At 73.3% G+C, this 54,365-nt stretch carries 56 protein-coding genes (1 of these 56 running past the window's edge); 31 read left to right on the top strand and 25 right to left on the bottom strand.

What is annotated here, in order from left to right:
- Positions 1 to 524 carry the 5' portion of a YDG/SRA domain-containing protein gene (locus Sru01_RS25200; protein WP_203990392.1) on the bottom strand. Its footprint begins 376 nt before the window's first position, so only the first 524 of its 900 coding nucleotides appear in the window; the start codon lies at positions 522 to 524; its stop codon lies off the left edge, out of view.
- A 242-nt stretch (positions 525 to 766) separates the two neighbouring features.
- Here Sru01_RS25200 and Sru01_RS25195 point away from each other — a divergent pair, with 242 nt between their 5' ends.
- From Sru01_RS25195 to Sru01_RS25180, 4 genes are all read left to right on the top strand, one after another.
- Positions 767 to 1,414, top strand: a complete 648-nt coding sequence (locus tag Sru01_RS25195; protein WP_203990390.1) for a tetratricopeptide repeat protein — start codon at positions 767 to 769, stop codon at positions 1,412 to 1,414.
- A gap of 281 nt (positions 1,415 to 1,695) precedes the next feature.
- Positions 1,696 to 2,043, top strand: coding sequence for a MazG-like family protein (locus Sru01_RS25190; RefSeq protein ID WP_203990388.1), 348 nt, complete (start codon positions 1,696 to 1,698; stop codon positions 2,041 to 2,043).
- A 90-nt stretch (positions 2,044 to 2,133) separates the two neighbouring features.
- Positions 2,134 to 4,320: an NACHT domain-containing protein gene (locus tag Sru01_RS25185; RefSeq protein ID WP_203990386.1), complete on the top strand. Its 2,187-nt coding sequence runs from the start codon at positions 2,134 to 2,136 to the stop codon at positions 4,318 to 4,320.
- A gap of 260 nt (positions 4,321 to 4,580) precedes the next feature.
- Entirely contained in the window at positions 4,581 to 5,756 is a 1,176-nt protein-coding gene (locus tag Sru01_RS25180) for a macrolide family glycosyltransferase (protein ID WP_203990384.1), read from the top strand.
- 139 nt (positions 5,757 to 5,895) lie between these two features.
- Here the strand turns inward: Sru01_RS25180 and Sru01_RS25175 are convergent, their stop codons facing one another.
- Entirely contained in the window at positions 5,896 to 6,159 is a 264-nt protein-coding gene (locus Sru01_RS25175) for a hypothetical protein (RefSeq protein WP_203990382.1), read from the bottom strand.
- 320 nt (positions 6,160 to 6,479) lie between these two features.
- Here Sru01_RS25175 and Sru01_RS25170 point away from each other — a divergent pair, with 320 nt between their 5' ends.
- Positions 6,480 to 7,448, top strand: coding sequence for a zinc-binding dehydrogenase (locus Sru01_RS25170; RefSeq protein ID WP_203990380.1), 969 nt, complete (start codon positions 6,480 to 6,482; stop codon positions 7,446 to 7,448).
- 63 nt (positions 7,449 to 7,511) lie between these two features.
- On the opposite strand, the gene Sru01_RS25165 is transcribed toward Sru01_RS25170, so the two are convergent.
- Positions 7,512 to 7,691 (bottom strand): hypothetical protein, encoded by a 180-nt coding sequence (locus Sru01_RS25165; RefSeq protein WP_203990378.1) that lies wholly within the window; start codon positions 7,689 to 7,691, stop codon positions 7,512 to 7,514.
- A gap of 25 nt (positions 7,692 to 7,716) precedes the next feature.
- On the opposite strand from Sru01_RS25165, the gene Sru01_RS25160 reads away from it, so the two are divergent.
- Positions 7,717 to 8,259: a CGNR zinc finger domain-containing protein gene (locus Sru01_RS25160; protein ID WP_203990376.1), complete on the top strand. Its 543-nt coding sequence runs from the start codon at positions 7,717 to 7,719 to the stop codon at positions 8,257 to 8,259.
- A 69-nt stretch (positions 8,260 to 8,328) separates the two neighbouring features.
- Here the strand turns inward: Sru01_RS25160 and Sru01_RS25155 are convergent, their stop codons facing one another.
- From Sru01_RS25155 to Sru01_RS25145, 3 genes are all read right to left on the bottom strand, one after another.
- Positions 8,329 to 9,009: a nucleotidyl transferase AbiEii/AbiGii toxin family protein gene (locus tag Sru01_RS25155; protein ID WP_203990375.1), complete on the bottom strand. Its 681-nt coding sequence runs from the start codon at positions 9,007 to 9,009 to the stop codon at positions 8,329 to 8,331.
- Positions 9,002 to 9,343, bottom strand: coding sequence for a hypothetical protein (locus tag Sru01_RS25150; protein WP_203990374.1), 342 nt, complete (start codon positions 9,341 to 9,343; stop codon positions 9,002 to 9,004). Before Sru01_RS25150 ends, Sru01_RS25155 begins: the two co-directional genes overlap by 8 nt.
- 112 nt (positions 9,344 to 9,455) lie before the next feature.
- Positions 9,456 to 10,208, bottom strand: coding sequence for an SDR family oxidoreductase (locus Sru01_RS25145; protein ID WP_203990373.1), 753 nt, complete (start codon positions 10,206 to 10,208; stop codon positions 9,456 to 9,458).
- A gap of 161 nt (positions 10,209 to 10,369) precedes the next feature.
- Between Sru01_RS25145 and Sru01_RS25140 the strand changes: the two genes are divergently transcribed.
- Both Sru01_RS25140 and Sru01_RS25135 read left to right on the top strand, forming a co-directional pair.
- The gene (locus tag Sru01_RS25140; RefSeq protein WP_203990372.1) at positions 10,370 to 10,942 is read left to right on the top strand and encodes an RNA polymerase sigma factor; all 573 of its coding nucleotides are present in this window, start codon (positions 10,370 to 10,372) and stop codon (positions 10,940 to 10,942) included.
- Entirely contained in the window at positions 10,935 to 11,825 is an 891-nt protein-coding gene (locus tag Sru01_RS25135) for a CU044_5270 family protein (protein ID WP_203990371.1), read from the top strand. Before Sru01_RS25140 ends, Sru01_RS25135 begins: the two co-directional genes overlap by 8 nt.
- Before the next feature lie 87 nt (positions 11,826 to 11,912).
- On the opposite strand, the gene Sru01_RS25130 is transcribed toward Sru01_RS25135, so the two are convergent.
- Complete coding sequence (locus tag Sru01_RS25130) at positions 11,913 to 13,343, bottom strand: aldehyde dehydrogenase family protein (RefSeq protein WP_239137722.1); 1,431 nt, start codon at positions 13,341 to 13,343, stop codon at positions 11,913 to 11,915.
- A gap of 340 nt (positions 13,344 to 13,683) precedes the next feature.
- On the opposite strand from Sru01_RS25130, the gene Sru01_RS25125 reads away from it, so the two are divergent.
- The 6 genes from Sru01_RS25125 (at position 13,684) to Sru01_RS25100 (ending at position 19,259) form a co-directional block, all read left to right on the top strand.
- Positions 13,684 to 13,923, top strand: coding sequence for a type II toxin-antitoxin system RelE/ParE family toxin (locus Sru01_RS25125; protein ID WP_373869545.1), 240 nt, complete (start codon positions 13,684 to 13,686; stop codon positions 13,921 to 13,923).
- Positions 13,920 to 15,044, top strand: coding sequence for an ImmA/IrrE family metallo-endopeptidase (locus Sru01_RS25120; protein ID WP_203990366.1), 1,125 nt, complete (start codon positions 13,920 to 13,922; stop codon positions 15,042 to 15,044). The genes Sru01_RS25125 and Sru01_RS25120 overlap by 4 nt, the downstream gene beginning before the upstream one ends.
- 54 nt (positions 15,045 to 15,098) lie before the next feature.
- The gene (locus Sru01_RS25115; RefSeq protein ID WP_239137721.1) at positions 15,099 to 15,506 is read left to right on the top strand and encodes an SgcJ/EcaC family oxidoreductase; all 408 of its coding nucleotides are present in this window, start codon (positions 15,099 to 15,101) and stop codon (positions 15,504 to 15,506) included.
- A gap of 126 nt (positions 15,507 to 15,632) precedes the next feature.
- A complete protein-coding gene (pgi, locus tag Sru01_RS25110) occupies positions 15,633 to 17,261 on the top strand; it encodes a glucose-6-phosphate isomerase (RefSeq protein ID WP_203990363.1) in 1,629 nt (542 codons plus the stop codon).
- Between the two features lie 37 nt (positions 17,262 to 17,298).
- A complete protein-coding gene (locus Sru01_RS25105; RefSeq protein WP_203990361.1) occupies positions 17,299 to 18,594 on the top strand; it encodes a serpin family protein in 1,296 nt (431 codons plus the stop codon).
- 14 nt (positions 18,595 to 18,608) lie between these two features.
- Positions 18,609 to 19,259 (top strand): hypothetical protein, encoded by a 651-nt coding sequence (locus Sru01_RS25100; RefSeq protein ID WP_203990359.1) that lies wholly within the window; start codon positions 18,609 to 18,611, stop codon positions 19,257 to 19,259.
- 77 nt (positions 19,260 to 19,336) lie between these two features.
- Here Sru01_RS25100 and Sru01_RS25095 read toward each other — a convergent pair whose 3' ends face one another.
- On the bottom strand, positions 19,337 to 19,924 hold the full coding sequence (locus Sru01_RS25095; RefSeq protein WP_203990357.1) for a cadmium resistance transporter: 588 nt from the start codon (positions 19,922 to 19,924) through the stop codon (positions 19,337 to 19,339).
- Positions 19,925 to 19,951: 27 nt separating this feature from the next.
- Complete coding sequence (locus Sru01_RS25090; RefSeq protein WP_203990355.1) at positions 19,952 to 20,368, bottom strand: DUF6157 family protein; 417 nt, start codon at positions 20,366 to 20,368, stop codon at positions 19,952 to 19,954.
- Positions 20,369 to 20,485: 117 nt separating this feature from the next.
- Between Sru01_RS25090 and Sru01_RS25085 the strand changes: the two genes are divergently transcribed.
- The 3 genes from Sru01_RS25085 to Sru01_RS25075 are packed head-to-tail and all read left to right on the top strand — an operon-like array spanning position 20,486 to position 22,378.
- Positions 20,486 to 20,992: a SigE family RNA polymerase sigma factor gene (locus Sru01_RS25085; RefSeq protein WP_203990353.1), complete on the top strand. Its 507-nt coding sequence runs from the start codon at positions 20,486 to 20,488 to the stop codon at positions 20,990 to 20,992.
- On the top strand, positions 20,989 to 21,810 hold the full coding sequence (locus tag Sru01_RS25080; RefSeq protein ID WP_203990351.1) for a hypothetical protein: 822 nt from the start codon (positions 20,989 to 20,991) through the stop codon (positions 21,808 to 21,810). Before Sru01_RS25085 ends, Sru01_RS25080 begins: the two co-directional genes overlap by 4 nt.
- Positions 21,785 to 22,378, top strand: a complete 594-nt coding sequence (locus tag Sru01_RS25075) for a hypothetical protein (protein WP_203990349.1) — start codon at positions 21,785 to 21,787, stop codon at positions 22,376 to 22,378. The genes Sru01_RS25080 and Sru01_RS25075 overlap by 26 nt, the downstream gene beginning before the upstream one ends.
- A gap of 217 nt (positions 22,379 to 22,595) precedes the next feature.
- On the opposite strand, the gene Sru01_RS25070 is transcribed toward Sru01_RS25075, so the two are convergent.
- A complete protein-coding gene (locus tag Sru01_RS25070) occupies positions 22,596 to 22,928 on the bottom strand; it encodes a YciI family protein (RefSeq protein WP_203990347.1) in 333 nt (110 codons plus the stop codon).
- Between the two features lie 228 nt (positions 22,929 to 23,156).
- Here Sru01_RS25070 and Sru01_RS25065 point away from each other — a divergent pair, with 228 nt between their 5' ends.
- Positions 23,157 to 24,686 carry a carboxylesterase/lipase family protein gene (locus tag Sru01_RS25065; RefSeq protein ID WP_203990345.1) on the top strand — a complete coding sequence of 510 codons (1,530 nt, stop codon included), beginning with the start codon at positions 23,157 to 23,159 and terminating at the stop codon, positions 24,684 to 24,686.
- 96 nt (positions 24,687 to 24,782) lie between these two features.
- On the opposite strand, the gene Sru01_RS25060 is transcribed toward Sru01_RS25065, so the two are convergent.
- The 3 genes from Sru01_RS25060 to Sru01_RS25050 all read right to left on the bottom strand — a co-directional run bounded on the left by Sru01_RS25060 (position 24,783) and on the right by Sru01_RS25050 (position 28,851).
- Positions 24,783 to 25,157: a hypothetical protein gene (locus tag Sru01_RS25060; protein ID WP_203990343.1), complete on the bottom strand. Its 375-nt coding sequence runs from the start codon at positions 25,155 to 25,157 to the stop codon at positions 24,783 to 24,785.
- 340 nt (positions 25,158 to 25,497) lie between these two features.
- On the bottom strand, positions 25,498 to 28,374 hold the full coding sequence (locus Sru01_RS25055) for a helix-turn-helix transcriptional regulator (RefSeq protein ID WP_239137720.1): 2,877 nt from the start codon (positions 28,372 to 28,374) through the stop codon (positions 25,498 to 25,500).
- A 156-nt stretch (positions 28,375 to 28,530) separates the two neighbouring features.
- Positions 28,531 to 28,851, bottom strand: coding sequence for a DUF1330 domain-containing protein (locus tag Sru01_RS25050; protein WP_203990341.1), 321 nt, complete (start codon positions 28,849 to 28,851; stop codon positions 28,531 to 28,533).
- A 231-nt stretch (positions 28,852 to 29,082) separates the two neighbouring features.
- On the opposite strand from Sru01_RS25050, the gene Sru01_RS25045 reads away from it, so the two are divergent.
- The gene (locus Sru01_RS25045) at positions 29,083 to 29,526 is read left to right on the top strand and encodes an HIT family protein (RefSeq protein ID WP_203990340.1); all 444 of its coding nucleotides are present in this window, start codon (positions 29,083 to 29,085) and stop codon (positions 29,524 to 29,526) included.
- Between the two features lie 112 nt (positions 29,527 to 29,638).
- Here the strand turns inward: Sru01_RS25045 and Sru01_RS25040 are convergent, their stop codons facing one another.
- Positions 29,639 to 30,655 (bottom strand): zinc-dependent alcohol dehydrogenase family protein, encoded by a 1,017-nt coding sequence (locus Sru01_RS25040; RefSeq protein ID WP_239137719.1) that lies wholly within the window; start codon positions 30,653 to 30,655, stop codon positions 29,639 to 29,641.
- A gap of 100 nt (positions 30,656 to 30,755) precedes the next feature.
- Between Sru01_RS25040 and Sru01_RS25035 the strand changes: the two genes are divergently transcribed.
- The 5 genes from Sru01_RS25035 to Sru01_RS25015 all read left to right on the top strand — a co-directional run bounded on the left by Sru01_RS25035 (position 30,756) and on the right by Sru01_RS25015 (position 33,951).
- Positions 30,756 to 31,229: a hemerythrin domain-containing protein gene (locus Sru01_RS25035; protein ID WP_203990339.1), complete on the top strand. Its 474-nt coding sequence runs from the start codon at positions 30,756 to 30,758 to the stop codon at positions 31,227 to 31,229.
- Positions 31,230 to 31,468: 239 nt separating this feature from the next.
- Positions 31,469 to 31,828, top strand: a complete 360-nt coding sequence (locus tag Sru01_RS25030) for a GntR family transcriptional regulator (protein WP_203990338.1) — start codon at positions 31,469 to 31,471, stop codon at positions 31,826 to 31,828.
- The gene (locus Sru01_RS25025) at positions 31,825 to 32,751 is read left to right on the top strand and encodes an ATP-binding cassette domain-containing protein (RefSeq protein WP_203990337.1); all 927 of its coding nucleotides are present in this window, start codon (positions 31,825 to 31,827) and stop codon (positions 32,749 to 32,751) included. The genes Sru01_RS25030 and Sru01_RS25025 overlap by 4 nt, the downstream gene beginning before the upstream one ends.
- A complete protein-coding gene (locus tag Sru01_RS25020; RefSeq protein ID WP_203990336.1) occupies positions 32,748 to 33,458 on the top strand; it encodes a hypothetical protein in 711 nt (236 codons plus the stop codon). The genes Sru01_RS25025 and Sru01_RS25020 overlap by 4 nt, the downstream gene beginning before the upstream one ends.
- Positions 33,459 to 33,486: 28 nt before the next feature.
- The gene (locus Sru01_RS25015) at positions 33,487 to 33,951 is read left to right on the top strand and encodes a hypothetical protein (protein ID WP_203990334.1); all 465 of its coding nucleotides are present in this window, start codon (positions 33,487 to 33,489) and stop codon (positions 33,949 to 33,951) included.
- Between the two features lie 180 nt (positions 33,952 to 34,131).
- Here the strand turns inward: Sru01_RS25015 and Sru01_RS25010 are convergent, their stop codons facing one another.
- Positions 34,132 to 35,046, bottom strand: a complete 915-nt coding sequence (locus tag Sru01_RS25010) for an aldose 1-epimerase family protein (protein WP_203990329.1) — start codon at positions 35,044 to 35,046, stop codon at positions 34,132 to 34,134.
- Positions 35,047 to 35,165: 119 nt separating this feature from the next.
- Here Sru01_RS25010 and Sru01_RS25005 point away from each other — a divergent pair, with 119 nt between their 5' ends.
- From Sru01_RS25005 to Sru01_RS24995, 3 genes are all read left to right on the top strand, one after another.
- Positions 35,166 to 36,188 carry a glycoside hydrolase family 16 protein gene (locus Sru01_RS25005; RefSeq protein WP_203990327.1) on the top strand — a complete coding sequence of 341 codons (1,023 nt, stop codon included), beginning with the start codon at positions 35,166 to 35,168 and terminating at the stop codon, positions 36,186 to 36,188.
- A gap of 102 nt (positions 36,189 to 36,290) precedes the next feature.
- Positions 36,291 to 37,595, top strand: coding sequence for a glycosyltransferase (locus Sru01_RS25000; RefSeq protein ID WP_203990325.1), 1,305 nt, complete (start codon positions 36,291 to 36,293; stop codon positions 37,593 to 37,595).
- A gap of 171 nt (positions 37,596 to 37,766) precedes the next feature.
- Positions 37,767 to 38,060, top strand: a complete 294-nt coding sequence (locus Sru01_RS24995; RefSeq protein WP_203990323.1) for a hypothetical protein — start codon at positions 37,767 to 37,769, stop codon at positions 38,058 to 38,060.
- A 74-nt stretch (positions 38,061 to 38,134) separates the two neighbouring features.
- Here Sru01_RS24995 and Sru01_RS24990 read toward each other — a convergent pair whose 3' ends face one another.
- Positions 38,135 to 39,115 (bottom strand): sulfite exporter TauE/SafE family protein, encoded by a 981-nt coding sequence (locus Sru01_RS24990; protein WP_239137718.1) that lies wholly within the window; start codon positions 39,113 to 39,115, stop codon positions 38,135 to 38,137.
- A 106-nt stretch (positions 39,116 to 39,221) separates the two neighbouring features.
- On the opposite strand from Sru01_RS24990, the gene Sru01_RS24985 reads away from it, so the two are divergent.
- Both Sru01_RS24985 and Sru01_RS24980 read left to right on the top strand, forming a co-directional pair.
- Entirely contained in the window at positions 39,222 to 39,644 is a 423-nt protein-coding gene (locus Sru01_RS24985) for a hypothetical protein (RefSeq protein WP_203990320.1), read from the top strand.
- A gap of 176 nt (positions 39,645 to 39,820) precedes the next feature.
- Complete coding sequence (locus tag Sru01_RS24980) at positions 39,821 to 40,276, top strand: Lrp/AsnC family transcriptional regulator (RefSeq protein WP_203990318.1); 456 nt, start codon at positions 39,821 to 39,823, stop codon at positions 40,274 to 40,276.
- 13 nt (positions 40,277 to 40,289) lie between these two features.
- On the opposite strand, the gene Sru01_RS24975 is transcribed toward Sru01_RS24980, so the two are convergent.
- Positions 40,290 to 40,784, bottom strand: a complete 495-nt coding sequence (locus Sru01_RS24975; protein ID WP_203990317.1) for a DUF4396 domain-containing protein — start codon at positions 40,782 to 40,784, stop codon at positions 40,290 to 40,292.
- 81 nt (positions 40,785 to 40,865) lie between these two features.
- On the bottom strand, positions 40,866 to 41,564 hold the full coding sequence (locus Sru01_RS24970) for an MBL fold metallo-hydrolase (RefSeq protein WP_203990316.1): 699 nt from the start codon (positions 41,562 to 41,564) through the stop codon (positions 40,866 to 40,868).
- A gap of 108 nt (positions 41,565 to 41,672) precedes the next feature.
- On the opposite strand from Sru01_RS24970, the gene Sru01_RS24965 reads away from it, so the two are divergent.
- Positions 41,673 to 42,617: a LysR family transcriptional regulator gene (locus Sru01_RS24965; RefSeq protein WP_203990315.1), complete on the top strand. Its 945-nt coding sequence runs from the start codon at positions 41,673 to 41,675 to the stop codon at positions 42,615 to 42,617.
- Between the two features lie 131 nt (positions 42,618 to 42,748).
- Here the strand turns inward: Sru01_RS24965 and Sru01_RS24960 are convergent, their stop codons facing one another.
- The 3 genes from Sru01_RS24960 to Sru01_RS24950 form a co-directional block, all read right to left on the bottom strand.
- Positions 42,749 to 43,255, bottom strand: a complete 507-nt coding sequence (locus Sru01_RS24960) for a DinB family protein (RefSeq protein ID WP_203990314.1) — start codon at positions 43,253 to 43,255, stop codon at positions 42,749 to 42,751.
- Positions 43,256 to 43,371: 116 nt separating this feature from the next.
- Positions 43,372 to 45,276: an alpha/beta hydrolase gene (locus Sru01_RS24955; RefSeq protein ID WP_203990313.1), complete on the bottom strand. Its 1,905-nt coding sequence runs from the start codon at positions 45,274 to 45,276 to the stop codon at positions 43,372 to 43,374.
- Positions 45,277 to 45,492: 216 nt separating this feature from the next.
- Positions 45,493 to 47,181, bottom strand: coding sequence for a sensor histidine kinase (locus tag Sru01_RS24950; RefSeq protein WP_203990311.1), 1,689 nt, complete (start codon positions 47,179 to 47,181; stop codon positions 45,493 to 45,495).
- Positions 47,182 to 47,266: 85 nt separating this feature from the next.
- On the opposite strand from Sru01_RS24950, the gene Sru01_RS24945 reads away from it, so the two are divergent.
- Positions 47,267 to 47,728 (top strand): GNAT family N-acetyltransferase, encoded by a 462-nt coding sequence (locus Sru01_RS24945; protein ID WP_239137717.1) that lies wholly within the window; start codon positions 47,267 to 47,269, stop codon positions 47,726 to 47,728.
- A gap of 57 nt (positions 47,729 to 47,785) precedes the next feature.
- Here Sru01_RS24945 and Sru01_RS24940 read toward each other — a convergent pair whose 3' ends face one another.
- The 4 genes from Sru01_RS24940 to Sru01_RS24925 form a co-directional block, all read right to left on the bottom strand.
- The gene (locus Sru01_RS24940) at positions 47,786 to 49,126 is read right to left on the bottom strand and encodes an alpha/beta hydrolase family protein (protein WP_203990307.1); all 1,341 of its coding nucleotides are present in this window, start codon (positions 49,124 to 49,126) and stop codon (positions 47,786 to 47,788) included.
- A 337-nt stretch (positions 49,127 to 49,463) separates the two neighbouring features.
- Positions 49,464 to 50,048 (bottom strand): mycothiol transferase, encoded by a 585-nt coding sequence (locus tag Sru01_RS24935; protein ID WP_203990306.1) that lies wholly within the window; start codon positions 50,046 to 50,048, stop codon positions 49,464 to 49,466.
- A gap of 67 nt (positions 50,049 to 50,115) precedes the next feature.
- On the bottom strand, positions 50,116 to 50,946 hold the full coding sequence (locus tag Sru01_RS24930) for an SAM-dependent methyltransferase (protein WP_203990305.1): 831 nt from the start codon (positions 50,944 to 50,946) through the stop codon (positions 50,116 to 50,118).
- Positions 50,947 to 51,453: 507 nt separating this feature from the next.
- The gene (locus tag Sru01_RS24925; RefSeq protein WP_203990304.1) at positions 51,454 to 53,514 is read right to left on the bottom strand and encodes a family 43 glycosylhydrolase; all 2,061 of its coding nucleotides are present in this window, start codon (positions 53,512 to 53,514) and stop codon (positions 51,454 to 51,456) included.
- Positions 53,515 to 54,365 lie beyond the last annotated feature (851 nt).

Here is a 54,365-nt window from a genome sequence, read left to right as displayed (position 1 = left end):
CGATGCCCGAACTCAAATTCCGGTGTCGCACCCTCATCTAGTTGGATGAGATGAGAAATTCCGTCTGCGTCGCCTACGAAGGTGAGACGGAACTGAAGTACTTGAAATCCGTCTTCCCGCTTCTTGAACCAGTAGCGCTGGATGCGATAGAGCCCACTATATTCATAGCCCTGGCGAGGCGCATACTTGGATTTTTCGCCGTGGCCACGTATTACCCGTACTGGAAGGCCTTCGAGATGGCTTTTGACTAGAGCAGCGTTGCCGCCTTCGATCACTTGATCGGCTATCTGTTTCTTCTCGGCGCTCTGGCCGCCTTCGCCGGTATAGATAATGATGTCGCCTTCATCTTGGTCATCAGGATAACCACCATTCAGCACAATGGCATCGGCTCCCTCGCGTGCTGTTCCTGAGATTCCCCGCTGATTGTGGGCGTGAAGTCCTGCATGCTGAATCTCGCGTCGGTTTCGGTACTTGGAGCCAGGCGGGTGGCCGTCAATCTCGCCAAATGTCCGAATGTATCCCATATGGTGATCATGGCATAGGCTGATCGATTCGGCGAGATATCTACGGCTTGCTACTAGATTGCGATCAACTTGGAACCTGGCAACAGGAGCTCACCCCTGCGTCTGCCCCCAGGCTGCAGGCATTCGCGTAGTTCCTGTAGTGGACAAATGCCTGATATAGCTACAAGTGCCCGCAAGGTGGGGCGAGGGGCCTAGCTGCGGTGAGTATGATTTTTCGTATAAGAAGCGCAGAAGAGGACAAAATGGAGAGATGGGATCCGCTGGTACGAGCCCAGGAGTGTTACGAGCGGGCCGTTTTTGGGGGTGATCCGGCGGCGGTCGCGGCCGGAGAGCGCGAGTTGGACGGGCTGGATGCGGCGAGTGCGTTGGCGCGGGGACGGCTCGTGCATGCGCGGTTCCTGGTGGAACGTCAGGAGGACGCGGAAGAGCTTGCGCTGTTCGAGCGGGCCGAGATGCTGTTCGAGCGGGTCGGGGATCGGCGGGGGTTGGGCGAGGCGCTGTTCTGGAAGGGGATCGTTCACCAGGTCGTGCGTGGCGACCACGAGGCCGCCACGCCGCTCTTCGAGCAGGCGCATGAACTCGCGACAGAGACCGGCGACCGGCTGACCACCTCGTACGCGCTTCGGCACCTGGGTATCGCCGCACACGTGGCGGGGGATCTGGCGGCGGCCCGGGCGCGGCTGGAGGAGTCGACCGCGTTGCGCCGGGAACTCGGCTTTGGTGCCGGTGTCGCCGCGAACCTGATCGGGCTCGCGTACATCGCCGGCGTCGAGCAGCGGCCGAAGGCGGCGGCTGAGCTGCTCGATGAGGCGGATGACCTCGCCCGCCGTTCGGACGCGGCCGCGATCGCGGCGATGGCCTCCGAAGCGCGCGGCAACCTCGGTCTTTGAAGTAGTGATCTGACTGTTCTTGTCCGCCGTTCGTATTCAAGAAGCCTGTGGTCGGCCCGGTGCGAGAATGCGGCCATGGCTGATTCGCTGACGATCGTGCGGATCGGCGTCGTGGTCGGGGGGCGCGTGGAGCCGACGGACGACCAGTGGGGGGGACCGCGGTCATCCGGTTGGATGACCGCTTTCCGGTCGAGGTGGTTCAGGGGAGCGGCGTTCCTCGCCTGCCATCTCACCTCGCGGCCATCGTCGTCCCAAGGCGGCAGTGGATACGCTGCCGCTCTGTGAACATCGAGCGGACCAACGACCTCATCCACGCGGTCTCCTCGTGGATCGACCATTCACCCGAGAACCTCGCCCGCGATCCCGAGGCGCTGCTGTGGGGGCGGGCGGCCAAGGTCGCCGAGGAGGCCGGTGAGGTGGTCGCCGCGCTCATCGGCGCCACCGGGCAGAACCCCCGAAAGGGCCGGACGGGCACCCTGGCCGACGTGGAACGCGAGCTCCTGGACGTCGCCATCACCGCGCTGGCGGCACTGGCCCACATGCGTGCCGGCGACCCGGAGCAGGCGGACGTGCTCGGCATGCTCGGGCAGCACGTCGAGATGGTCGCGCGGCGGGCCGGCCTGGCCTGATCGCATCACGGATCCCGCGGCGGTATGCGGGTTGGTCACGGTTCGTGGGATTCCGAATGCGCTGCGATCACCGGGTTCAGGATGGTTATCATGGCGAGGCGGGATCGTTCATGGCGCTACGCGCTGGGCTGGTGGGCCGGCCTGGCGGGGGTGACAGCGGTACTGGTGGTGATCGGTGTCGCGCTGCGCGGCGCTGGCGGGCTGCAGACCGCGGCGAACGTGGCCCAACTGGTCGGCGTCGTCCTGGTGGTCCCGACCCTGCTGGTGCCGTTGTGGCTGTGGTGGCGGCGCTCGACGGCCCGGCCGCCGGTGACCTCCGCGCACGTGGCGCACGCCAAGGACGTGCTGGCCGGGCTGGTCGAAGAGCAGTGGACGGTCGAGGCGACCCTGCGGTCCCTGGACGATCCCGCACCGATCCCGGTGCGGTGGCGGCTGACCACTACCGAGCAGGTGATGGACCAGCCCGCCAACCTCACGCCGAGCCTGCGGCGGCTGGCCGTCTCCAGCGACGCCATCGGCGCCGCGGTCGCCAGGTTCCGGCGCATGCGCCGGCGCCGCCTGGTCATTCTCGGGGGACCCGGTACCGGCAAGACCACGCTGGCCGTCCAGCTGATCCGCGAGTTACTGGCCACCCGCGCCGTCCATCCCGGCGAACCGGTGCCGGTGCTGCTGCCGGTGGCCGGCTGGGACACCACCGCCTACCCGCGCCTGCAGCAGTGGCTGGCCGTCCGGCTCGCGCAGGACTACCCGGCGCTGCGGGCCGCCGAGCTGCCCGCCGGGATGGCCGAGGTGCTCGCGGTGCGAGGGCACATCCTGCCGGTGCTGGACGGCCTGGACGAGCTCCCGCCGCCCGCGCAGCAGGCCGTCATCACCGCGCTGAACCAGTCCCTGGGTGATACCGACCAGCTGATCGTGACCAGCCGGACTGCCGAGTTCGGCCGGGCCGTGGCAGGCGCGGGGGACGTACTCACCTCGGCCATGGTCATCGAGCCCGAACCGCTGACCCCGAAGACGGCCGCCGCTTACCTGAAACGGTGCCTGCCACCCCGGCCGCCGTCCGCCTGGCCGGATGTCCTGGCCGTACTGCGCGCGACCTCCGCCAGACCGGACCCGCACGATCCGGGCGCGGTCCTGGCCGCGGTCGCCGGGACCGCCCTGGGCCTGTGGCTGCTGCGCGTGGTCTACGTCGACGGCCGCGCCGACCCGGCTCCGCTGTTGGAACCCGGCCGCTTCTCCGACGCCGGGGGACTGCGCGGCCACCTGTTCGATCGGCTCATCCCCGCCCTCATCGCCGCCCGCCCGCCCGGCGCCGACCCGTTCCGTCCCCGTCGGCGGCACGATCCTGGCCAGGCCCGGCGGTGGCTGACCGGCCTGGCGCACACCATGAGCCATCCGCTGGACGGCGCGCCGACCCGCGATTTCGCCTGGTGGCGCCTGGCCCGGCGGTCCGGGGCCTTCACCGCCGCCACCAGGCGCGGGTTCGGGATCGCCGGCCTGGTCGCGGGCGGGCTGGTGGGATGGGTCATGTTCGAGCTGGTGGGGGTACTCGTCGGCGGTCTCGGGGTGGGGCGCGCGCTTTGGGCCTTATCGGAGTCGTGGCCGATGAAGGAACCGGGGTTCGCCGACCTCCGGCTGCGCGGGCGCGGGGTCCTGCTCGTCCGCAAGATTCCACGAGGGCTCACGTTCGGCCTGGTGGCCGGACTCACGGACGGGCTCGTCAGTGGACTCCTGGACAGGCAACTGAGCGAGTTCGTGTCCGGGTTCGTGTCCGGGTTCGTGGTCGTGTTCCTGGGCGGGCTGGTAGGCGGCGTCATGCAATGGGTCGAAGCGCCGGCGGCGGAACGCGCCACCGCACCGATGACCGGCTGGCGAGCCGACCGCGTCCTCAATATCGTGCGGACCGGCGTCGGCCTGCTGGGCGGAGGGCTCGCGGCCGCGTTCATCGGCATGCGCGGCGCCGAGCTCGTGGCCGGGCTGGTGGGCGGGTCGGTAGCCGGGCTCATGGTCGGAAATCACCAGGCGTGGCCGGCGTACCTGGTGGCGACCTACCGGCTGGCGAGGATCGGACGGCTACCCTGGGCGCTGATGCCGTTCCTGGACGACATGCACCGGCTGGGCCTGCTGCGCGCGGTCGGCCCGATCTACCAGTTCCGGCACGCCGACTTCCAGGACCATCTCGCCGCCGATCCGCCCGACGCCGACCGGGCGCCGAGCCATGACGGACGCGACGTCGTCAGGCAGCGGGCCGGCCCCGTTGAGGGGGCCGACCAGGAATGATCGTCGGCAAGTTCCGGCGGGCGCGCCTGGGCCTTCGGTGGTGAGCGACGGTCCGGCGTAAATCGAGTGGACGCGTCGGAAGTGGCCGGATTAGGGTGTTTACATGATCTACACGATTCGCATTCGCCGCGCCTGAGGCGGCGTGACCGCAGGGCCGGCCCGACATGCGGGCGGCCCCATTAGAGGCGTCCCGTGGCAAGGGGAACGCGCCTCCTGCGCGCCGTCGGAACAGGCTTTCGAGCATCCGACAGGACATCAACATGCGTGATCGAGTACACATCGCCGTGATCGGCTGCACCGCGCCGAGTCACATCTATCCCTCGCTCGCCCTGATCAGGGAGCTGGTGGCCCGCGGCCACCGGGTCAGCTACGTGGTCGGGGAGAACCTGGCCGGGCTCGTCGAGCCCACCGGGGCCGAGCTCGTCACCCATCCCTCGCTGCTGCCGACCGGCGAGGACGGCTGGTCGGACGACCCGGGGGAGGCCATGCGGCCGTTCCTCGACGAGGCGATCGCGGTGTTCCCGCGCCTGGTCGACCGGTACGACGACGATCGTCCCGACCTGCTGCTGTACGACATCGGCGGGCTGGCCGGGCCGGTGCTCGGCCGCCGGTACGGGGTGCCGGCCCTCCAGCTCTCCCCGACGTACGTCGCCTGGGAGGGGTACGAGGACGACATGGCCGAGTTCATCACCGCGCTGCGGGCGTCGGACTCGGGCCGGAGCTACCACGCCGCCTTCACCGGGTGGCTGCGGGAGAACGGCATCGCGACCGACGCCTGGGACTGGCTGGGCCGCCCCGAGCACCGGCTGGCGCTGGTCCCCCGGGCGATGCAGCCGAATGCCGAGAAGGTGGCGCCGGACGTCCGGTTCGTCGGGCCGTGCCTGGACCCGGGACGGCTGGCCGACCGGAGCTGGACGCCGCCGGCGGACGGGCGGCGGGTGCTGCTGGTCTCGTTCGGTACCGCGTTCAACGACCAGCTGGACATCTACCGGGCCTGCCTGGCCGGCTTCGCCGGATCGGACTGGCACGTGGTCATGGCGGTCGGGCAGCACGTCGACCCGGCGGATCTGGGGACGATCCCGGACGGGTTCGAGGTGCACCGGTTCGTGCCGCAGCTCGCGGTGCTGGAGGCCGCCTCGGCGTTCGTGACCCACGCCGGGATGGGCGGGTGCGCCGAGGCCCTGTGGTTCGGCGTGCCGACCGTCGCCATCCCGCAGGCCGTCGACCAGTTCGGCAACGCCGGGCGGCTGGCCGAGCTGGGCGTCGGGCGGCACCTGCCGGCCGAGGAGGTGACCGCGGAGTCGCTGCGCGGCTCGGTCGAGGCGATCGCCGCGTCGGCGGAGGCGGCCAAGCGGCTGGCGGAGATCCGGGACGACATCCGGGCCACCGCCGGCACCGGCCCGGCCGCCGACGCGGTCGAGTCCTACCTCCGCTGACCGGCCGACCGTTCCGGTGGGGTCTGGAATCCGGCCCCACCGGAACGGGTGTCGCCCGGTCCGTCGTCTACCGGCGGAGTCCGGGCAGCCGGATGACCTGGCGGCTGCGCGGTATCAGCAGGTGCGCCGGCCTGCGGCGTCAGGCCCGCTTCCAGCGCCACCGGCCGTTGCTGTACTGGGTGCAGCGGTATCGCTTGTTGGTGATCTTGGCGATGCCGAGCTTGCCGTGCGCGGCCACCGGGCAGTACGCGCCGGGAGTCACGCACTCCCAGTGCTGGGCCACCCGCCGGTACTTGCAGGCCGCGGCGGCCGTCGTCGCGGCCTCGGCGGCACCGGCCGCGGCGGGGACGCCGAGCAGGCCGGCGGCCAGGGCGGCGGCGGAAAGAGCAGCACGTAAACGCACGGATACCTCCTGAAACCAATGTGATTCAGGAGAAAGACGGGACTTGGCTGCTGCCGGTTGTCTACATGACCGGATCCGGACAACTGTCGGAATATTGCTCTAATGCCGACCAGCCACTTTAGGAGGCATTTGTAGAAAGCTGAGGCGTTTGCTGGATGCGGTCCGCCGGGCGTCCCGCGGGCCCTGCCGGATGCGGTGCGCCGGCCACCGCGGGCCCTTGCCGGTCCGCTCGGCTCCCGGCCGTCCGGTTGACTTCAACCGTTGTTGAACTCCTAGCGTCGCTGCCACGAGTCGGTGACGGCGATGGCTGGGGGAGACACATGCACGCGATCCAGGTTCGGGAGTACGGCGGTCCGGAGGTCCTGGTGCCGATGGAGCTGCCCGACCCGCAGGCGGGACCCGGGGAGGTGGTCGTCCGGGCCGAGGCCATCGACACCATCTACCTGGAGACCCAGATCCGCGGCGGCTGGGGTGAGATGTTCGGCGTCACCCCGCCGTACGTGCCTGGCGGCGCGGCGGCGGGCACCGTCGTCGGCACCGGTCCGGGCGTCTCGTCGTCCTGGCTCGGCCGGCGGGTGGTCGCGGGCGCGGGAACGCGGGGTTCGTACGCCGAGCTGGTCCGCACCGGGGTCGACCGGCTGGTGCCGGTTCCCGACGGCCTGGGCCTGCGAGAGGCGGCCGCGCTCGCGCACGACGGGGTGACCGCCACCGGGATCCTCGACGGCGTGGGCGTCAAGCCGGGCGATCGGGTGCTGATCCTGGGCGCCGCGGGCGGGATGGGGACGCTGCTGGTCCAGCTCGCCCGCCACCTCGGTGCGCGGGTCGTCGGAGCCGCCCGCGGCGCGGCCAAGCTCGCCCTGGTCCGGCGGCTCGGCGCGGACGCGGTGGTGGACTACACCGAGGACGGCTGGACCGGCGCGGTACGCGACGCCCTCGATGGGCTGCCGGTCGACGTGCTGCTGGACGGCGTCGGGGGCGCCCTGGGCGCCGACGCCTTCGCGCTGGTGGCCGACGGCGGGCGGGTGTCGGCGCACGGGGCGGCCAGTGGCGGGTTCGCCACGGTGGACCAGCAGCTCGCGCAGGCCCGCGGCATCAGCGTGCGCGGCATCACCGACGTGCAGTTCGACGCGCCGGACATGGTGCGGCTGGCCGGGCGGGCCCTGGCGGATGCGGCGGCCGGGCGGATGCGGCCGGTGATCGCGCGCGAGTACCCGCTGCGGTCGGCGGCCGAAGCGCACCGCGCGATGGAGGCGCGCTCGATCCCCGGCAAGGCGCTGCTCATCCCTTGACGGCGCCGGTCGTGCCGCCCGGACGGTGCGGTCTCGCCTTGTCGGAAGGTGCCGGGCTCCCCGTCAGCGTGCCGTGCGCCGTCCCGCGCGGTTACGCGCCACCACCGTCGCGGCGGGCGGGCCGCCGATCGGGCCGCGCAGCACGCGCCAGGCGCCGCAGCGGCAGGCCTGGTAGCGGACCAGCCCTTCGCTGGTGTGGTGGTGGGAGCGGGTGTGCCAGTCATGTCCGTCGTGCTGGTTCATACGTACAGGATGATGTAATGGCATTGTGCATCTCAACCCTTACGGGGCCGACGCGGTCCTGCTGATGGCGGACCTGGTCAACTTCCCGCCCGCGACCCTGGACGACCTGGTGAAACGCTGCGCGGACGCCGGCCTGGTCATCGACCGTCCGCCCGGGGAGGCGGACCTGGCCGCCGCGCGGGACCTGGCCGAGCGGTGGTGCGCGATCGTGGACACCCGCGACGAGCGCGCCCGGGTGGTGCTGCTCAACGAGCTGCTGGCCGCCTCGGCCGCCTATCCCCGGGTCACCGACCACGCCGGCACCGGCTGGCACCTGCACTACCGCGACGCGGGCCTCACCCTCGGCGGCGTGCTGCGCGCGCTGGTCGCGGTGGGCACCGCGCTGCACCTGACCGGGCGCGGCATGTCCCGGCTGGCGCGCTGCGCCCGCGACGGCTGCGGCCTGGTGTACGCGGACGTCTCCCGTGGCGGCCGCCAGCGCTACTGCTCCCCGCGCTGCGCCAACCGCGACGCCGTCCGCCGCCACCGCGCCCGGCACACCCCTGCAGCACCGGCGGATCGAAATTGAGGCTTCTATATCCCGATCACGATCCGATTCCCCTGCTGGATGCCTGCATTTCGGGACAAGTTGTGCAGGTCAGTCAAGCTCATCTGAATATGGCGTTTCCTGGGCAATAAGCCGACCAAGGTGATCGGCCCATTGTTGGGCCCAAGCCTTTATTGCCGTGATTTGATCCTCGCGACAACCGTAGACGGTGAACTCCTCATCGGAGTAAACGGCCGCATGGTCCAGTTGATCGCGCAGGTCTTCGTAGAAGAAATCATCGCCCAGAGCGCGCTTGGCCATGCTCACCAGTTCGATGTTGCTGAAGAACATCGTCGCCGCGTGCACATCGATCAGGTCTCGCGGTAGGCCGCGGTCGTGCAGGGCTCCCATCTTAAGGCTGACGGCATCCTCCAGCGAGAGCACCGGTCCAAAGCTCATGATCGCCGGCGGGCCGCTCAACGGCTCCTTGAGGATGTCGACCCGGTACTCGGATCCCTGTGGGAGGCGTACGAGGAGATGGCCTTTTCGGTCTTGAGCGGCGATCACGGTCGCCGCCAAACCGGCTTCCCCATACGCTGTGGCGAGATCATGCGCGATCTCCTGGACGGCGGCGGTGCTGGCCGTGGCGAAATCGATGTCCTTGGACGCGCGACTGACCAGTCCGTGGGCTTTCATCGCATAACCGCCGGCGAGGGCTAGACCATATTTGTCGCAGACCGGCAATGCCGCACGTACCAGTTCCGCGTGATCGGCTTCAAGCGGATCACACAACCAGAGCCGCCAGTTCGGGGAAACGCTGTTGCCAGATCCGGCGGAGGGGGCGAGGCAGGCGAAGCCTGGACCACTCTTCGCAAAGAACGTCAGCATTCAGCCAGCGAGTGTAATGGTCTGATGTGATGCCCGAGGTCAGTACCGTCATGTAGTAGAGGTACCGCTGCTCAGCGTCGTTCAGATCGAAGATCGTGCGGCCGGACCAGGCGAGGTCGCCTGGCAGCTCGACCGTTCCATCCGGCGGCCCGGCCAGATCCGCCAGCGACGCCGGCATGGCGTCGACGGTGCCGGACCATCGTGACGATGCCGTCAGCGGGACTTCCTGAACGCTCACACCTCCAGTGTGGTCCATCGAGTACTCCTGTGCATCTCGAAGGTGCGAAGGTCCCAGAGTTCCACACGGGACGCCACCTCGTCTCGAAGGCGTGGACGAAGGTTCAGTTCGGTCAGCGGGCGGGGTTGTGGGGGAGCCAGTCGCGGTAGCGGATCTTGCCGAGGATGGCGCCGGGGCCGGGTACCAGGGTCAGCTCGCCGGGCACGCTGCCGAAGTACCGCGCCTGCCGGTCGGTGACCACCTCGCGCGGGTCGCCCCACGCGGCGAGGGCCTCGCGGAAGAATTCGTCCATCCACACCTGGTCCGGGCCGCCCACCTCCACCCGGCCGCGCAGCGGCGGACCGAGCGCCACCCGGCCGACCGCCTGGGCGACCTCCTCGCCCGCGATCGGCTGGAAGCGCACCGGCGCGATGTGCACCTCGCCGTCCACCGTCGCCGCGTCGGCGATGCCGCGGACGAACTCGTAGAACTGGGTGGCGTGCACGATCGAGTACGGGACCGGCGACTTCTCGATCAGCCGCTCCTGGGCGACCTTCGCCGCGAAGTACCCGTTGTCCGGCATTCGCTCGGTGCCGACCACCGACAGCGCCACGTGGTGATGCACGCCCGCCGTCGCCTCGGCGTCCAGCAGGTTGCGGGTGGCGGTCTGGAAGAACTCCATCACCGCCTGCGGCTCGTACGACGGCGCGTTCGACACGTCGACCACCGTCGAGGCGCCGGCCAGGGCCTCGGCCAGCCCCTCGCCGGTGACGGCGTTGACCCCGGTGCCCGGGGACGCCGCCACCGCGTCGTGCCCCTGCTCCGCCAGCATCGACACGAGCTTGCCGCCGATCAGCCCGGTCCCACCGATGACCACGATCTTCATGAACACCTCCTTACCCGTTCTCGCGGCCGTCCACCGGCGGTCTCCGGCCGGGGCGTCGCCACCAGGAACGGGACCCCGGAAGACGTTCGGCGGGCGCGGCGAAGTATGGGTGACCATCGACGCCGACCCGGAAGATATCCACCGATGACGAAGACACCGACGTGACCGCCGGCGTGGCCGGACCGGCGACCGACGCCGAACTCGCCGCCGGGCTCGCCGCCCGGCCGGAGCTGTTCGCGGTCGTGCACGACCGCTACTTCCGCGACATCTTCCGCTACGCCGCCGGGCGCCTGGACGCGCAGACCGCCGAGGACATCGCCGCCGAGACCTTCCTGACCGCCTACGACCAGCGGGACCGGTTCGACCCGGCGCGCGGCGGGCTGCGTCCCTGGCTGTTCGGCATCGCCACGAACCTCATCGCCCGGCACCGCCGCAAGGAGGCCCGCCACTACGCGGCGCTCGCCCGGGTCGTACCCGAGCGGGACGCCGAGGGCCCGGAGAACCGGGTCCTCACCTCTGTCGCCGCCCAGCGCATGCGGCCGCGCCTGGTCCAGGCCATGGCACTGCTGACCCCGGGGGAGCGCGACGTGGTGCTGCTCGTCGCGCTCGGCCGGCTCGGCTACCAGGAGGTGGCCGAGGCCCTGGGCATCTCCGCCGGCACCGTGGGCTCGCGGCTCAGCCGTGCCCGCGCCAAACTCCACGACGTTCTCGACCCGGAGGCATTCCATGGATGACCTGAACACCCTGGCCACGCTGCTGGCCGCACCCGAGCCGTCCCCCGAGGCGGCCGAGCGCAGCCTGCGCCGGCTCCAGCGGCGGATGCGCCGTCCGGCCCGGCCGCGCCACATGGCATGGCCGGCGGCCGGGCTCGGCCTGGCCGCCGCCGCGACCGCCGCGGTCCTGCTCCTCCCCGGGGCGGTCGAGCCCACCGCCACCCCGAACGGCCCGCCGGCCGCCGCGGTCCGGCTGACCGGGGGGCAGATCCTGCTCGCCGCCGCCACCACCGCGGCGCGGGCATCGGAGGGTTCCGGCGCCTACTGGTACGTCCGGACGCGCTCGGACGGCGGTGACGCCTTCGAGAGCTGGACCGCGCGGGACGGCCGTACCCGGGTCCGCGGCGAGAAGACGGCCGGCCGGACGGTCGAGCTCGGCCCGCGCACCTCGTTCCGGCTGGGCGGCCTGCCGGTGGACTTCGACCGGCTGGAGAAGTTGCCCGCCGAGCCGGACGCCCTGACGGCGTGGATCGCCGACGGCGTGGCGCGCGGCGACATCACCACCAGCGCCGGCCGGCTGGACGCCGCCGGGCAGGAACGCGCGGTCCTCACCGGACTCGTCTCGCTGGTCTCCCAGCTCCCGGCCTCGCCGGAGGTGCGGGCCGCGGCGTTCCGCGCGCTGGCCGGCCACCCCGGCGTCGAGAGCGCGGGCGCGGCCGGCGGCGGTGAGGCCCTGCGGATCCCGGCCGGAGACGGCGAGCCGGTGCGGCTGGTCGTCGACCCCGCGACCTCCCGGGTGCGCGGCACCACCTTCTACGTCACCGCCGACGGGGCCGAGGTGACGGCGGAACGGCCCGTGACGATCGAGGCCCGCTGGACCGACGCCGCCGGCGACGGCGGCTGACCGATCCGCCGCCGTCCGTCCGCCGGTTCCAGCCGGGACCGGTGCGCCTGATACTCCAGACATCAGCGACGTCCGGCCAGACCCCCGTCAGGGGTGCGGGGTGAGGTGGACGACCTTGGTGTGGGTCATCTCGTCGAGGAGTTCGGGGCCGTAGCCGAAGCCGTGGCCGCTGCCCCGGACCGGCTGGGCGGCGCCGCCGGGGGCGCCGCCGAAGACCGCGTTGACCTTGACGGTGCCGACCGGCAGCTCGCGCCAGGCGCGCTGCGCGCCGGCCATGGACGGGGTGAGCACGGTGGCCGCCAGCCCGTACGCCGAGGCGGCGGCCAGCTCCAGCGCCTGGTCGAAGGAGTCGACGACCCGGACCGCGGCCACCGGGCCGAACGTCTCCTCCCGCATGATCTCCATGTCGTCGGTGCAGCCGGCCAGCACGGTGGCCGGGTAGAAGGCGCCGGGACCGTCCGGGACGGTGCCGCCGGCCAGCGGCCGGGCGCCCGCCGCCACCGCGGCCCGGACCTGCCGGTCGACGATGTCGCGCTGGGCGCGGTCGACCAGCGGGCCGAGGGTGGTCTCCTCGTCCAGCCCGGGGCCCATGCGCAGTTCCTCGGCCCGCTGCACCAGCGCGGCCACGAAGGCGTCGGCGACGTCCCGGTGCACGTACACCCGCTCGACCGAGGTGCAGATCTGTCCGGCGTTGGCGAAGCACCCGATGGCGGCCTGCCCGGCGGCCCACTTGGCGTCCACCCCGGCGTCCACGATCAGCGGGTCCTTGCCGCCGTTCTCCAGCAGGGTGGCCGCGCCGGTGCGGGCGGCCGCGGCGGCGATCGCCCGGCCGGTCGCGGTGGACCCGACGTGCGCGACCAGGTGCACGCCGGGGTGCCCGGCCAGCGGCTCGCCGGCCCGCCGGTCGCCGGAGACCAGGTTCAGCACGCCGGGCGGCAGCGCGGCGGCCAGCAGCTCGGCAAGCAGCGCGCCGGTGTGCGGGGTCCGCTCGGAGGGCTTGTGCACGACGGTGTTACCGGTGACGGCGGCCGCGCCGACCAGCCCGCAGGCGATGGCGACCGGGTCGTTCCACGGAGTGATCACCGCGATGACGCCGCGCGGCTCGTGGACCATCAGGTCGGTCGCGTCGTGGCCGCCCTGCAGGCTGCGGCCCCGGTGCAGCGGCCCGAGCTCGGCGTACTGGCGCAGCGTGCCGATGCCGGCCGCCACCCCGCCGCGCGCGTCGCCGATCGGCTTGCCCATCTCCCGGGTGACCAGCTCGGCCAGCTCCTCGGCGTGCCGCTCCACCAGGGCGGCCGCCCGGTGCAGGGCCGCCGCCCGCTCGGCCGGCGCGGTACGGGTCCAGGCGCGCCGGGCGTCCCGGGCGGCGGCCACCGCCGCCTCGACGTCCTCGGCGCATCCGGCCGGCACCGGCCCGACCGGTTCCCCGGTCGCCGGGTCGGCCACCTCCACCGTCTCCGCCGCGGCACTGCCCCGCCACTCGCCGCCGGCGAGCACCCACCGATCACGCTCTCGCACCAGCCTCTTCCTTCCCTCGGCCGCCATGAGACGGCGGCGCTCGCTGGTTCCGCCGGATTGATCCGCAGGCTCGCCCATACCCCTGAGCTCGGTCGTCACTCGGAAAAGCACGCCCAGCGCGGCGGGATGGGAACTTTGAGTAAAGGAACGACCACGAAGAGTGTTGGGGCACGCTATCCTTGCCTCAGGGTGAGGGTGGGCGTTTACCTGTTTGGTTAATAATGAACAGAGGGGCGGCGGCTTGGAGGTGCGATACGCAGATGCTCGCCTTCAGCGCATCTGCCTCTCGGATCGGAACCTGCGGACGGTCTACGGCGCGGAAGGAGCCAGAAAGATCAGAGTGCGCCTGCAGGCCCTGCGGGGAGCGGACGCGCTGGACGATCTCTTCCGCATGCCGGGTCGCTGCCATCCCCTCAAAGGTCGTTACGCCGGGTGTCATGCCATGGACCTTCATCAGGGGTGGCGGCTGGTCTTCCGGATCGAGGTGGTCCCAGCGGGTGGCGACGGCTCGGAAGTCGGTGCGGGTTTAGGTAAGGAAGACATCGCGCTGGTCATAGAGATCGTCGACTATCACGGATGATCACCAAGCAGGAAGGAGTGAGAAGGATGACGCCGACGTCTGAGTCCTACTCCGGTGAGCCCGACTACGCCGTGCCCCCTGGCGAGACCATCCGCGAGTTCCTCGATGAGCTGGGCATGACCCAGCGTGATCTCGCGACTCGGCTGGGTCTGAGCGCGAAGCATGTCAATCGCCTGATCCAGGGCGTGGTGCCGTTGAGCAGCGAGGTCGCCCAGCGCCTGGAGCTGGTGACCGGCATGCCCGCGCGGCTGTGGAACCGCTTGGAGGCGGATTACCAGTCCGCGTGTCAGCGGCTGCGCATGGCGAAGGAGTTGGGAGACGCCGTCCCCTGGCTGAGCGAGATGCCGGTTCGTGAGCTGGTCAAGCGGGGGGTCCTCCCCGAGGCTCCGGCGGACGGCACTTCTCGCGTCCAGCAGATGCTCGCCTTCTTCGGAGTGGCGCACCTGACCACGTGGCGGGAGCTGTACGGGAGTCCGGTCGCCGCGTTCCGCCAGGCGACGGCTTACGAGGTGAAGTCGGGCGCGGTCGCGTCCTGGTTGCGGCTGGGGGAGATCGCCGCGCGCGATGTCTCCTGCGGCCCGTTCAATGCCGCCGGGCTACGTAATGCGCTTCCGGCGCTGCGCAGGCTGACCGGCGAGCCTCCGGCGGTCATCGCTCCGATCATGCGCGACATCTGCGCGAGGCACGGTGTCGCGGTGGTCGTCGTCGAGGAGATCACGGGGGCCCGGGCCAGCGGAGCGACGCGATGGGTGAACGCCGACAAGGTCATGCTGCTGCTCAGCCTGCGTTATCGGACCGACGACCATCTCTGGTTCACCTTCTTCCACGAGCTCGGGCACATCCTGTTGCACGGAAGAGGCGAGACCTGGATCGACGACAGCGTGCCGGAGGATGATCCCAGGGAGCGCGAGGCCGATCGCTTCGCCTGCGAACAGCTGATTCCGGACGAGCATCTGGATCGGCTGCGTGAGTTGCGCTCCCTCGAGTCGGTGCGGAGCTTCGCTCGCGAGCTCGAGATCTCTCCAGGGATCGTCGTAGGACGTCTTCAGCACGAGGGCGTCTGGCCGCGCAGACAAGGCAACGCTCTCAAGCGCAAGGTCGATCTCGTCAGCGATCTGTGAGGCATGACGCCTTGACCTGAAGTTTGGTTGAGGTACGAGGCTGGGCGCATGGAGATGCGAGTTCCGAAAGAGATCGAGATCAAGGCGATCGAGCAGGTCGTGGCGACGCTGGAGCACGCTCAGCAGAACGAGCTGCCGGAGGAGTTCGTCGGGCTGTTCCGGGCCGACGCGATCTGGACGACCGGCGGCGGCCGGCTGCTCGCCGGGCGGGAGGTGATCGCGGAGTTCACCCGCCGGGTGCTGCCCGGGGCGATGAAGGAGTCCACCGCGACGTACGAGGTGGTGCATGTGCTGTTCATCCGCCCGGACGTCGCGGCGGTCAAGGTGCGGCAGCGCCCGGTCACCCTGGACGGCCGGCCGATCGAGGGCGGGCAGGAGGGCACCCCGACGTACGTGATGGCCAAGGAGGACGGCCGCTGGCTGATCGTCGCCGCCCAGAACACCCTGGTGGCCGCCGGCTGAGCCTGCCCGGCCGGGGGAGATGGTCTTGGGGGTGGGCGGTTATCGCGATACTGCGGGGGAGGATTGACCCGAGTACGAGACCGGCCGCCCGGCGGCCGGTTCGCCAGTGACCGGAAGGAACGACCGATGCCGACCGTCCCGCTTCGTGACCGCGCCTCGTGGAAGGCCCTGGAGCAGCACCACGCCGAGATCAGCGGCCGCCACCTGCGCGAGCTGTTCGCCGAGGACCCCGGCCGCGGCGAGCGGATGACCGCCGAGGCGGCCGGGCTGTTCCTGGACTTCTCCAAGAACCGGGTGACCGGCGAGACGATGCGGCTGCTGCTCGACCTCGCCCGCGAGTCGGGGCTGGACGAGCGGCGGGAGGCCATGTTCCGCGGCGACCCGATCAACACCTCGGAGAACCGGTCGGTGCTGCACGTGGCGCTGCGGATGCCTAAGGAGCGCGCGCTGACGGTCGGCGGCGTGGACGTGGTCGCCGAGGTGCACGAGGTGCTGGACCGGATGGCGGACTTCGCGCGGCGGATCCGCTCCGGCGAGTGGACCGGGCACACCGGCAAGCCGATCAAGAACATCGTCAACGTCGGCATCGGCGGCTCCGACCTCGGCCCGGTGATGGCGTACGAGGCGCTGCGGCACTACACCCGGCGCGACCTGACCCTGCGGTTCGTCTCCAACGTGGACGCCACCGACTTCGTGGAGGCGACCCGCGACCTGGACCCGGCCGAGACGCTGTTCATCATCTCCTCCAAGACCTTCGGCACCTTGGAGACCCTGGCCAACGCCAAGTCCGCCCGCGACTGGCTGGTGGCCGCGCTGGGCGACGAGGCGGTGGCCCGGCACTTCGTCGCGGTGTCCACCAACGCCGAGCGGGTCGCGGAGTTCGGCATCGACACCGCGAACATGTTCGGCTTCTGGGATTGGGTCGGCGGCCGGTACTCGATGGACTCCGCCATCGGCCTGTCGGTCATGCTGGCGATCGGCCCGGAGCAGTTCGCCGAGCTGCTGGCCGGCTTCCACGACATGGACGAGCACTTCCGCACCGCGCCGCCGGAGCAGAACCTGCCGGTGCTGATGGCCATGCTGTCGGTCTGGTACGTCAACTTCTTCGGCGCGCAGAGCATCGCGGTGCTGCCCTACGAGCAGTACCTGAAGCGGTTCCCCGCCTACCTGCAGCAGCTCACCATGGAGTCCAACGGCAAGAGCGTGACCCGCGAGGGCCGGGCCGTCGACTACGACACCGGGCCGGTCTACTGGGGCGAGCCGGGCACCAACGGCCAGCACAGCTTCTACCAGCTCATCCACCAGGGCACCCGGCTGATCCCGGTGGACCTGATCGGGTTCGGCCGCAGCCTCAACCCGCTGCGCGACCACCACGACCTGCTGACGGCGAACGTGTTCGCCCAGGCCGAGGCGCTGGCGTTCGGGCGCACCGAGGAGGAGGTGCGGGCCGAGGGCACCGCGCCGGAGGTGGCGCCGCACCGGGTGATGCCGGGCAACCGCCCGTCGAACACGCTGCTCGCCGAGCGGCTCACCCCCCGGCTGCTGGGCGCGCTGGTCGCGCTGTACGAGCACATCGTGTTCGTGCAGGGCGTGGTCTGGGACGTGGACTCCTTCGACCAGTGGGGGGTGGAGCTCGGCAAGGTGATGGCCGGCCGGATCACCCCCGAGCTGACCGGCGACCAGGAGCCGGAGCTTTCGCACGACTCCTCGACCAACGCGCTGATCCGCCGCTACCGGGGGCTCCGGCAGGGGTAGGAGTGAACCGCCGGCCGGCCGGAGACGTCAGTGGGGCATGACCGTTGACCGCTTCGGCCGGGTGGGCCGGCGAGACCTGTTCGCGCTGGCGCTGCCGGCGGCCACGATGGCCGTGCTGGCCGGGTGCGGGACCGAGGGAGGCGATGCGCGGGTGTTGACGGCACCGGGCGTCCGGCGGGAGACCCCGCCGCCGGACCTGCCGCTTTCCGATGTGGTACACGGGATGACCGGGTTCGGGCACGCGCTGTACGCGGCGGTCGCCCGGCCGGACGCCAACGCCGTGCTGTCCCCGCTGAGCGTGGCCTGCGCGTTCGCCATGGCCCGCGCCGGGGCGCGGGGCGCCGCCGCGGCGGCGCTGGACCGGGTGTTCGGCTTCCCGGCCGCCGGGCCGCACCAGGCGTTCAACGCGCTCACCCGGCGGATCGTCACCAGCGACGGACCGCCGCCGGATGACGAGGACGAGGACGCCGCCACGCGCCCGCCGGTGGTGGCGGTGGCCAACGGGCTGTTCGTCCAGCAGGACGCCACGGTGGGCGCGGAGTTCCTGCGCACCCTGGCCGCCCAGTACGGTGCCGGGGTGCGCTCCGTCGACTTCACCGCCGGCGCCGCCCGCGAGATCAACGCCTGGGTGGACCGGCAGACCGCCGGGCGGATCAAGAAGCTGTTCGACCGGCTGTCCCCGCAGACCCGGCTGGTCATCGCGAACGCCGTCTACCTCAAGGCCCGGTGGCTGTTCCCGTTCGAGGAGCCGGCGGGCGAGCGCGGCGCCGCGTTCACCCGCGCGGACGGCGGCCAGGTGCGCACCGACCTGATGCGCAAGCACGAGGTGTTCCCCTACGCCGCCGGGCCCGGCTGGCAGGCCGTCGCGCTGCCGTACGTGCGCGGCGAGCTGGCCATGTGGGTGCTGGTGCCCGCCAGGGGCACCGCGCCGGGCGGCATGCTGGCGCCGGACCGGCTGCGCGAGGTGCGCGACGGGCTGGCGGACGCCCCGGTGCGGGTCGCGATCCCCCGCTGGGACTTCGCCACCGGCCTGGACCTGGAGCCGGCGCTGCGGCGGCTGGGGCTCGGCGCGATCTTCGACGATGGCGCCGACTTCTCCGGCATCGCGCCGGGCCTGTCCGTCGGGCAGGTGGCGCACCGGGCGAACATCACCGTGGACGAGATGGGCACCGAGGCGGCCGCCGCCACCGGGATGGCGATGGCGGTGTCCGCGCCCGCCGAGCCGGTGGCCGAGGTGCGCGCCGACCACCCGTTCGCCTTCGCCATCATGCACACCCCGACCGCCACCCCGCTGTTCATCGGCCACGTCGCCGAACCGGCGGCCGCCCGCTGAGAAGGAGGGGAGCGATGTACGGCTACCGGTGTGACGACTTCGGCATCACCCAGCTGGCGAGCGCCCACTACATCTCCTCCTGGTGGGAACACTACGAGACCGGGCTGGACATCGTCCGCGAGCTCGCCCGGGAGCAGAACGCCGGCGCCAACCAGGAGTACCTCTTCGACGCCCTGCTGCTCGACGCCTCGCCGCTCACCGCCGGGCAGCTGGCCGCGCTGTGGCGGTCCGCCTGCGACAGCTGGCACCATCCGGACGTCGACGGCCTGGACGGGCGGGGCTGGCTGCGGGCGATCATCGACATCATGACACCACCGGTCCGGGCCGCGGGGCTGGAGGTGACGCCGCCGGACGAGATCGACCGGCGGCCGAAGGCCGCCGAGCGCGTCACCCGCGCGGTGCGGCGGTTCTCGATCACCGCGAACTTCCACCTGGACCCGGCCGACGAGGAGTACCTGCGCCGCGCGATGCTGGACCTCGTCGAGTACGGGCTGCCGGAGCTCGCGTTCAGGTTCTTCCTGGTCTGCGCGGTCAAGCACTGGACGCCGGTCGACCTGGCGTTCATCGACGAGCTGCACGAGACGGCCGAGCTGTTCGAGTACGAGCCCTACGTCGTGTACCGGCTGACCCACATCCTGCCGCCCGGCGAGCAGGCCCGGGCCTGACCGCCACGCGGCGGCCGCCGCCGCCATGTCCCGCGCCACGGGCGGGACGTGCCGCGGTTCCTCGATGCCGCGACGGTCTAGCGGCCGGTGAGGAGGATGGCGAGGCCGAGGCCGATCAGGACGACCGGCAGCACAAGGTGGCCCCAGCGGGACAGCACGCGGGCGACCGGCGGCCGGGTGGCGACGTACCGGCCGGCCGCGCACCAGACCGCCACCAGGACCAGGAACACCGCGGCGTACACCGTCATGCCGCCCGCGCCGGCCACCGCGAACACCGGGACGTACACCCCGATGTTGTCGCCGCCGTTGGCGAAGGTCACCGCGGCGACCTGGAGCGTGCCGGGCGGCGGCCCGGCCGGCTCGCCGTCGCCGGACGGTCCGACGCCGCGGTCGCGCCACGCCTGCCAGGCGGCCTTCAGGCCGAGGGCGAGCGGCAGCAGCCCCAGGTAGGGGAGCACCGATTCCGGCAGGAAGGTCGCGCCGAACGCGGCGGCCACCGCGAGCACCAGGAGCCCGGCGAACCCCAGGTACTGGCCGAGGACGATCCGGCGGGCCGCGCCGCGGTGTCCGGCGGCGCGGGCGAAGAACAGCGCCAGGATCACGATGTCGTCGATGTTGGTGACCGCGAACAGGCCGGCCGCCTGGTCGAGGACGCCGGGATTCACGAGGTCGCCCTACCGCTTGCGGCGGGGTCAGGCGCGGCGCGAGCGCATGGCCTTGAGCACGGTGACCTCGTCACCGGCCAGCAGCTCCTGGTACCGCGCCGACTCCATCGGGCACAGCGCGATCCGGCCCGCCGAGTCGAACAGCAGGCCGAAGCCATGCCGTTTGGGCAGTGGCGAGGCGCGCAGGCACGCCTGGGAGCGGGCGAAGAACTCGTGCCGCAGCCGCGCCACCTCGTCCGGTCCGGCCGGCGGCGGGTCCTGGCGGCGCAGCCAGGACTCGAACAGCACGTCCTCCTGGGTCAGCGTGTGCGGGGCGTCCGCCAGCATCTCGTACTGCAGCCCGGCGACGGTCCGCTTCCCGGCGCGCTCGCGGGGGACCTCGCTGTGCGGCACCGGGCAGTCGTCGGCGACGGCGATCAGCGTGTCGTAGTAGTGCAGATCCATCCGAACCCCCGTCGTGCGTCAACCCGAGAATGCAGCCTATATCGGTACATGTGCCGTCAGGATTCAACATCCGGACGGGTGGCCGCGTCTGCAGATCAGGAGCCTTGAGGAAGGGCGATGGTCTTGGATGACGAGGAGTTGTTCGTGCGGTTCGTGGCCGAACGCGCGGACGCCCTGCTGCGTTACGGGTACGTGCTCACCGGCAACCCGCACGACGCCGCCGACCTCACCCAGGAGGCGCTGGTCCGGCTGCACCGGGCGTGGCCGCGGGTGCGCCGCAAGGAACAGCCGGAGAGCTACGCCCGGATGACCATGGCCCGCCTGCACGTGAGCACCTGGCGGCGCCGGCGGCGCGAGGTGCTCGCCTGGGACCCGCCGGACGCCGAGCACCTCGACCCGCTGCCGTCGGAGGCCGAGCGCGGCATGTGGCAGATGCTGGCCGGGCTGCCGCGCAAGCAGCGCGCCGTGCTGGTGCTCCGCTACTACGAGGACCTGACCGACGTGGAGATCGCGCGGGTGCTCGGCGTCTCGCACGGCACGGTGCGCAGCCACGCCTCCCTGGCCCTCGCCCGGTTGCGGACCACGATCGCCCACCCCACGGCCGTCGACGGGAGCGCGCAATGAGCAACGACGTGGAGGACATCCTCCGCCGCACCCTGGAGCAGGCCTCCATCCGCGCGCCGCGCGCCCCGTCCGAGCTGTCCGGGCAGGTCGTGGCCCGGTCCCGGCGGCGGACGGCGCGCATCCAGGCCGCCGTCGCGGCGCTGGCGGTGGTGCTGGTGGCCGGCGGGGTGGGCGTGGCGGTCCGCGGCCGGGACGCGGCCGGTACCGACCGGCCGGCCCGCGATCCGGCGCCGGCCTCGGTCGCACCCACGGGGGCCGGCGATCGGGGCCCCACCGGGATCACCGATGCCGAGGAGCCGCCGGTGAACGAGGTGACGCCGCCCCCGGTCTCGCCCACGGCGACGATCACCCACTCCGCCGAGCCGCCGGTGAACGAGGTGACGCCGCCCCCGGCGCCCGGCGACCGGAACGCCGCCGGGATCACCGACGCCGCGGACCCGCCGGTGGACCAGGTGTGGCCCGGCGCGGTGCGACGGTTGCCCGCCCGGCTTCCTGGAGTGGGCAGGGTCATCGTGAAGGGGGCCATCGACTACCAGACGTTGCTGCTGGAGAGCTGGGAGAAGTTCGAGAAGGCCGGGGCGCTGTACGCCTATGACATGGCGGGTGGCGGAGTGCGGCGGATCGCGGACATCCATACCCCCAAGGGCGTCTACTCAGGCGGTTACCAGGTCGGCGGCGGACGGATCGTCTGGATGACCTACAACGGCTCATGGACGAAGCTGTGGTCGGTCTCGGCTGGCGGCGGCCGGCCCGCCCGCCCGGATTCCTACCGACCGTCCGCTTCCCCGGGCGGTGGACACGCTCGCCCTGGTCGATGACCGGGTCGCCTACTCCCTGGACGAGGGAGGAGTGTTCACCGTGCCGCTGGCCGGAGGACGGGTGCGCGCGGTGCCCGGTGCCGGCCACCATCACATTCTGAGCTGGCCCTGGGTCGGTACGCCCGGCGAACACCCGCCGTCTGACGGCACTCCCACCTTCGCGACGATTCGCAACGTGGACACCGGGGAGGTCAGGGCCGCCCTGGTGAAACCGGGGGAGCGGTGGGTGCACTGCGGGGTGGCACGCTGCCAGGGGGGTTTCGCCGAGGGTCGGCCGTTCCAGCGGTCACGCGACGGCACCGGCCAGACCGCCCTGCCGGGTGGTGCGTCCGTCCGGGGCCTGGCGCTCGACCGGTTCTACACCGTGCATTACTTCGCGCGGCCCGGCAGGCCGCAGTCCCTGTGCGACTTGGTCACCGGCAAATGCGGTGACCTGGGACTAAGGGAGCTGCCAGCGGCAAGATCGGGCACCGTGATCCTGCCGGAAGTCGACACCCGGCTTCTCGACTACGAGGTCGGCGATCAACACGTGGTGATCGATCTGGAACGGATCACCCGGACCGGCTGACCGGCGACCCACCCGCCCGGAAGGGGGCCGCATCGGCCCGCCAGGCTGGGTGCCGCGGCCTCCGGCCCCGATCGCCGCCGGCCTCCGGCCTGGGTCGACCACGTCCCCAGGCCGGGATCGACCGTGTCCCCAGGCCGGGGAACGGAGCGCCGCCGGTGCCCCGAGCCGGGGCCGCGTGGTCACCGCACGGGCGGGACTGCGGTGCTCGGCGGCCGGCCTAGGGTGTGTCCCGCAGCGGCCAGACCTCGACGACGCCCTGCGCGACCGCGCAGGGGGTCTGGGCCACCAGCTCGACGGCCTCCTCCAGGGTCGCCGCCTCGATGATCGCGAAGCCGGCGAGCGGCAGAGCCGACGACATGAAGGGGCCGTCCTCCACGGTCGGATCGGCACCGCCAGGGTTGCGCACCTGGACGGGCGGGCCGGCCATCCCCATCTCGGCGCCCGCGGCCGCCAGCCGGGCATCGTGCGCGTGCGCCCGGTCGCGGACCGCCGGGTCGGTGCGGTCGTAGCCGTCCTGGTCGCCATATCCGATGGTCACGAACTTCGCCATGGCAGGTCGTCCTTCCGTACGAGTGCTTTACCGATAGAGACCTTCCCGGAGCCGGTAACTCATCGGTGGATCCCACCCGCGAATCAGGTCGTCCAAACGCGCCGGCCGCGGCAAGGACCGGCCGGATCGGGGGGGTCGGGTCAGGTCGCGGCCGCTAAATGGATTGTCGGGCGATGGCGCGCCCTGGGATGCTCGCCCGGCCGGACCGGGACGGGGAGGAAACCGACAGTGACCGACACCGCATCCAGCAGGCCGGAAGAGCCCCGGCCGGAGGTCCGTACCGCGGCCGGCGTGCTGCGCGGCCGGCGTGAGGCGGGCCTGGCGGTCTTCCGTGGCATCCCGTTCGCCGAGCCGCCGGTCGGCGCGCTCCGGTTCGCCGCGCCGCAGCCGGTCCGCGGCTGGGAAGGGGTGCGCCCGGCGGTCGCGCCCGGCCCGCCGCCGCCGCAGAGCGACCTGCTCGGTGCGGCCCAGGCCCCGGCCGGCGACGGCTGGCTGACGCTCAACGTGTGGACCCCCGACCCGGGGCCGGCGGCAGGGCTCCCGGTGATGGTGTGGATCCCCGGCGGCGGTTACGCCATGGGCGACGCCGGCCTCCCGGAGTACGACGGCGGGCACCTGGCCGGTGAGGGAACCGTGGTGGTGACCCTCAACTACCGGCTCGGCATTGAGGGCTTCGCGCAGATCGACGGAGCACCGGCCAACCGGGGACTGCTCGACCAGGTCGCGGCCCTGACGTGGGTGCGGGACAACATCCGGGCGTTCGGCGGCGACCCCGGCCGGGTCACCGTCTTCGGGCAGTCGGCGGGCGGCGGCTCGGTGGCCGCGCTGCTCGCCATGCCGCGCGCCGCCGGGCTGTTCCGCCGGGCGGTCGCCCAGAGCGTGCCCGGCACGTTCTTCTCCGCCGAGCTGGCCGCCGACATCGCCGCCGCCTGCGCCGCCGAGCTCGGGGTTCCCCCCACAGTGTCCGGGCTCTCGGCGGTGGCCCCGGCCCGGCTGCCCGCCGCCGGTGACGCGGTCTCCGCCCGGACGGTCCAGCGGCGGGAGCGCTGGGGGCGGGTCGCCCACCGGCCGATCCTGTTCTCCCCGGTCGTCGACGGCGACGTCCTGCCGGCGACCCCCTGGCAGGCGCTGGCCGGCGGCGCCGCCCGGGACGTCGCGCTGCTCGTCGGGCACACCCGCGACGAGCACCGGCTGTTCAGCCTGATCGACGGCGTGCTCGGCCAGGTCACCCCCGAGCAGTGCGAGACCGCGCTGCGGATGCTCGCCCCCGGCCCGGACGGCGCGCGCCGGTACCGGGACGCGTTTCCGGCCGCGTCCGGCGAGGAGCTGTACGAGCTGGTCAACGGTGACTGGCTGTTCCGGATGCCGAGCCTCCACCTGGCCGGCGCGCAGGTCGCCGGCGGCGGCCGGGCCCACCTGTACGAGCTGACCTGGCCGGCCCCCGGACTCGGCGGGGCCCTGGGCGCCTGCCACGGGCTGGACGTACCGCTGGTCTTCGGCAACCTGAGCAGCGGGCGGCCCGCCATGCTGATCGGGGACCCGCCCGGGGCGGCGGCCGTCGAGCTGTCGGCGCGGATCCGCCGGGCCTGGACGGCGTTCGCCGCGCACGGCGACCCGGGCTGGCCCGCCTACGACTCCGGCCGGCGCCTGACCCAGGTCTTCGACGCCGAGCCGGCGGTCACCGCCTACCCGGAGGAGGCGTCGCGGCTGCTGTGGCAGGACCACACCTTCCCGCCGCTCCCGCTGCTCGCCGGGTGAGGCGGCCGGCCCGGGCCCGGCAGGCGATGGCGCCAGGTGCGGCGCGCGTCCGGGCCGCCGCCGGAGCCGGCCGCGGCCCGGATCTGACCGCCGCCCTCAGTTGAAGGTGATGTCGCCGGTTATGTCGCGGGCCTGGACGACGGTCCGGGCCTGGCCGGTGAAGGTGTTGGCGACGCCGCCGTCCGCGGTGACCCGTCGCCAGAGTTCCTGTACCTCGGCGGCGAACGCCGGATCTTCGTCCATGGCCTGGCGCAGCGCCCCGGCCAGCCGGGAGGTCGGTTCGGCGGCGGCCGGGTCGGCACGCGCCTCCTCCAGTGCCGCCGCCCGGCCGCGGGCGTGCAGCCGCTCGCGGACCCGCCGGGCCAGCGTGGCCACCGCGTCCCGGGCGGCCTGGCCCAACGCCTCGCCGGTGGTGCTCGCCACGCCGGTCGCCAGCGCGCCGGCGATGGCCAGGGTGATCGGGTCGGCCATCCGTTCCTCCCGGGGGACGGTTCGTGCGGGGCGTTGCACGGCGGCCGGCCACGATCGGACCGCCGGCCCGCGCCGCCGGCCGGAGGCACCGGCCGGCCTCCCGGCGGCGCAGCGGGTGGTCGCCAGGACCGGTCCGTCCTGGCACGGATGCCGGAGCGGTGCCGGGCGGTCACCGGTTGCTGATGCGAGCGTACCCAGCGGCCGGCCGTCCGGACAGGGCGTTCCGCCGGACGGGCCCCGGACGGGCCCCGGACGGGCCCCGGACGGGCCCCGGACGGGCACGGCCGGCGTCGCGGTGCTGGAGCCGGCCGTGCGGCGGATGCCCGAGGTGGCGGCCGGGTCAGCCGTCGACCAGGTGGAGGCGGTGCGCGGTCGCGGCGGCCTCGCCACGCGAGGCGACGCCCAGCTTGCCCAGGATGTTGGACACGTGCACGCTCGCGGTCTTCACCGAGATGAACAGCTCGGCGGCGATCTCGCGGTTGCTGCGTCCGGCCGCCACCAGCCGCAGCACCTCCTGCTCGCGGGCGGTGAGCCCGGCCCGGGACGGCTCGGCGCCCTCGCGCGCCGGCCGCTCGCCGATCGGCAGCCGGGCCCGGCGGGCCAGCTCGTCGATGCGCTCGGCCAGCGGCGTGGCGCGCAGGCCGGCGGCCAGCCGGGCCGCCCGGGCGAGGTCGTCGGCGGCGCCGTCGCGCCCGCCTGCCGTCACCGTCGCCTCGGCCGCGGCGAGCAGCGCCCGCGCCTCGGCGTACGGCTGGTCCAGGCCGCGCCATGCGGACGCGGCGGCGTGCCAGGCGGCGGCGGACGAGGTGCCCGCCAGCCGGTCGGCCTCGGCGGCGAAGGTCAGGGCCTGTGCCTCCTGCAGCGGGCCGCGAACCGGCAGCGCGGCGGCGGCCGCGCGGACCTCCGGCAGCAGCGGCCCGGCCGCCGGCAGGCAGGCGACCAGCAGCGGCCAGGCGTAGCGGGGGGTGACGGTCAGGTTGTGGTCGAGCGCCCGGCGGACCGGCTTGGCGGCGTCCTCGGCCCGGCCGTGCGCGAGGTGCAGGTCGATCTCGCGGCGCAGGGCCGGCAGCACGGTCTGGTCGCGGAACGCGCCCCGGGTGAACACGCCGGTCAGCTCGGTGAACAGGGTGGTCGCCCGGGCCAGGTCGCCGCGGGCCAGGGCGATGTCGGCGGCGTAGCCCTGCAGGCTGGCCCGGTAGGGCGCGGGCGGCCCGACCTCCAGCGCCCGGTCGATGACCTCCAGCGCCTCGTCCCAGCGGCCCAGCGAGACCAGCGGCTCGGCCAGGTTGATCGCCAGGAAGGCGCCGGAGCTGCGGGCCAGGCCGTAGGACTCGGCGTCGGCCATGCCGCGGCGGGCCACCTTGGCGGCCTGCTCGTGCATGCCGGCGCCCTCCAGCGAGTCGGACTCGGAGATGGCGGCGCGCATCACCACGCTCCAGCCGTCGGACTTCGCGGCGACCTCCCGCGCCCGCTCGTACGCCCCGACCTGGCTCGCCATCTGTGAGAAGTCCAGGCTGCGGTACCAGGTCAGCGTGAGCATGGCCTGGGCCTCGGTCTCGACGTCGCCCACCTGGCGGGCCAGCAGCCGCGCCTCCTCGGCGAGCGGCTCGGCCTCGTCGGCGCCGTGCTCCTGGGCGCAGAGCACCCGCGACAGGTTCTCCAGGATCTGCGCGCGCAACCGGCCGGGCGGCTCGGCGGGGACGAGCTCGGCGGCGGCCCGCAGGTCCGAAAGGTAGCCCTCCCGGCCCAGGTCGTAGCGCACCATGCCGCGCTGGCGCAGCAGCCGGGCGGCGCGCAGCGGGTCGCGCTCGGTGTCGATCTCGCGCAGCGCCGCCTTGGCCAGTGAGATGCCGCGCTCGAACTCGCCGGCCAGGTGCGCGACGGTGATGGTGTGGCGCAGCACGTCGATGTGGTCGGCGCCGATGCGCTCGGCGGCGTCCGGCACCTGGTCCCACAGCTCCAGCACCCGGGTCAGCATGCGCAGCTGCTCGTCGTAGGCCGCCGACCGGCGCGCCGCGGCGGACGCCTGCCAGGCGGAGGTCAGCGCCGAGGTGACCTCGTGCGCGGAGTACCAGTGGTAGGCCAGCTCGATGGCGCCGCGGGTGCCGGGCAGCAGGCCCGGATCGCGCTCCAGGGCCTGGGCGAACCGGGTGTGCAGCCGGGCGTGCTCGCCGGGCAGCAGGTCCTCGTGGACGGCCTCGCGGATCAGCGCGTGCCGGAAGGCGTACACCTCGCCGTCCACCACCAGCACGTTGCCGGCCACCGCCGGGCGCAGCGCCCGCGACAGCGCGGCGTCGTCCAGCCCGGCCACCGCCGCGAGCAGCGGATGCTCGATGCGCACCCCGCCGGCGCTGGCCACCCGCAGCAGCTCCTGAGTCTCCTCCGGCAGCCGCTCGACGCCGGCCAGCAGCAGGTCGCGCAGCGACTCGGGCATGGCGGCGTCCTCGCCGCCGCTGAGCAGCGCCTCGACGAACAGCGGGTTGCCCTCGCTGCGGCTGTAGACGACCTCCACGTCCAGGGTGGTGGGCTCGCGGTCCAGGATGCCCGCCACCTGCCGGACCACCTCGCGGCGGGTGAGCCGGCGCAGCTCCATGCGGGTGACCCAGTCGATGCGGCTCAGCTCGGCGAGCAGCGGGCGCAGCGGGTGGGTGCGGTGCAGCTCGTCGGCGCGGTAGGTGACGATGGTGAGCAGCCGGGTGCCGGGGCGCTGGTAGCGGACCAGGAACGACAGCAGGTCGCGGGTGGAGCGGTCCGCCCAGTGGGCGTCCTCGATCACCAGGACGGTCGGCCGGCCGTCGGCGAGCCGCTCCAGCAGGCCGAGCACCTGCTCGAACAGCCGTGCCCTGGCCTCGGCGCCCTCACCCTCCGGCTCGCCGAACTCCGGGAGCAGCCGGGCCAGGCCGCGGGTGCGGCCGCCCGGCACCAGCGCGGCCACCCCCTCGTGGCCGAGGTCGCGCACCAGCGCGCGCAGCACCGCGGTGAACGGGGCGAAGGGCAGGCCGTCGGTGCCGAGCTCCAGGCAGCCGCCGACCAGCACGCGGGCGTCGCCGGCCCGCGCCTGGAACTCGCGGATGAGCCGGGTCTTGCCGACGCCCGCCTCGCCGCCGACGAACAGCGTCGTCGCCGAGCCGGACCGCGCCCGGGCGAGGGCGTCCCGGAGAAGTGCGAGCTCCGCCGCGCGGCCGACGAACTGGGGGCTCACCATATGGGCCGTCACGTCCTCCAGCATGCCACCCGGTCCCGACGTTCCGGACGGCCGCCGGTGCGGGAACCGGGTCATCCGCATCACCGGCGGACCGCGCGCCGGACGCCCGCCGCCCGCGTCACCGGGCGGGGAGTCGTCCAGCGCCGCCCGGCGGCTCGGGGCGGGGGTTCACTTGAGGACGTCGGTGGCCTTGTGGGAGTCGTCCACGCCCTCGATGAGGATCGCGGTGCCCTCGGAGTTGCCGGTGCGCAGCGGGAGGATCTCCTGGTAGGCGGGGGAGTCGTACCAGGCGCGCGCCCGGTCCATGTCGGGGAACTCGATCGCGATCAGCGTGCCCGGCCAGCCGTCCTCCCTGACCTCGAACGGGCCGCCGTGGATGCGGAACCGTCCGCCGTACGGGGCGAGGGTGGCGTCGATCTTCTCCAGGTACTCGACGATCGGGGGGCCGAGGCGGACGTCCCGCAGGATGGCGACGGCGTAGGCGGTCATGGTTCCTCCGCGATGTGTCGGGCCATTCCGGATCGGCCCGGTGTACCGCCAGCCTGGCAGGCCGCGGGCCGCGGCGCGATTACCCGGCGGGTAAGCGGGCCGCCTACCAGGCGCATCACCGCCCGGCCTCGCCGTGGCCGGTTGCGATCATCGATCGCCCGTCATGGCGAAACGCCGGACGGACGGGCGGAGAACGGTGGGCCGGACGCCGCGACGGGGAATGAATCGGGGATGAACCGACCAGCCGAGCCGTGCCCGTTCTGCGACGTGCTCGCCGGGCGGGCCCCGGCCAGCCTGGCCTACGAGGACGACACGGTCATCGTGATCATGGAGGCGCACCCGGTCAACCCGGGGCACGTGGTGGTCGTCCCACGCCGGCACGCCGGCGGCCTGGACGACCTGGACGAGCGGGCCGGCGCGCACATGTTCCAGGTCGCCCACCGGGTGGCCCGGGCGCTGCGCCGCTCCGGGCTGCGCTGCGAGGGCGTCAACATGTGGCTCGGCGACGGGGAGGCGGCGATGCAGGGCGTCTGCCACGCCCACCTGCACGTCTTCCCGCGCTTCGCCGACGACAAGGTGGTGATCGACGCCGACTGCGAGCCGCGGGAGCGCCGTCTGCTGGACCAGGAGGCCTGGCTGCTGCGCTCTGCGCTCAGCGCCGCCCGCCCGGCCTGACCGTGCGCGAAGATCATGCTCCGTCCGTCCCGGTCCGCGCCCGGCCGCCGGCCCGGCCGCGCGCGAGCGGCCCGGCCGGCCTGCCTCTCCGCGGCGCCGGACGGCCGTGGGCTCAGCCGCGCACGAGCAGGACGGCCGCACCGGTCACCCGGTCGGCGGCCAGGTCGGCCAGCGCCTGATCGGCCCGGTCGAAGGGGTAGGGCACGGTGGTGACCCCGAGCGGGTGGCGGGCCGCCAGCTCCAGGAACGCCCGGCCGTCGGCGCGGGTATTGGCGGTGACGCTGCGCAGCGTCCGCTCGTAGAACAGGTGCTCCTGGTAGTTCAGCGCCGGGATGTCGGTCAGGTGGATGCCCGCCACCGACAGGGTCCCGCCCCGGTCCAGGGCCCGCAGGGCCGCCGGCACCAGGTCGCCCACCGGCGCGAACAGCACCGCGGCGTCCAGCGGCTCCGGCGGCGCGTCGTAGGCGTGCCCGGCGGAGGCGGCGCCGAGCTCCAGCGCCAGCTCCCGCGCCCGGGCCGACCGGGTCAGCACGTGCACCCGGGCGCCCTGCGCCACCGCCACCTGCGCGGCCAGGTGCGCCGAGGCGCCGAACCCGTAGACGCCGAGCCGCCCGCCCGGCGGCAGGTCGGCGCGGGCCAGCGCCCGGTAGCCGATGATCCCCGCGCACAGCAGCGGGGCCAGCCGCTCGGCCGGCACGTCCTCGGGCAGCTCGTAGACGAAGTCCTCCCGGGCGACCAGGTACTCGGCGTAGCCGCCGTCCACGTCCCAGCCGGTGTAGCGGGAGCCGGGGCACAGGTTCTCCGCGCCGCGCAGGCAGTACCGGCACCGCCCGCAGGTGGAGTGCAGCCACGCCACGCCGACCCGGGTGCCGGGCCGGAGCAGCCGCGCGCCCGGGCCCAGGCCCGCCACCCGGCCGACGGCCTCGTGTCCGGGGATCGTGCCCGGGCGCCTCGGCGCCAGGTCGCCCTCGGCCAGGTGCAGGTCGGTGCGGCAGACCGCGCACGCCTCGACCTCGACCAGCACCTCGCCCGGGCCCGGCTCCGGCACCGGCCGGCGTACCCGGCGCAGCGGGCCGGTCGCCATCGGCCCCGGATCCCCCACCGCCCAGGCGGTCATCGTCTCGGTCATACCTCATGATCACACAGGGTCCTGGCCTGCGGGTTTGAAGCCGCCGACCGGAGGAAGCGAGGGAGGGACCGGTCCCACGCGACGAACGGAGAGGCGGGCGATGGACGCCATCGTGCTGTTGAAGGAAGACCACAAGACCGTCGAGAAGCTGTTCAAGGAGTTCGAGAAGGCGGAGGACGCCTCCCCCAAGGAGAAGCAGAAGATCGTCCAGAAGATCGCGCACGAGCTCACCGCGCACGCGTACATCGAGGAGGAGATCTTCTACCCGGCGGCCCGGGCCGAGGTGCCCGAGACCGACGACCACGTGCTGGAGAGCGTCGAGGAGCACCACGTCGTGGTGTGGCTGCTGTCGGAGCTGGACAAGCTCGACCCGGCCGACGAGCGGTACGACGCCAAGGTCACCGTGCTGATCGAGAACGTCCGCCACCACGTGGAGGAAGAGGAGCAGGAGTGGTTCCCGAAGGTGCGCTCGGCCCTCGGGCGTAACAAGCTGCAGGAGCTCGGCGAGCGGATGGAGAAGGCGAAGGCCGACGCGCCCGCCGACCCGCTGAAGCTGCTCAGCGCCCGCCAGTAGGCGCCCGGGCCGCCCCCGCCGGGTCGCGTGCCCGGCGGCCGGGTCTCCCCCCGCGCCTGTTCGGCCGGCCGTGACCCCGCCGGCCCACCTCCGCCGTCTCCACCCGTCTGTACACCGTCTGCCCGGTGCCGCGCGCGGCCCGGGTTTTCTCATGCCCTGATCGGTACCGCTCGCTTTACAGACCCGGTGTCACGTTCTATGGTTCATTACCTAAGTAATGAACCACTGAAGCAGGAGTCATGTTCGACGACCGGAGCCCGATCTACCGGCAGATCGCGGACCGCATCAAGACCGAGGTGCTGACCGAAGCGCTCAAGGAGGACGAGCGGGTCATGTCCACCAACGAATACGCGGCCTACTACCGGATCAATCCGGCGACCGTCGCCAAGGCGTTCCAGCAGCTGGTGGACGAGGGAGTCCTGTACAAGAAGCGAGGTATCGGGATGTTCGTCAGCCCGCAGGCGCGGGAGGTGCTCCGGGACCGGCACCGCGAACGGTTCTTCACCGACGTGGTCGACCCGATGATCGACGAGGCGCTGGCCATCGGCGTCCCGCTCGCCGACGTGGTCCGGCGCATCGAAGGGCGGGACGCGCGGTGAAGGTGGAGATCGACGGGCTCGGGCTGCGCTACGGCGAGACCGCCGCGCTGGACGGGCTGACGTGCACGCTCGACGGCGGCAAGATCTACGGGCTGCTCGGCCGCAACGGTTCGGGCAAGACCAGCCTGATGTCGGTGCTGGCCGCCTTCCGGCGGCAGACGTTCGGCCAGGTGCGGGTGGCCGGCGAGCCGGTCTTCGAGAACCGCCGGGTGACCCGCCGGATCAGCCTGATCACCCACACCGGCGAGACGACCGACATCGGCACCGCCGAGGACGCGCTGTACTTCGCCGAGTGGCTGCGGCCGGACTGGGACGGCGAGCTGGCCCGCTCGCTGATGGACGCCTTCGGGCTGGCGCCGAAGGCCAAGGTGAAGGAGATGTCCACCGGGCAGCGCTCGGCGATGGGCGCGGTGATCGGCCTGGCCGGCCGCGCACCGCTCACGATGTTCGACGAATGCCACCTCGGCATGGACGTGCCGTCCCGGAAGATCTTCTACGACGCGCTGCTCGCCGACTACATGGACCATCCCCGCACCATCGTTCTCTCCTCGCACCTGATCGACGAGGTGGCCCCGCTGTTCGAAGAGGTGCTGATCCTGGACCGGGGGCGGCTGCTGCTGCAGGAGGAGACGCCGGCGCTGCTCGGCCGCGGCACCACGGTCACCGGGCCGGCCGACCGGGTCGCGGCGTTCACCGCCGGGCTCACCGTGCTCGACGAGCGGCGGCTCGGCCCGACGGTCGCCGCGGTCGTCTACGGACCGCTGGACGACGCCCGGCGCCGGGAGGCCGCCGGGGCGGGGCTGGAGCTGGCCCCGGTCCCGCTGCAGGACCTGTTCGTCCACCTGACCGCGGACCCGGCCGGCGCGCCGGCCGCGGCGCCCGCCGGCGCGCCGGCGGCCGAGCCGAGCGGAGAGCCGCGATGAGATTCCCCAGCCGCCTGCTGGTCGCCAACATGTTCTTCGCCGTGCTGCTCTGGCTCGCCGCGCTGGCGGTGACCGCGGCCATCGCCGCCGCCGTCGCCGTCTTCGGCGACCTGGACCAGAGCGCCTGGGAGAAGGTCCCGCAGATCGCCCGCTGGTACGCTCTGTTCACCGGGGTGGCGCTGATCCGGGAGTTCCTGCCGATGTACATCGCGCACGGCCAGACCCGCCGCGAGTTCGGCGGCCACGCCCTGGTCACCGCGCTGCTCTTCGCGCCGTTCCTCGGGGTGCTGTTCGCGCTGGGCTACCTGATCGAGCGCGGGGTCTACGCGCTGGCCGGCCTGCCGCCGGTGCTCGGCCGCGGCCATCTCTACGCCGACACCCTGCAGTTCCCGGTGGTGGTCGCCGAGCACACCCTGCAGTTCGCGGTCTGGCTGGCGGCCGGCACCTTCCTCGGCGCCGCCTACTACCGCTGGGCGGGCGGCGGCGTGCTGGCCTGCCTGCCGGTCGCCGCCGGCCTGGTGCTGCTGGCCGAGAGCACGGTCGGCGGCGACCTGCGGCTGCCGTTCGCCAACCGGTTCGGCCTGGGGCTCGACCTGGCCTGGCCGGCCGCCGTGCTGGCCGGCACGGGGGTGGCCACCGTGCTGGCCGGGCTGGCGCTGACCTGGCCGATCATCCGGGATGTGCCGTTGCGCACCACGCGGGCCTGACCCGCCGACCGAAGAAGGAGAAGACCCGATGACCGATGCCACGACGCGCCGCGGGCCGACCGGCATGGTGGGCGAACTGATGCTCTTCTGGGCCGACCCGATGTCGGGCGGTGATCCGGACGACCCGCCACCCGGCCGCGGCGCCCTGGTGACCTGGGCGCTGCTCGCCGTGGCGCTGACCGCGGCGGCGGCCGCCGGGTGGGCGGCGCTCGGCCGGGCGAGGTCGGGCGGTGGCTGGTGGTTCGCCACGCTGCCCCTGCTGCTGCCGCTGGTCAACGCGTTGGCGCACCGCCCACCCCGCCGGTGGCGAGGGCTGGCGGTGGCACTGCCCGCCGGGGCCGTCGCCGGCCTGGCCGGCGCGATGGCGGCGGCGGGCCTGGGCTCGTTCTGGTCGGGATACCTCGGGCTGGCGGCCGGGGCGCTGGTCGCGTCGGTCACCTTCGCGCTGGTCGCCCTGCCCGCCGGCCCCACTCGCCGGCACCCGCCCGGCTGACGTCGGCGATGGGCGGGGACCAGGCCGGCCGCCAGGGTCCGGCTCACCATGTTCGACGAGTGCCACCTCGGCATGGGTGCGCCGTCCCGGACGTTCTGATGACCGCGCTGCTCAACGGAGCCTGGCGCCGCCAGGCCGCCGGAGTGGTGCGGACAGGGCCGGCCCGTCCGGCGGTACCGGTCAGCAGGGGCGGATGCCGAACCGGTGCACGGCGCGCGCGCCGGGCTCCAGCCGGATGACGCCCTCGCCGCTGCGGAACGCGTCGGGCGGGCAGCTCATCGGCTCGACGGCCAGCCCGGCGCGGCGGTAGGGCTCGGCGAGGGTGTCGCCGGTGAACAGCTGGAGCCACTCCACGCCCTCGCCCGCCCACAACTCGACCCCGGGGGCGCCGCCGGCGCCGGTCAGCCGGACCCGCACCCGGCCGTCCGCGTCGCGGGCCAGGCCGGTGAAGGCGGTGTCCAGTGCCAGGTCGCCGATCGGCCGGGCGGTCCGGAAGTCGTACGGCGTGCCGGTCACGTCCCGGCGGCCGACCGGGATCTTGCGGTCGTCCACGTCCAGGCGCTCGGCCGCCGGCAGCTCCAGCACCGCGCCGTCCACCGGCTCGCCGAGGGTCAGATAGGGATGCGCGCCGAAACCGTACGGCGCGGCGGTGGCACCGGCGTTGACCGCCGAGATCTCGACGGTCAGGCCGTCCTCGGCCAGCCGGTAGCCGGCCGACAGGTCCAGCACGTGCGGGTAGCCGGGCTGCGGGAACAGCCGCAGCGCCAGCCGCACCGACCCGCCGTCCCGCGACTCCAGCCGCCAGGGGAGGGTCCGGGTGAAGCCGTGCGCGGCGTTGCCGTATTTGGGCTCGGTCAGCGCGAGCTGCCGCTCCTCGCCGTCGAAGGCGTACCGCCCGCCGTCGATCCGGTTGGGCCAGGGCAGCAGCGGCAGGCCGGCCGACCCCACCGGCGCCCGGTCGGCGGGGTAGTCCAGGACGAGCGGCCGGCCCTGGTGGGCGAGGGCGCGCAGCCCGGCGCCGACCTCGGTCACCACCGCGGTGAACCCGGCGGCCTGGATGGTGTGCTGCTCGCCGGTAGGCGCTGCGGGGATCATCTTCCCATCCAACACCATGCGTCACCGCGGTACCGGTCCGGCCGTCCGCCGGCGGTCAGCGCACGCGTTCGCGCTGGTTAACATACGTTTCCGGGTTCCAGGCGACGGAGGGGGTGCGGGTGACCGGCAGCCACCGGGCGGCCGCGGCCCTGGCCGTGGTGCTGGCCGTGGCGCTGCTCGCCGGCCCGGCGGCCGGCTGCGGCGCCGGCCCGGATTCGCCGCCGGCCCGGAGCACGCCGGCGTTTCCAGCTACACCGCCCGGCGGGACCGCGGCCGGTTCCCCGCCGCCCGCCTCCCCGCCGGGCACCGCTTCCGGTTCGCCCGCCGCCACCGCCGTCCCGGGGCCGCCCGCCTTCTTCGACGACTTCAGCTACCAGGGCCCGGCCGACCCGCGGCTGGGCGAGCGGGGCTGGGCCGTCCGGTCGGCGCCCGGCGGGCCCGGGGTGGCCGGCGCGACCTGGGCGCCGGGCAACGTGGCCTTCGAGCCCGACGCCGCCGGCGGCACCGTGGTGCGGCTGACCGCCGAGACCGACGGCACCCCGGCGGGCACCCGGCAGGCCCAGCTCGGGCAGCGCGGGCCGCGCTTCCTCGCGGGCACCTACGGGGCCCGGGTGTGGCTGGAACCGGACACCGACCCGCCGGACCGGCCGCTCACCGCCTTCTACACGGTGTCCGCCTTCGCCGGCAGCGCGGAACCGAGCTACTCGGAGCTGGACTTCGAGTACACGGCCAACGGCGGCTGGAGCGGGTACGAAGGCCCGGCGATGTACGCGGTGACCTGGGAGAGCTTCCAGCCCGGCAATCCGGTCCGGCGCACCGCCAAGCGCCCCGGCGACGTGTCGGGCTGGCGGACCCTGGTGATCCAGGTGGGCGACGGCCGGGTGCGCTACTACGTGGACGGCGAGCCGTTCGGCGACCACGGCGGGCGCTACTACCCCGAGTCGCCGATGGGCGTGAACTTCGCGCAGCGGCTGATCAAGGAAGGGCTCGACACCGGCGAGTCCGCGCCGCGCGCCTACACCAGCAAGGTCGACTGGTTCTACTTCACCCCGGAACTCATCGACCCGGACGCCGTTTCGGCCCGGGTGGCCGAGCGGCGCCAGGCCGGTACGGCGTTCCAGGACACCGTCCCAGCGCCCTGACCTGCGGAAATTTTACCTACCGCTCGCTTGGAATCCCATTTTCTCACCATATGGTGGTATTTCCTGACAAAAAGGTCAACCCGGAGTAAATGGGAGATACCAGTGAAGGCACTGCTGCGGCCGTCGCTGCCGGCCTTCCTGGTCCTGGCCGTCCTGCTCGCGGTGCTGGTACAAGGGCCGCCCGGCGTCTACGGGCTGGTCGTCGGGACGATCCTGGCGGCGAAGCTGCTGGTCGCCCTCACCTACCGGCCGTACCGGGCGGCCGACCTGCCCGGGGACACCGCCGGCCTGCGGGTCACCGCGGTGGTGCCGATCTACAACGAGGACCCGGGCACCCTGGAGCTGGCGCTGCGCGCGCTGGCCGGCCAGACCCGGCCCCCTCAGGCGGTACGGGTGGTCGACGACGCGAGCGCCGACCCGGCCGGGGCGGCGACCGCCCGCGCGCTGGCCGCCGAGTTCGCCGCGCGCGGCATCGACTACCGGGTGCTGGTCCAGCCGCGCAACGCGGGCAAGCGGGCGGCGATGGGCCGCGCGTTCGCCGGCACCCCCGACACCGACGTGTACCTGTGCGTGGACTCCGACACCGTGCTGGAACCGGACGCGGTCGGCGAGCTGCTCGTCCCGTTCGCCGATCCGCGGGTCACCGCGTCCACCGGCCTGGTGCTGCCGTCCAACCGCGGCCGCAACCTGCTGACCTGCCTGCAGGAGCTGCGCTACGCCGCGTCCTTCCTGGTGGAGCGGGCCGCCTACACGCGGGCCGGCGCGGTGCTGTGCTGCAGCGGCGCGCTGTCGATGTACCGGGCGAGCGTGATCCGCGAGCACGGTGCCGACTTCCTCGGCCAGCGCTTCCTCGGCCGCTGCGCGACCTTCGGCGACGACCGCCGGCTCACCAACTACGCGCTGCTCGACGGCCGGGCGGTGTTCCAGGAACGGGCACTCGCGCACACCGCGGTGCCCGAGCGACTGTCGCACTTCGTGCGCCAGCAGGTCCGCTGGAACAAGTCCTTCTTCCGGGAGTCGCTGTGGGCGCTGGTCCACCAGCCGAAGACGCGGCCGGCGTTCTGGCTCACCGTGGTGGAGCTCGGCGCCTGGGCCGGGTTCAGCGCCGCGCTCGCCTACCTGCTCGTGCTGCATCCGCTGACCACCCCCGAGACCTGGGGCACGTCGGTCACCGGCTACCTCGGCCTGGTGACGATCATGGGATACCTGCGCACCGTGCGCTATCTCGACCTGCGACACCGCGGGACCGGCCCGCTGCGCCGCCTCGGGCTGTTCCTGCTGGCACCGCTGTACGGGGTGCTCCACCTGGTCGTGCTCATTCCGGTGCGGTTCTACGCGCTGGCCACCCTGTTCCGCACCGGCTGGGGCAGCCGCCAGCACGGCGTCGAGGTCCGTACCGCGACCTAGCGGCCGGTGCCCGCGCGCTAGGGGCGCGGTGCGGGGCGCTCTGGGGCGGCGGAGGGGTCACCTAACCATGGATGCGGTGTTTGTCTGGAAACAGGTAGACAAAGACCGACATCACGCCTGATGCGGGGTCTGACCGGCAAGCCGTGGCGTCGGGTGGCGGAAGGTACGCGCATGGAGTCCACCACGGTAAGGGAGGCCCCGGCGGGGGCCGGGCTCGCCGCCGAGCGGGCCAAGCTGGCGCGGTTGCGGGAGTCGCTGGCCGCTCTGGGCGTGACGGCCGAGTTCCGCGAGGCGATGCCGGCCCTGCTGGTGCCCCGGCCGGACGTCGGCCTGCCGCTATGGGTGTTCGTCGGCTATGGCGGCGCGTACTACTCCTGGCAGTCGGCCGAGAAGCGGCATCCGGTCGCCGACCCGGCCGGCGCCGCCCGCGTGCTGGCCGGCTACATCGCCGGCCGGACGTACTGAACCACGCCGGCGGACGGCCACGGTCCGGCGCCGGGACCCGCCGGCGGCCGAGGGCGGGTGCCGGGGACCGGCGTCTACCGCTCCCGGGCCGGGCCGTGCGGCGCCGGGACCGCCCCCGGCCGCGACCAGGGCGAGGCGGGCAGGCCGTTGCGGGCGCGCAGGAACATCCAGACCACCGGTGCCGCCGCCAGCACCACCACCAGAATCCACGCGGTGGCCACGTTGCCGAGGCCGAACATCTTCAGCGCCGAGGCGAGCAGCACGAAGGCCAGCACCCGGCGGATCAGGCCGCCGGGGGCCCGCGAGGAGATGCGCGAGCCGAGGTAGACGCCCGGGATCGACCCGGCCAGCAGCGCCGCGGTCACCGAGAGCTGGAAATCGCCGAACAGGATGTGTCCGAGGGCCGCCGCGGCCACCAGCGGTACGGCCTGCACCAGATCGGTGCCGACGAGCTGGTTCGCCTTCAGCGCGGGGTACACCGCCAGCAGCGCGACGATGATCAGCGAGCCGGAGCCCACCGAGGTCATGCCGACCACCAGCCCGCCGACGATGCCGATCAGAATAGTAGGAATCGGGCGTACGGAAATGCCCGGCAGGTGGGTCGCGGCCGGCTCCCCGGGTTCGGCGGTGCGGCGTCCGGTCTCCGCGGTGCGCCCCTCCGCGCGGTCGCGCATGGCCAGGTAGCCGCGGACCGCCAGGCCGCCGGCGGCGATCAGCAGGGCGACGCCGAGCGCCTTCTGGATGACCGCCTGCACCTCCGCCCCGTCGCCGAGGGCGCGGGCGGCGAGCACGCCGCAGAAGGCGGCCGGGATCGACCCGGCGCACAGCCAGGCGACCAGTCGCAGGTCGACGGTGCCGCGGCGCAGGTGGACCGCGCCGCCGACCGGTTTCATCACGGCCGCCGCGACCAGGTCGCTGGAGACCGCGGTGAGCGGCGGCACGCCGAAGAACGCCACCAGCATCGGCGTCATCAGGGCGCCGCCGCCCATGCCGGTCAGCCCGACGACGACGGCGACCAGGAACGAGCCGAGCGCCATGGTGTAGTCGAAGTCCACCCTGCCAACCTAGCTAATGGATCGGAATAGTCGACTATCCGGGGAGTGCGATACCTGTAGACAGAGATAAGTAGACAATCTACAGATAGACGGCTACGCTATGACCATGGACTTGATCCGGCGATGGCCGTGGCTCCCCTCGCTGATAGCGGGCGGAGTGATCCTTGCCCTCATGCTGCTCCTCTACGCGGGGCAGCCGTTCCGTGGCATCGTCGCGGCGAGCGCCACCAACATGGCGCTGGTCGCGTTCTTCCTGATCGGCGGCATCTTCTTCGCCATCAGGGAGGCGACCGGCCAGGGCGGCTCGGCGCTGGTCCGGCCGCTGGTCGCCGGGCTGGTGCCGTTCGCCGGCTGCCTGGTGCTGGTGGTGGTGCTGCGGCAGATCTTCCTGTCCGACGAGCCGTTCTTCGAATCACTGCTGCAGGACGGCCTCGGTCGCGCCGTCATCGTGTACCCGCCGGCCGTGGTCGCCGGGTACATCGCCGAGGCGGTCAAGCGCGCGCGCCATGCGGTGGGCCCACGACGCTGAACCCCCAGCTCGGGTCCGCCCGTCCGGAGTGCGTGCGGTACTGCCCCCGTCCGCACGCGCTCGATCCCGCCCGCCGCGCAGCCAAGGTCCCCCGCCAGGCCCCCGCGGCGGGCGGGTGGGGCTCCCTGCCACCCGCAAAACTGCACTTCGGACCATTTACCGGTATCTTTCGGGGCATGCCGACCGACCAGGTGACCCTGGACGCCACCGACTGGGCGATCATCGAGGAGCTGCAGCGCGACGCGCGGCTGCCGCTCACCGAACTCGGCCGCCGGATCAACCTCAGCGCGTCGGCCACCACCGAACGGCTCCGCCGCCTGGAGGCCGCCGGGGTGGTGACCGGGTACCACGCGTTCATCGACCCGGCGAAGGTCGGCCTGCCGGTGCTCGCCGTCATCCGGCTCAAGTTCCCCGGCAGCCGCCACGAGCGGCTGCACGACCTGCTCGCCCAGCGGCGCGAGATCATCGAATGCCTGCGGGTCACCGGCGACGACTGCTACGTCATCCGGGCCGCCGCCTCCTCGATGGCGCACCTGGAACGGGTGGTGGACGAGCTCGCCGCGCTCGGCAGCACCACGACCAGCGTCGTGTACGGCGCCCCCATGCCCTACCGGGGCGTGTGCGGGCCCTGACCCCCGCGCCGGGTCATCCGTGGTGGTATTGGTGCACGACCGCGTGGCCCCGGCCGCGGGAGATCATCCATCGGTTGACCGGGGTGGTGAGCAGGAAGGCCACCAGCAGCGAGCCGGCCAGCGCCCCCCAGAACAGTACGTCGCCCAGCCCGGCGTCCATGGCGCCCGGCACCGCCACCATCACCGTGTTGTCCAGGATCTCCATGATCGCGATGGACACCGTGTCGGCGGCGAGCGCGACCTTCAGCGCGGCCCGCATCCCCACCCCGGCGCGCAGCACGCCGCGCATCGTCAGGGCGTAGCCGAAGACGAAGGCCAGCGCGATCGACAGCACGACGGTGGCCGCGTTGTGCAGGCCCGCGGTGGTGCCGATCACCATGCCGAGCACCTCGCCGATGGCGCAGCCGGTGAGGCAGTGCAGGGTGGCCTGGGCCGCCATCCGCCAGGACGTCGGCTGGTGGGCTTGTCCGGCGTGCCCGGCCGGTGCGTGGTGTCCGCCGTGGTCCATGTCCGCTCCTCGGGGTCGGCTGACCGCCATATTACCCCTAGGGGGTATATGTGCAACCGGCCGCCCCGATCGCGGCCCGGCTCAGCCGGGGAGCGCCGCCGCGACCGCGCTCAGCCGCGCGCCGGCGTCGAACACCGGCGGGCCGTGACCGACGCAGGCGACCCGCGCGTCCAGCGCGGCGAGCCGCCGGAACGAACCGAGCAGCGCCTCCCGGTCGCGGTTGAACACCCCCGGCAGCGCCTCATCGTTGACATGCGCCACCGTGTCCCCGGTGAACAGCACGCCCGGCGCGGGCAGGTGGACGGCGATGGAGCCGTCGGTGTGACCCGGCGTGGCGACGACCCGCGCTCCGCCGCCGAAGTCGATGACGTCCCCGTCGTCCAGCTCGCGGTCCACCCGGACCGGCGGCGCGGGCGGCAGCAGGTGGGCGCCGAGGCTGCGGTGCAACTCACGCTCCTCGGGGGTGAAGTCCGGCGGCGGGGCCGGAACCTCGCCACGGATCACCGGTGCCTCCAGCCGGTGGGCCAGCACCTCGACCCCGCCCCACGCGGCGAGTTCGGCCGCCCCGCCCGCGTGGTCCTCGTGGTAGTGCGTGAGCACGACGCGCCGCAGGTCCTCGCGGCGCAGGCCGAGCCGGTCGAACGCCGCGGCGAAGTCCGGGCCCGAACCGGCGATCCCGGCGTCCACCAGGGTGAGCGGTCCGCCGTCGTCCCACAGGTAGGCCTGGCCGAACTCCAACAAGATCATGTGCAGGCCGGGGGTGACCTCGACGACGTCCACGAACGCTCCCTTCGACGGTCGCACCAGCCAACCCGCCGCGGCGGGGCCCCGTCCAACGACCGGCCGGACCCGTTTGACAACCGCTGGTTGTCTTCGCAGGCTGGACGGATGGACGCCGACATCGCCGGGCTGCGGGCCTTCCTCGTCACCGCCGAGGAACTGCACTTCGGCCGGGCGAGCGCCCGCCTCTACCTCACCCAGCAGGCGCTGTCCAAGCGGGTCCGCCGCCTGGAGGACGCGCTCGGCGCGCCGCTGTTCACCCGCACCACCCGCGCCGTCGAGCTGACCCCGGCCGGGCGACGGCTGCTGCCCCGGGCCGAGGAGGCGGTGGCCGCCTTCGACGCGGCCGTCCAGGCGGTCCGCGTCACCGCCGACCCGCTGCGCGTCGACGTGTACGACGAGCGGTTCACCCCGCTGCGCATCGTCCGCGCGCTGAGCGAGCGCGACCCCGCGCTGCGGGTCGAGTCCAGCATGCGGCAGGGCCTGGCCGTGGCGCTGCCCGCGCTGCGCCGGCAGGAGATCGACGCGGCGTTCGGCCGGGTGCACGACCTGCCCGGCCCGTGGCCCGCCGAGCTCGCCCACCGGCCGGCGCACCTGGAACCCATCCACGCCTTCGTCGCCGAAGACCACCCGCTGGCCGGCCGGAGCGCGCTGACGCCCGCCGACCTGCGCGCGGCCGGCATCGCCATGCCCGACCCGGCGGGCGCCACCGAATGGCGCGGCTACCTGAGACGGTTCACCGAACGGTTCGGCATCCCGTTGCGCTTCAACGCCCCCGCGATCGGCCTCCGGCACACCGCCGAGCAGTTCCTCGCCGAACGGACCGCCGTCGGGCTCGGCGAGATGAGCATCGACATCGCCGGAAGCGGCCTGCGGCGCGTCCCGATCGTCGAGCCCACCCCGCTGATGCCGTGGTCGGTCGTCTGGCACCGGCGTAACCCGAGCCCGCTGCTGCCCCGGCTGCTGGGCCCGCTGCGCCCGCCCGCGTTCCCCGCGCCGGGCGACCCGGCCCGCTGGCTCCCCGACCCCGACCTCGGCATCACCACGCGCTGACGGACCGCCGACCCTTGGCACGCCGCCGATCCGCGGCCCATGGCGGAAAACGCCTGGAATCCGGCGGGAACCCGGCTCACGGTGTGCCCCTCCACATCGGCATGCTTTTCGGCTGAACACCAGGCCGCCGTTCAGACACCGACGGTGCCGTCGATGCCTTCCCGCAGGAGATCGGCGTGGCCGTTGTGCCGGGCGTACTCGTGGATCATGTGCAGCATGACCAGGCGCAGCGACACGTGCTCCTGCCAGCGCGGTTGGTAGGCGGTCACGTCCAGCGACTCCGCCGCCCGTTCGATCGCGCGCGCCCGCTCGACCTCGGCCCGCCAAGCCGCGAACGCCTCGGCCGAGCCGGCGCCGGTCGCGTCGTAGGCTGCCTGGTAGTCGCCATCGGCGGACCAGACCAGCGGAACGTCCTCCCCGCCGATCACCCGGCGGAACCAGGTTCGTTCCACCTCGGCCATGTGCCGCACCAGGCCCAGCAACGAGAGCGCCGACGGCGGCATGGACCGGCGGCGCAACTCCTCGTCGGACAGGCCCTCGCATTTCATGGCCAGCGTCGACCGGTGGAAATCGAGGAACGCGCGCAGCGTCTCCCGCTCACCGGCCGTCATCGGCGGCGCCTCACGCTCGGTGGTCATCAGGGTCCTTTCATCCTCCGCGGCTCGCAGCACCCGCCAGGGGTGGGGCCGGTCGCCGACGGTACGCCCCCCGCCCCGTTCGCGCACCTCGGTGCGCCACCGCGGTGCGGCGATGGTCACCGCCCGGCGACCGTGCCGGTGAAGGCCCGGCCGTCGAAGGTGCCGGAGACGGCGGTGTCCGGCGTGGCGCGGAAGGCGGGGAAGGTGAGAACCAGCCGGTGCGTCCCGGTGCCGTCCCGCACCTGCAGCCGGGCGGTGGCCGGACCTGCCTGGGCCGGCCGCGGCGGCAGCTCGATCTCGCCGGTCACCGCGAAACCGGTCACGTACTCGACGTCCGCCGGCCGGACGATGCCCGCCCGGTCGTCGAACGCCACCCGGCCGCCGCGCAGCCCTGGCTCGTCCACCAGCCACGACGGGATCGGACCATGCGGGTCGCGCCGTGCCGCCGCGTCCAGCACGGTGGCGATGGCGGCGGCGACGGTCACCCGCTGCCGCCGGTCGAGGCCGGGGACGCGGGCCGGCCGCAGCCCCGCCGCGCCGCGCGGGTAGGTGCCGATGGCGGCGTAGCTCGCCCGGTCGCAGCGCGGCGTGCCCTGGAAGGCGGCCGGATCGGCGAGGAACTCGCGCGTCGCCGCACGGACGCACCCGTCCACCGCGGGACCGGTGGTCAGGTTGTGGCCCCCGAAACGGACCCGGGAAACGGTGGCTCCGAAGCGCTCCGCCACCCGGCCGGCTTCGGCCGGTGTGGTCGAGTCGAAGTCCCCGGCGAGCACCAGCGCCGGCACGTACCGCAGCCGGGCGTCCGGCGGCACCGGCGGGTCCGCCGGCGGCGCCGGCCAGCCGGCGCAGATCTCCTGCCACCCGGACGCCTTACCGCCGAGGTCGCCGAGCGTGAACGGCCGGTAGGGCCGTTCGGTCGCGTAGTAGCGGTCCAGCTGGGCCCGCCGCTCGTCCGGCGAGGCCGTCCAGTCGAACGGGAAGGACGAGTCGGCGCACCGGTGGGCGACGACGCCGGCCAGTTCCGCGCCACGCGCCGGCCCGCTCGGGATCCCGTCGATCATCGCCGCCAGCCGGCGCAACGGGGCCGGGTCGCCGGCCAGGTACGCGGCGACCGCCGCGTTGATCTCCCGGCCGACCACTGGCACCGACACACTGTGCAGCAGCGCCAGGAGTGACAGCGGACGCACCGCCGGATCCGGCTGCCCGCGCAGCCGGCCGACCAGGTGGGCGAAGGTCCCGGCCGGGTCTCCGGGCAGCCGCCGGCAGGCGGCCGAGCTCGCGCAGGCGACCGCCAGGTGCTCGGTCCGTACCGGGTCGGGATCGGCGACCCGGCCGTCCGCGCCGGTGAGCACCACGCTGTCCAGCAGCACCCCGGCCAGCGCCTCGGGGTGACGGGCCGCGTAGGCCTGGGCCGACAGCGTGCCGTAGGAGATGCCGTAGTACGTCACCTTCGGCACGCCGAGCGCGGCACGCACCGCGTCCTGATCGGCCACGGTCTGGCCGGCGGTGTGGAACGCGGCCCGCGGGCCCAGGTGCCCGGCGCACGCCCGGACGCTCTCCGGGCGCTCCAGGTCGAGGTCGGGGCAGGTGAGCGGGCTGGACAGGCCGAGGCCGCGTGGCTCGACGACCAGGAGGTTCTGCCGGTCGAGCACCGGCCCGAGCGCCTCGGCCAGCGCGGGCACCGCGGGCAGTGCGGGGCCCGGCCCGCCGGGGTCGGCGAGCACGGTCCCGGCGGCGGGCCGGGAGAGGTCCTTCCTGGGCAGCCAGGTGAACGCCACGGTGATCCGCTCCGACCGCGGATCCGTCCGGTCCAGCGGCACCTCGATCCGCCCGTCACACCTCGTCGTCGCCGCCGCGCAGGGGTGGGCTTCGCCGGGCGGCGACACCGGGGCGTTCCCTGCCGGAACGGAGCCGCCGGCCGGGCCGGTGGCCGTGGTCCACGTGGGGAGCGTCCCGCAGGCCATCATGGCGGCGAGCGCCGCACCCGCCTGCCGGATCGCTGATGTTCGTCTCGTGTCCATGCATCCAGGTTCCGCCGCCCGCCCGGCCCGGTCCTCGGCCTGGCGGACGGTTTCCGACCGGGACCGCGGCACCACCGCACCCGCCGGGTGGGAGCACGGTCCCAGGGCGGCCCGGCCCGCCGGGCGGCCGGCGGCCGGTCGTACCCGCCGGCACCCGCCGGCGGCAGGGCCGGCAGCGGAACCGAGCCGGCGCGGATCGTCCGGGCGGCACCGCGGTCACCGCTCGTCCTGCCGCCGGACCGGTTCACTCGCGGCCGGTTCGCCGGCGGCCGGTTCGCTCATGACCTGTTCCGCCGCGACCGGTTCGATGGTGACCGGTTCGGCCGTCCCCGGCTCCGGTCCGGCGGGTGAGGTGGCGACGGCACCGGGCGGGGGGTCGCCGGGCAGCGGGATGCGCGCGTGCACCCGGAAGCCCCCGCCGGGTACCGGTCCGGCCGCCAGCCGGCCGCCGCAGAGTGTCACCCGTTCCCGCATGCCGCCCAGCCCGAAACCGCCCAGCCCGAAACCGCCCGGTCCTGAACCGCCGGGTTCGATGTGGCCGGGTCCGAATGCACCCGGTGTGAGGTCGCCCGGTCTCGCGTCGCCCGGTGCGGACCCGTTCCCGCGCGCCGCGAGGCCGGGTCCGGGTCCGGGTCCGGGTCCGGTGGGTATGTTCCTGGGCGCCGTGACGTCAGGTGCCGGTCCGGCGGGTACGTTCCCGCGCGCCGTGACGTCAGGTGCCGGTCGTACGTTCCCGCGCGCCGCGATCCCGTCCGCCGCCGCGCCACCCGGCGTGGCCCTATCGGCCGTCGCGTCCGGCATGGCTCCGCCGGCCGGGTGGCCCCGGGTGGATCCGCCGGGTGCCGGTACGCCGTCACGCCGCGCGCTACCGCCGTCGACGACCTCCACCTCGATCTCGGCCGGCCGGTGGTCGATCCGCACCCGTACCGCGGCGCCCGGCGCGTGCTTGCGGGCGTTGGTCAGCGACTCCTGGACGACCCGGTAGACGGCGTGGTCCACCGCGGTGGGCAGCGGCCGGTTCTCGCCGGTCACCTCCAGGGTGACCCGCTGGCCCGCCGCCCGGGCCCGCCCGGCCAGCTCCGGCAGGTCCGCGGTCCGGTGGGCCGGGACGCCACCGCCGTCCCCGGCCGTGCCGCCCGGACCGGTGCTCTCGTCCGCGCGCAGCACGTGCAGCAGTTGCCGCATCTCCGCCAGCGCGGCCCGGCCGGCGTTCTCCGCGTCCCGCAGCGCGGCCTCGGCGGTCCCGGTGTCGCGGGTCATGGTGGTACGCGCCGCGCCGATGAGCACCTGCATCGTGCTGATGTTGTGCGCCACCACATCGTGCAGCTCGCGGGCGATGCGGCGCCGCTCGGTCCGGACGATCTCCTCGGCCAGCGCCGTCTGCTTGCGCCTGGCGTTCTCCTCGCGCAGCAGCAGCAGGCGACCGCCGCCGACCAGCAGCAGCGGTACGAACCAGCCGAGCGAACCGGTGTCGCGCATCGGCGGCCCGGTGAACAGCGCGATGACGGCCGCCACCGCGGTGTAGAACACCGCCGCCGCCCACGCCGCCGCCCAGGCCGCCCGGGGACGGCCGTACCGGCCGGCGGAGTAGAAGGCGATCATCGCCTGGAACGCGTAGCCCTTCCAGCCGGTCAGCGCGACGACCAGGCAGTCGCATGCCACGGTGACGGCCACGACGGCCAGCGGCCGGCCGCGCCGCCACAGCAGGGCCGTGGAGGACACGGTGAAGCACAGCACGAGCACGGCCGACCGTGAGCCCGCCGACATCCGGTCCTGGGCGAACGCGGCGGCCAGATAGAGGGCCCAGGTGCCGAGCGCGAGCAGCACGTCGATGATCCGCGCCCGCCGGCCGGCCGGAGGTGCCGCCGGCGACCGGGCCGAGACCGGCGTATCTCCCTGAGTCATAGGAAACCAGCATTTCAGAGACGACGAGCATCCGGCGGTCTAGTGACGGCGGAAACGTCGGTGGCGGATGCCAGGATCGGCCGGTATGAGCGACGAGGATGTGCGGTTGCGCGACGTGCTGGAGTCGGACCTCGAGGTGTTCTTCCAGCAGGAGCAGGATCCCGAGGCGGTGCGGCGGTCGAGGTTCCCGGCCCGGGAGCGCGAGGCGTTCATGACGCACTGGACCACCCGCATTCTGGCCGGCAATCCCGACGGCCGGGCGCGGGCGGTCACCGTCGGCGGCGAGCCGGTCGGCCACATCGTCGCCTGGTGGGAAGGGGAGCGGCGGTCCGTCGGCTACTGGCTCGGGCGCGAATACCGGGGCCGCGGCGTCGGCACCCGCGCGCTGCGGCTCTTCCTGGCCGAGGAGAAGACCCGCCCGCTGTACGCCGATCCGTACGTGGGCAACACCGCGTCGGTCCGGCTGCTGGAGCGGCTCGGTTTCCGGCACGCCGGCACCCTCCGGCACGGCACGGACGAACACCTGCTGCTGGTCCTGGACGCCTAGCCGACCCGCGCCTGGCCGGCCCGCGCCGGCGCGGCACGGGCCGGGGTTAGCTCGGGGTCACCCGCAGGTCCCGGCGCCGGGGGCGCAGAACCGGACCTCGGGATGGCGTCGTGCGGGGCCGTCGAGCAGGGGCTGCGCACGGCCGCGCAGGTGCAGGTCGGTGAACGCCCGGACATACCTTCGGGTGATCTCGACCGAGCGGGTCCCGGTGAGCTCGCCGCCGAGGTCGACGCCGATCTGCCGGGCCAGCATGTCGTAGTCGGTGAACGACGCGTGCACCGACCCGGCCACCACCAGCCAGCGCTTCCAGCCGGTCAGCCGCCGCCAGTCGCGGTCCCAACTCGGGTCCTCGCCGCCGGGCGCGTGCGCCGGCTGTCCCATGAACATGAACGGCCGGTCGAGCCCGGATGCCGGGATGGGCGCGAACATGGTGCCGTCCAGGTTGATCCCGGCGCGCACCCGCGGGTCGGCCAGCATGGTCGCCGGCGCGCTCGCGCCGCCGATGGAACTGCCCGCCATCGCGATCCGGGACCGGTCGATCAGCGTGCCGCCCGGCCACCGCGAGTGCGGGCCGGTCAGCTCGTCGAGGACGAAGGAGACGTCGGCCGCCCGGCCCCGGACCACCTTCGCGCCGAAGTCCTCCTCGGACTCGATGGAGCAGGCGGCGCAGGTGGCGACCCGGCCGCCGGGGAACGTGGTGGTGAAGGACTCGTAGGTGTGGTCGATGCCCGCCACCACGTATCCGTGGCTCGCCAGGTCCTCGGCCAGCGCGGTGAGCGAGCTGCGCGGCCAGGTGAACCCGGGGGACAGCACCACCAGCGGCAGGCCGTGCCGGCGTCCGGCCGGCCGCGCGTCGGCGACGGCGTGTGTCCGAGTCCGGCTCAGCGCGTCCGGCGGCACGCCGGTGACCCCGGTGCCGGCCAGGACGAGTTCCGACTCCTTGGCGGTCATGTACGGGGCCGGGTGCCCGGTCCGCGAGGCGGCTGGATACCACAGGGAGACCATCAGCTCCCGATTGCCGGCCGCGGGCACCCACGGGTCGGGGCGCGAGGTGTCGGTCAGGTGCAGGGAGGTGGTCCCGACCGGCCGGGGACCGGTGGGCGCGGGAAGGTAGGGGCGGATCCGCGGGTCTTCGCCGGGCACCGGAGCGGGCACCGGCGTCCGGGACGGCGCCCCGGCGGGTGCGGGCGCGGCCGGCGAAGACGCGGCCGGCGTAGAGGCGGCCGGGGAAGGCGCGGCCGGGGAAGGCGTGCCGGACCCGGCGGCGGCTGCCGGAGCCGGGACGGTGGCGGCGAGCAGCGCGGCCAGCCCGGCGACGGCCGCCAGGCCCGCGCCGAGCGGTGCCCGCCTGGTCCGGCGGAGCGGGACGGCGGGGGGATGATCGTTCTTGTCGGACATGCAGTCGATCTTGCGGCCGGCACGCAGGCCCGGACATCGGCCGAAGGTATGACGGACCGCGTCGCCCGCCGTACTTTCCGCCGGTTCCGCGCCCTGCCTGGCGCGCGCGGCGAGCACACCGACGTGCCGGCCGGCGACTTCGGGGCCGGCCGGCACGCGATCGGCCACCCGTTCGGCCTTGCCAGGCCGCGCGGGCCTTACCAGGCCGGCCCGGTCATGCCGAGCCGAGCCGTACCAGGCGAGCCGTGCCAGGGCGGGGCGGGCGTCGCCGGGCCGGGCTGGACCTTGCAAGGGAGGGGCGGCCTCGCCTGGGTGAGGCGCCGGGCGGCGCCGGCCTTCACCTTCCGGGCCGCCAGTGGCCGGACTTCGGGCGCCAGCCGGGCGGCGGATCCTCGCCGGTGCGGCCGTCCACCGCCTCGCGCAGCAGGTCGGCGTGCCCGGTGTGCCGGCCGTACTCCTCGATCAGGTCGCAGACGAGCCGGCGCAGACTCACGTGCCGGCCGTCGGGCATGGCGACGGCCGTGAGCTGGTCGAGACCGCCGGCGTCCAGCGCCGCACCGAGCGTGGCGCGGGAGCGCTCGACGGCCTCGTCCCAGAACGCGTACAGCCGCTCGGGAGTGTCTCCGGCGGCGGAGGTGAACGGCCACTCGTGGTCGCCTTCGTCGTCACCGGTGTGCCACGGCGCGCCGAGCGGTTCACCGTGCAGCCTCACGGTGAACGTGTGATCCTCCACCACGGCCAGGTGCTTGAGCAGGGCACCGAGGGTCAGCGCGGAGGCGCCGACCCGGGTGTCCAGCCCCGCGGCGTCCAGGCCGTCGGCCTTCCAGCGGAAGGTGGCGCGCAGCCGTTCCAGCGCGCCGACCAGGTGTTCGGTCTCGTCGCCGGCGAGCGGCGGCTCCCACGGAGTCTCCAGATCGGTCATCGGGCCAACGTAGCCGGTGGCACCGACGGTCCGGATCCGGGTATCCGCGGCCCCTGCCCGGCGCGGGTCAGGGCTTGACCGCGATACCGCCGTAGGCCCAGGCGTGACCGCCTTCGATGGGCTCCTGGTACTCGTCGGGGGCCGGACGCCAGGTGACCACCTCGACCATGCCGGGGTCGATCAGCCGCCAGCCGTCGAAGAACCGGATCACCTCGTCGTGCGTGCGGGGGACCATGGGGGCCGCGCCCTTCTCGTACGGCTTCTTGAACCCGTCCTTGTCGACATCCGGCGCGAAGTCGAACGTGATGTGCGACAGCAGCAGGTGACTACCCGAGGGCACGGCCGCCTTGACCTGTTCCACCAGCCCGTGTGGATCCTCCTCGTCGGTGAGGAAGTGCAGCATGCCGGCCAGGATGACGCCCACCGGACGGTCGAAGTCGATGACGGCCCGGACGTCGGGGTGGGTGAGGATCTCCGCCGGGCGCCGCAGGTCGGCCTCGATGACCGTGGTCATCCCGGTGGGGGTCCCGGTCAGCAGGGCCCGCCCGTGCACCAGCACGATCGGGTCGTTGTCCACGTAGGCGACCCGGGCCCGCGGGTCGATCTCCTGCGCGATCTCGTGCGTGTTGCCCTGGGTGGGGATGCCGGTGCCGATGTCGAGGAACTGGTCGATGCCGGCCTCGGCGGCGAGGTGGCGCACCGCCCGGCGCAGGAAGGCCCGGTGCGCGCGGACGCCGGCCCGGATACCTGGGGAGTATTTGGCGAGTTCATCGGCCGCCGCCCGGTCGGCGGCGAAGTTGTCCTTGCCGCCCAGCAGATAGTCGTAGATCCGGGCCGGGTGCGGGATATGGGGATTGAGGCGCCGGGCCGATGCGTCATCGATATCCGGCTCCGCCATGTCTGACATCGTCGCTCCCTCGCCATTCCCGCGTTGTTACCGCTCTCACTTTATAGAGCGGCCGGCGGTGGGAAGAGGCTGCCTGCCCCCTGTTTTATGGATAAAGGCCGATTTAGCGCTACTTCGATTGATAAAGCGCCAGGTCAGCGGCGTGAAGCGCCGGCCAGGCCGGGTCGCCCGTCCGGATCCGCGGAATGTGCGATGCCGGTGCGGTGCGGTGCGATGCGATGCCGGTGCGGTGCCGGCCGGGTGCGAGCGCCGGCCGGGTGCGAGCGCCGGCCGGGTGGCGGACCCGGTTCCACCCGGCCGGCGTGGCATCCGGCGAGCGCGGCACGCCGGTCGGATCCCGGGCCGCCGGCGCCTTGGCCGGCGGCCCGGGACGTCCGTCCGGCCCGTCGCACCGCCGGGGACGGGCGCCGGGCACCGCGAGGGTCCACCCGGCGGATCCGGGCCGACGGCCCCGGGGAATGGCGGGCCGGCCTTCCCCGAGGTCGCCGGCGATCCAGGTCAGGGCGTCGTCATGTCGAACCGGCTGACGCCGACCGAGCCGCCCAGTGACTGCGTCGCGTAGTTGAAGATGGCATATCGGTAGCCCATGAAGAACTGCCAGGCGTTGCCGAGCGTGAAGCCGGAACCGAGCGAGGTGAAGTTGGTTCCGTCGGTGCTGTAGGAGAAGCGGGCCTGCCTGCCGGAGCCGGGACGGATGTCGGCGTTGACCCGGAGCCAGATCCGCCCGCCGGAGATCGGCGCGCTCGCCACCTCGGTACCGGTGCCGGTGGTCTGCCAGCTGCTGTTCATGGTGAGGCCGTTGGTCATCACCACCCGGTTCTGCCCGTTGTCGCGTCTGACGCCGATCCAGGCGGAGGAGTCACGCAACATCGCCAGTCCCGCCCGGTCGCCGTCCCGCATCGTCGAGTAGTCCAGCTGGATGGTCGCGGTGGACGTCGGCCCCTGGATACGGCGGGTCAGGGTGTTGCGCGCCGAGTACAGGTCATTGGTCACCGTCGCGGTCTGCAGCCGCAGGCCGTTGTTGACCGTGTACTTGGTGGTGTCGGGGTTGTGGTTCCATTCCCACTCGTGGCCGAGGCTGGTGCCGGCGAAGGTGTCGGTCCCGATCGGGGCCTTCACCTGGCGCGGCGGCCGCGGCACGTTCGGGTAGGGGTAGTTCACGCCCCAGCCGCCGTTGACCGTCTGAATCTCGGGCCAGCCGTCAGAGGTCCAGTTGATCGGGGCGAGGACCGGGATCCGACCGCCCGGGTAGGCGTCCACGAACGCCATGTAGTACCAGGCGCCGTTCTGGGTCTGCACCAGGCCGCCCTGGTGCGGGATGCCGCCACCGGAGACCGGGGTCGGCATGTTCAGCAGCACCTGCCGCAGGGTGTACGGGCCGAACGGGCCGTTGGTGGACTTCAGCACGTACTGACCGTTGGCGGGCTTGGTGAGGAAGATGTAGTAGTTCCCGTTCCGCTTGTACATCCGCGACCCTTCCAGGGTGCCGATGTTGGACGGGGTGGAGAAGACCTGCTGGCTGCGCACCTCGGACTTGCCGTCGGCCGACAGCTGGGCCACGCTGATCTGCGTGTTGCCGTAGGCGACGTACATGGTGTCGTCGTCGTCCACGAGCAGTCCGGCGTCGTAGTAGCACTTGTTGATCGTGGTGTGCCGGTTCCACGGGCCTTCGACGGCGGTGGCGGCGTAGATGTAGGTCTTGCTGAAGTCGATGCAGCCGCCCCAGTAGAACGTCTTGTTGCTCTTGCGGTAGTTCAGGAACGACGCCCAAATCCCGTTGACGTAACCGCGGCCGCCGTTCATGTCGTACTTGTTGCCGAAGTCCAACTTGGGCACCGAGTGGCCGGCGTATTCCCAGTTGACCAGGTCATAGGAGCGCAGGACCGGCGCGCCGGGGGAGTAGTGCATCGTGGAGGCCGAGTAGTAGTAGGTGTCGTCCACCCGGAAGATGTCGATGTCGGCGAGGTCCTGCCACAGCACCGGGTTGGAGTACTGCGACGACGGCGGCCACGGGCCGCCCGGCGACGGGCTCGGGCTGGGCGACGGGCTGGGCGACGGGCTCGGGCTGGGCGACGGGCTCGGCGACGGGCTGGGCGACGGGCTCGGGCTGGGCGACGGGCTCGGGCTGGGTGAGGGGCCGGGGCCGGTGTCGCCGGTGCAGGTGGTGCCGTTCAGCGCGAAGGAGGTGGGGACGGGGTTGCTGCCGTTCCAGGAGGCGTTGAAGCCGAACTCGGTGCTGGCGCCGGTGCCCAGGCTGCCGTTGTAGGAGACGTTGGTGGCGGTCACCGCGGCGCCGGACTGGGTGTGGGTGGCGTTCCAGATCTGGCTGATCTGCTGTCCGGCGCCGAAGGACCAGGTGAGCCGCCAGCCGTTGATCGCGTCACCCAGATTTGTGATCTTGACGCTGGCGCCGAAGCCGCCGCCCCACTGGCTGGACACCGTGTAGTCCACACGGCATCCGGCGGCCGCCTGGGCCGAGCCGCCGCTCAGCACTCCCAGCGCGCTGAGCGCGGCGGCCGTGGTGACCGCGAGCCAGCGCCGATGTCGGGTAAAACGCACGAAATCCTCCAGAAGGTAATGGCCGGCGCCGCGACACAGGCGGCGCGGCCTCGCTGCTCTCGGTCACCAGAGCCGATGACGGTCAGTGCCACCCGGCCCCGGTGGTCACGGGCCGGGTGGTGCGACGACGATGGCGCCTCCGGGGAGGGGCGTCGCCGGAGCCGGTCGCCGGGGTCGGCGAAGCGGCGGTGGCCGTCCGGGCCGCCATCAGCGGGCTCGCCGCCACCGCCGCGGGGGCGATGGCCGCCGAGCCGGCTCGGAGCCCTCGTCTCACGCCGAGTTCCTCTCGTCATCGCGAATTTCCGGACCGCCCTTACGGCCGGAGGGGGCGCCGCCCGGTCTGCTGTGAGCGTTAACAAGCAACCCTGGCGCGTGCCCCTCTCCGCCGGACGACATGAAGGTGGTGGTGCGGCGGAGCAAATACGACCGGGTGAAGTTCCGTCAAGACCGCGACGTCCGGCCGATCCGGCGCCCGTTCCGGGGTGCGTCCCTCAGCAGCTTCGACGAAGATGGCGCCCGATCCGTACACCGGCCGGATACTGAAAGTTTCAGCAGGCAGTCCCGCGAGGGCCGGCTCGTCACCCCGGGTTCGCCGGTCGAAAACGAGTGCGGCGCCCACCGGCGGAAACTTTCGTCACCGGCTCCGACGTCGGTCCAGTTGACCGGTGCCGGCCACCGGCGACCGGATCGAAACGATCAGGGCGCGGCTTGACAGGATTTCCGGGCCGTTTCCAGACTGAGTGCCGAGCGGCCTCCCCTGCCGGATTCGGTGGTGCGCGGCGGGAGCCGCGTTACGTGGCGTGACCCGTCCCCGGGCCGGGCCCGCTCTCGCGGGCGTCTTCGGTCCCGCA

Source organism: Sphaerisporangium rufum (assembly GCF_016863395.1).
Taxonomy (GTDB): Bacteria; Actinomycetota; Actinomycetes; order Streptosporangiales; family Streptosporangiaceae; genus Sphaerisporangium; species Sphaerisporangium rufum.
The sequence above is the reverse complement of the archived record's forward strand: the minus strand, read 5'-3'. Positions and strand labels throughout refer to the sequence as shown.

What these genes read in the sequence shown, in the direction of transcription:
- Sru01_RS25115 (WP_239137721.1), top strand. Translation starts at nt 15,099, where the DNA reads ATGCGAGTTCCGAAAGAGATCGAGATCAAGGCGATCGAGCAGGTCGTG.
- Sru01_RS25070 (WP_203990347.1), bottom strand. Translation starts at nt 22,928, where the DNA reads ATGGCGAAGTTCGTGACCATCGGATATGGCGACCAGGACGGCTACGAC.
- Sru01_RS25180 (WP_203990384.1), top strand. Translation starts at nt 4,581, where the DNA reads ATGCGTGATCGAGTACACATCGCCGTGATCGGCTGCACCGCGCCGAGT.
- Sru01_RS25040 (WP_239137719.1), bottom strand. Translation starts at nt 30,655, where the DNA reads ATGACCGAGACGATGACCGCCTGGGCGGTGGGGGATCCGGGGCCGATG.
- Sru01_RS25195 (WP_203990390.1), top strand. Translation starts at nt 767, where the DNA reads ATGGAGAGATGGGATCCGCTGGTACGAGCCCAGGAGTGTTACGAGCGG.
- Sru01_RS25090 (WP_203990355.1), bottom strand. Translation starts at nt 20,368, where the DNA reads ATGGATCTGCACTACTACGACACGCTGATCGCCGTCGCCGACGACTGC.
- Sru01_RS25015 (WP_203990334.1), top strand. Translation starts at nt 33,487, where the DNA reads ATGACCGATGCCACGACGCGCCGCGGGCCGACCGGCATGGTGGGCGAA.
- Sru01_RS24995 (WP_203990323.1), top strand. Translation starts at nt 37,767, where the DNA reads ATGGAGTCCACCACGGTAAGGGAGGCCCCGGCGGGGGCCGGGCTCGCC.
- Sru01_RS24930 (WP_203990305.1), bottom strand. Translation starts at nt 50,946, where the DNA reads ATGGCGGAGCCGGATATCGATGACGCATCGGCCCGGCGCCTCAATCCC.
- Sru01_RS25085 (WP_203990353.1), top strand. Translation starts at nt 20,486, where the DNA reads ATGGTCTTGGATGACGAGGAGTTGTTCGTGCGGTTCGTGGCCGAACGC.
- pgi (WP_203990363.1), top strand. Translation starts at nt 15,633, where the DNA reads ATGCCGACCGTCCCGCTTCGTGACCGCGCCTCGTGGAAGGCCCTGGAG.
- Sru01_RS24940 (WP_203990307.1), bottom strand. Translation starts at nt 49,126, where the DNA reads ATGTCCGACAAGAACGATCATCCCCCCGCCGTCCCGCTCCGCCGGACC.
- Sru01_RS25135 (WP_203990371.1), top strand. Translation starts at nt 10,935, where the DNA reads ATGGATGACCTGAACACCCTGGCCACGCTGCTGGCCGCACCCGAGCCG.
- Sru01_RS25030 (WP_203990338.1), top strand. Translation starts at nt 31,469, where the DNA reads ATGTTCGACGACCGGAGCCCGATCTACCGGCAGATCGCGGACCGCATC.
- Sru01_RS25035 (WP_203990339.1), top strand. Translation starts at nt 30,756, where the DNA reads ATGGACGCCATCGTGCTGTTGAAGGAAGACCACAAGACCGTCGAGAAG.
- Sru01_RS25185 (WP_203990386.1), top strand. Translation starts at nt 2,134, where the DNA reads ATGGCGAGGCGGGATCGTTCATGGCGCTACGCGCTGGGCTGGTGGGCC.
- Sru01_RS25080 (WP_203990351.1), top strand. Translation starts at nt 20,989, where the DNA reads ATGAGCAACGACGTGGAGGACATCCTCCGCCGCACCCTGGAGCAGGCC.
- Sru01_RS24980 (WP_203990318.1), top strand. Translation starts at nt 39,821, where the DNA reads ATGCCGACCGACCAGGTGACCCTGGACGCCACCGACTGGGCGATCATC.
- Sru01_RS25170 (WP_203990380.1), top strand. Translation starts at nt 6,480, where the DNA reads ATGCACGCGATCCAGGTTCGGGAGTACGGCGGTCCGGAGGTCCTGGTG.
- Sru01_RS25145 (WP_203990373.1), bottom strand. Translation starts at nt 10,208, where the DNA reads ATGAAGATCGTGGTCATCGGTGGGACCGGGCTGATCGGCGGCAAGCTC.
- Sru01_RS24935 (WP_203990306.1), bottom strand. Translation starts at nt 50,048, where the DNA reads ATGACCGATCTGGAGACTCCGTGGGAGCCGCCGCTCGCCGGCGACGAG.
- Sru01_RS24965 (WP_203990315.1), top strand. Translation starts at nt 41,673, where the DNA reads ATGGACGCCGACATCGCCGGGCTGCGGGCCTTCCTCGTCACCGCCGAG.
- Sru01_RS25045 (WP_203990340.1), top strand. Translation starts at nt 29,083, where the DNA reads ATGAACCGACCAGCCGAGCCGTGCCCGTTCTGCGACGTGCTCGCCGGG.
- Sru01_RS24985 (WP_203990320.1), top strand. Translation starts at nt 39,222, where the DNA reads ATGGACTTGATCCGGCGATGGCCGTGGCTCCCCTCGCTGATAGCGGGC.
- Sru01_RS25060 (WP_203990343.1), bottom strand. Translation starts at nt 25,157, where the DNA reads ATGGCCGACCCGATCACCCTGGCCATCGCCGGCGCGCTGGCGACCGGC.
- Sru01_RS25050 (WP_203990341.1), bottom strand. Translation starts at nt 28,851, where the DNA reads ATGACCGCCTACGCCGTCGCCATCCTGCGGGACGTCCGCCTCGGCCCC.
- Sru01_RS24975 (WP_203990317.1), bottom strand. Translation starts at nt 40,784, where the DNA reads ATGGACCACGGCGGACACCACGCACCGGCCGGGCACGCCGGACAAGCC.
- Sru01_RS24945 (WP_239137717.1), top strand. Translation starts at nt 47,267, where the DNA reads ATGAGCGACGAGGATGTGCGGTTGCGCGACGTGCTGGAGTCGGACCTC.
- Sru01_RS25010 (WP_203990329.1), bottom strand. Translation starts at nt 35,046, where the DNA reads ATGATCCCCGCAGCGCCTACCGGCGAGCAGCACACCATCCAGGCCGCC.
- Sru01_RS24955 (WP_203990313.1), bottom strand. Translation starts at nt 45,276, where the DNA reads ATGGACACGAGACGAACATCAGCGATCCGGCAGGCGGGTGCGGCGCTC.
- Sru01_RS25020 (WP_203990336.1), top strand. Translation starts at nt 32,748, where the DNA reads ATGAGATTCCCCAGCCGCCTGCTGGTCGCCAACATGTTCTTCGCCGTG.
- Sru01_RS25165 (WP_203990378.1), bottom strand. Translation starts at nt 7,691, where the DNA reads ATGAACCAGCACGACGGACATGACTGGCACACCCGCTCCCACCACCAC.
- Sru01_RS25105 (WP_203990361.1), top strand. Translation starts at nt 17,299, where the DNA reads ATGACCGTTGACCGCTTCGGCCGGGTGGGCCGGCGAGACCTGTTCGCG.
- Sru01_RS25120 (WP_203990366.1), top strand. Translation starts at nt 13,920, where the DNA reads ATGATCACCAAGCAGGAAGGAGTGAGAAGGATGACGCCGACGTCTGAG.
- Sru01_RS24950 (WP_203990311.1), bottom strand. Translation starts at nt 47,181, where the DNA reads ATGACTCAGGGAGATACGCCGGTCTCGGCCCGGTCGCCGGCGGCACCT.
- Sru01_RS24960 (WP_203990314.1), bottom strand. Translation starts at nt 43,255, where the DNA reads ATGACCACCGAGCGTGAGGCGCCGCCGATGACGGCCGGTGAGCGGGAG.
- Sru01_RS25100 (WP_203990359.1), top strand. Translation starts at nt 18,609, where the DNA reads ATGTACGGCTACCGGTGTGACGACTTCGGCATCACCCAGCTGGCGAGC.